At 60.5% G+C, this 57,671-nt stretch carries 40 protein-coding genes and 1 pseudogene (2 of these 41 running past the window's edge); 13 read left to right on the top strand and 28 right to left on the bottom strand.

What is annotated here, in order from left to right; translation table 11 throughout:
- From AC0Z5Z_RS04650 to AC0Z5Z_RS04630, 5 genes are all read left to right on the top strand, one after another.
- Positions 1–139, top strand: partial view of a MalY/PatB family protein gene (locus AC0Z5Z_RS04650; RefSeq protein WP_460061464.1) — the 3' end only. It extends 1,016 nt beyond the left edge of the window; only the last 139 of its 1,155 coding nucleotides appear in the window; the start codon falls outside the window, past its left edge; the stop codon is at positions 137–139.
- A gap of 207 nt (positions 140–346) precedes the next feature.
- Positions 347–1,204, top strand: a complete 858-nt coding sequence (locus AC0Z5Z_RS04645) for a glucose 1-dehydrogenase (RefSeq protein WP_016774822.1) — start codon at positions 347–349, stop codon at positions 1,202–1,204.
- An 87-nt stretch (positions 1,205–1,291) separates the two neighbouring features.
- Positions 1,292–1,903 carry a Yip1 family protein gene (locus AC0Z5Z_RS04640; RefSeq protein WP_056786193.1) on the top strand — a complete coding sequence of 204 codons (612 nt, stop codon included), beginning with the start codon at positions 1,292–1,294 and terminating at the stop codon, positions 1,901–1,903.
- Between the two features lie 42 nt (positions 1,904–1,945).
- Positions 1,946–3,289, top strand: a complete 1,344-nt coding sequence (locus tag AC0Z5Z_RS04635; protein WP_252886258.1) for a cation:proton antiporter — start codon at positions 1,946–1,948, stop codon at positions 3,287–3,289.
- 184 nt (positions 3,290–3,473) lie between these two features.
- Entirely contained in the window at positions 3,474–3,767 is a 294-nt protein-coding gene (locus AC0Z5Z_RS04630; RefSeq protein WP_039761510.1) for a hypothetical protein, read from the top strand.
- 226 nt (positions 3,768–3,993) lie between these two features.
- On the opposite strand, the gene AC0Z5Z_RS04625 is transcribed toward AC0Z5Z_RS04630, so the two are convergent.
- The 4 genes from AC0Z5Z_RS04625 to AC0Z5Z_RS04610 form a co-directional block, all read right to left on the bottom strand.
- The gene (locus AC0Z5Z_RS04625; protein WP_016774826.1) at positions 3,994–4,527 is read right to left on the bottom strand and encodes a hypothetical protein; all 534 of its coding nucleotides are present in this window, start codon (positions 4,525–4,527) and stop codon (positions 3,994–3,996) included.
- 78 nt (positions 4,528–4,605) lie between these two features.
- Positions 4,606–6,525: a hybrid sensor histidine kinase/response regulator gene (locus AC0Z5Z_RS04620; RefSeq protein WP_406226653.1), complete on the bottom strand. Its 1,920-nt coding sequence runs from the start codon at positions 6,523–6,525 to the stop codon at positions 4,606–4,608.
- Positions 6,518–8,848: an ATP-dependent DNA helicase gene (locus AC0Z5Z_RS04615; protein WP_485610760.1), complete on the bottom strand. Its 2,331-nt coding sequence runs from the start codon at positions 8,846–8,848 to the stop codon at positions 6,518–6,520. The genes AC0Z5Z_RS04620 and AC0Z5Z_RS04615 overlap by 8 nt, the downstream gene beginning before the upstream one ends.
- Positions 8,845–10,497, bottom strand: a complete 1,653-nt coding sequence (locus AC0Z5Z_RS04610) for a VRR-NUC domain-containing protein (RefSeq protein ID WP_460061471.1) — start codon at positions 10,495–10,497, stop codon at positions 8,845–8,847. Before AC0Z5Z_RS04610 ends, AC0Z5Z_RS04615 begins: the two co-directional genes overlap by 4 nt.
- Before the next feature lie 195 nt (positions 10,498–10,692).
- On the opposite strand from AC0Z5Z_RS04610, the gene AC0Z5Z_RS04605 reads away from it, so the two are divergent.
- Positions 10,693–10,917: a YgdI/YgdR family lipoprotein gene (locus tag AC0Z5Z_RS04605; RefSeq protein ID WP_016774830.1), complete on the top strand. Its 225-nt coding sequence runs from the start codon at positions 10,693–10,695 to the stop codon at positions 10,915–10,917.
- A gap of 207 nt (positions 10,918–11,124) precedes the next feature.
- Here AC0Z5Z_RS04605 and AC0Z5Z_RS04600 read toward each other — a convergent pair whose 3' ends face one another.
- From AC0Z5Z_RS04600 to AC0Z5Z_RS04540, 13 genes and pseudogenes are all read right to left on the bottom strand, one after another.
- On the bottom strand, positions 11,125–12,978 hold the full coding sequence (locus AC0Z5Z_RS04600) for a polyurethane esterase (protein WP_485610839.1): 1,854 nt from the start codon (positions 12,976–12,978) through the stop codon (positions 11,125–11,127).
- A 303-nt stretch (positions 12,979–13,281) separates the two neighbouring features.
- Positions 13,282–14,970 (bottom strand): polyurethane esterase, encoded by a 1,689-nt coding sequence (locus AC0Z5Z_RS04595; RefSeq protein WP_485610759.1) that lies wholly within the window; start codon positions 14,968–14,970, stop codon positions 13,282–13,284.
- Positions 14,971–15,028: 58 nt separating this feature from the next.
- On the bottom strand, positions 15,029–18,106 hold the full coding sequence (locus AC0Z5Z_RS04590) for an autotransporter domain-containing protein (protein ID WP_485610758.1): 3,078 nt from the start codon (positions 18,104–18,106) through the stop codon (positions 15,029–15,031).
- Between the two features lie 245 nt (positions 18,107–18,351).
- Positions 18,352–21,297: an autotransporter serine peptidase EprS gene (gene eprS, locus AC0Z5Z_RS04585; protein ID WP_485610757.1), complete on the bottom strand. Its 2,946-nt coding sequence runs from the start codon at positions 21,295–21,297 to the stop codon at positions 18,352–18,354.
- 872 nt (positions 21,298–22,169) lie between these two features.
- Positions 22,170–23,540: a TolC family outer membrane protein gene (locus AC0Z5Z_RS04580; protein WP_039761526.1), complete on the bottom strand. Its 1,371-nt coding sequence runs from the start codon at positions 23,538–23,540 to the stop codon at positions 22,170–22,172.
- Between the two features lie 2 nt (positions 23,541–23,542).
- Positions 23,543–24,892 (bottom strand): HlyD family type I secretion periplasmic adaptor subunit, encoded by a 1,350-nt coding sequence (locus tag AC0Z5Z_RS04575; RefSeq protein ID WP_041480285.1) that lies wholly within the window; start codon positions 24,890–24,892, stop codon positions 23,543–23,545.
- Positions 24,889–26,661, bottom strand: a complete 1,773-nt coding sequence (locus tag AC0Z5Z_RS04570; RefSeq protein WP_485610756.1) for a type I secretion system permease/ATPase — start codon at positions 26,659–26,661, stop codon at positions 24,889–24,891. The genes AC0Z5Z_RS04575 and AC0Z5Z_RS04570 overlap by 4 nt, the downstream gene beginning before the upstream one ends.
- 179 nt (positions 26,662–26,840) lie before the next feature.
- Positions 26,841–27,263, bottom strand: a complete 423-nt coding sequence (locus AC0Z5Z_RS04565) for an AprI/Inh family metalloprotease inhibitor (RefSeq protein WP_485610755.1) — start codon at positions 27,261–27,263, stop codon at positions 26,841–26,843.
- 91 nt (positions 27,264–27,354) lie between these two features.
- On the bottom strand, positions 27,355–28,800 hold the full coding sequence (locus tag AC0Z5Z_RS04560; protein WP_485610754.1) for a serralysin family metalloprotease: 1,446 nt from the start codon (positions 28,798–28,800) through the stop codon (positions 27,355–27,357).
- A 463-nt stretch (positions 28,801–29,263) separates the two neighbouring features.
- A complete protein-coding gene (locus tag AC0Z5Z_RS04555) occupies positions 29,264–30,349 on the bottom strand; it encodes a polyamine ABC transporter substrate-binding protein (protein ID WP_150740902.1) in 1,086 nt (361 codons plus the stop codon).
- Positions 30,350–30,422: 73 nt separating this feature from the next.
- Positions 30,423–30,644 (bottom strand): annotated as a pseudogene (locus tag AC0Z5Z_RS04550) (cupin domain-containing protein); the annotation flags it as partial.
- 31 nt (positions 30,645–30,675) lie between these two features.
- A complete protein-coding gene (locus AC0Z5Z_RS04545; RefSeq protein WP_252884278.1) occupies positions 30,676–32,082 on the bottom strand; it encodes an NAD(P)/FAD-dependent oxidoreductase in 1,407 nt (468 codons plus the stop codon).
- Between the two features lie 52 nt (positions 32,083–32,134).
- The gene (locus AC0Z5Z_RS04540; RefSeq protein WP_310216177.1) at positions 32,135–32,947 is read right to left on the bottom strand and encodes a helix-turn-helix domain-containing protein; all 813 of its coding nucleotides are present in this window, start codon (positions 32,945–32,947) and stop codon (positions 32,135–32,137) included.
- A gap of 265 nt (positions 32,948–33,212) precedes the next feature.
- Here AC0Z5Z_RS04540 and AC0Z5Z_RS04535 point away from each other — a divergent pair, with 265 nt between their 5' ends.
- Entirely contained in the window at positions 33,213–33,485 is a 273-nt protein-coding gene (locus AC0Z5Z_RS04535) for a DUF1652 domain-containing protein (protein WP_041480416.1), read from the top strand.
- Positions 33,486–33,535: 50 nt separating this feature from the next.
- Here the strand turns inward: AC0Z5Z_RS04535 and AC0Z5Z_RS04530 are convergent, their stop codons facing one another.
- A complete protein-coding gene (locus AC0Z5Z_RS04530; RefSeq protein ID WP_485610753.1) occupies positions 33,536–36,010 on the bottom strand; it encodes a UvrD-helicase domain-containing protein in 2,475 nt (824 codons plus the stop codon).
- A 259-nt stretch (positions 36,011–36,269) separates the two neighbouring features.
- Here AC0Z5Z_RS04530 and AC0Z5Z_RS04525 point away from each other — a divergent pair, with 259 nt between their 5' ends.
- The gene (locus AC0Z5Z_RS04525) at positions 36,270–36,965 is read left to right on the top strand and encodes a pirin family protein (protein WP_016774845.1); all 696 of its coding nucleotides are present in this window, start codon (positions 36,270–36,272) and stop codon (positions 36,963–36,965) included.
- A gap of 54 nt (positions 36,966–37,019) precedes the next feature.
- Here AC0Z5Z_RS04525 and pgm read toward each other — a convergent pair whose 3' ends face one another.
- From pgm to AC0Z5Z_RS04505, 4 genes are all read right to left on the bottom strand, one after another.
- Positions 37,020–38,666, bottom strand: coding sequence for a phosphoglucomutase (alpha-D-glucose-1,6-bisphosphate-dependent) (pgm, locus tag AC0Z5Z_RS04520; protein ID WP_485610752.1), 1,647 nt, complete (start codon positions 38,664–38,666; stop codon positions 37,020–37,022).
- A gap of 108 nt (positions 38,667–38,774) precedes the next feature.
- Positions 38,775–40,175 carry an aminotransferase-like domain-containing protein gene (locus tag AC0Z5Z_RS04515; RefSeq protein ID WP_460138051.1) on the bottom strand — a complete coding sequence of 467 codons (1,401 nt, stop codon included), beginning with the start codon at positions 40,173–40,175 and terminating at the stop codon, positions 38,775–38,777.
- Positions 40,176–40,224: 49 nt separating this feature from the next.
- The gene (locus tag AC0Z5Z_RS04510) at positions 40,225–41,691 is read right to left on the bottom strand and encodes a hypothetical protein (protein WP_252867676.1); all 1,467 of its coding nucleotides are present in this window, start codon (positions 41,689–41,691) and stop codon (positions 40,225–40,227) included.
- A gap of 551 nt (positions 41,692–42,242) precedes the next feature.
- On the bottom strand, positions 42,243–43,265 hold the full coding sequence (locus AC0Z5Z_RS04505) for a zinc-dependent alcohol dehydrogenase family protein (RefSeq protein WP_485610751.1): 1,023 nt from the start codon (positions 43,263–43,265) through the stop codon (positions 42,243–42,245).
- 266 nt (positions 43,266–43,531) lie between these two features.
- Here AC0Z5Z_RS04505 and AC0Z5Z_RS04500 point away from each other — a divergent pair, with 266 nt between their 5' ends.
- Positions 43,532–44,446 carry a LysR family transcriptional regulator gene (locus AC0Z5Z_RS04500; protein ID WP_016774850.1) on the top strand — a complete coding sequence of 305 codons (915 nt, stop codon included), beginning with the start codon at positions 43,532–43,534 and terminating at the stop codon, positions 44,444–44,446.
- A 6-nt stretch (positions 44,447–44,452) separates the two neighbouring features.
- Here AC0Z5Z_RS04500 and AC0Z5Z_RS04495 read toward each other — a convergent pair whose 3' ends face one another.
- From AC0Z5Z_RS04495 to gcvA, 3 genes are all read right to left on the bottom strand, one after another.
- Entirely contained in the window at positions 44,453–45,214 is a 762-nt protein-coding gene (locus tag AC0Z5Z_RS04495) for an SDR family oxidoreductase (RefSeq protein WP_485610750.1), read from the bottom strand.
- Positions 45,215–45,243: 29 nt separating this feature from the next.
- Entirely contained in the window at positions 45,244–46,071 is an 828-nt protein-coding gene (locus AC0Z5Z_RS04490) for an EamA family transporter (protein WP_485610749.1), read from the bottom strand.
- A 75-nt stretch (positions 46,072–46,146) separates the two neighbouring features.
- Positions 46,147–47,052 carry a transcriptional regulator GcvA gene (gene gcvA, locus AC0Z5Z_RS04485; RefSeq protein ID WP_252882094.1) on the bottom strand — a complete coding sequence of 302 codons (906 nt, stop codon included), beginning with the start codon at positions 47,050–47,052 and terminating at the stop codon, positions 46,147–46,149.
- Between the two features lie 370 nt (positions 47,053–47,422).
- Between gcvA and mexE the strand changes: the two genes are divergently transcribed.
- The 3 genes from mexE to AC0Z5Z_RS04470 are packed head-to-tail and all read left to right on the top strand — an operon-like array spanning position 47,423 to position 53,301.
- Entirely contained in the window at positions 47,423–48,676 is a 1,254-nt protein-coding gene (mexE, locus tag AC0Z5Z_RS04480) for a multidrug efflux RND transporter periplasmic adaptor subunit MexE (RefSeq protein WP_095180098.1), read from the top strand.
- Between the two features lie 15 nt (positions 48,677–48,691).
- On the top strand, positions 48,692–51,883 hold the full coding sequence (locus tag AC0Z5Z_RS04475) for an efflux RND transporter permease subunit (RefSeq protein ID WP_041480270.1): 3,192 nt from the start codon (positions 48,692–48,694) through the stop codon (positions 51,881–51,883).
- Positions 51,880–53,301 (top strand): efflux transporter outer membrane subunit, encoded by a 1,422-nt coding sequence (locus tag AC0Z5Z_RS04470; protein ID WP_039761555.1) that lies wholly within the window; start codon positions 51,880–51,882, stop codon positions 53,299–53,301. The genes AC0Z5Z_RS04475 and AC0Z5Z_RS04470 overlap by 4 nt, the downstream gene beginning before the upstream one ends.
- Positions 53,302–53,503: 202 nt before the next feature.
- On the opposite strand, the gene AC0Z5Z_RS04465 is transcribed toward AC0Z5Z_RS04470, so the two are convergent.
- Genes AC0Z5Z_RS04465 through AC0Z5Z_RS04455 form a run of 3 tightly spaced genes read right to left on the bottom strand, consistent with a single transcriptional unit; the run spans position 53,504 to position 56,784 of the window.
- Positions 53,504–54,433 (bottom strand): HlyD family secretion protein, encoded by a 930-nt coding sequence (locus AC0Z5Z_RS04465; protein ID WP_370695142.1) that lies wholly within the window; start codon positions 54,431–54,433, stop codon positions 53,504–53,506.
- Between the two features lie 25 nt (positions 54,434–54,458).
- Positions 54,459–54,659, bottom strand: a complete 201-nt coding sequence (locus tag AC0Z5Z_RS04460) for a DUF1656 domain-containing protein (RefSeq protein WP_016774855.1) — start codon at positions 54,657–54,659, stop codon at positions 54,459–54,461.
- Positions 54,649–56,784 carry an FUSC family protein gene (locus AC0Z5Z_RS04455; protein ID WP_485610748.1) on the bottom strand — a complete coding sequence of 712 codons (2,136 nt, stop codon included), beginning with the start codon at positions 56,782–56,784 and terminating at the stop codon, positions 54,649–54,651. Before AC0Z5Z_RS04455 ends, AC0Z5Z_RS04460 begins: the two co-directional genes overlap by 11 nt.
- A 171-nt stretch (positions 56,785–56,955) precedes the next feature.
- Between AC0Z5Z_RS04455 and AC0Z5Z_RS04450 the strand changes: the two genes are divergently transcribed.
- Positions 56,956–57,671, top strand: the 5' portion of a protein-coding gene (locus AC0Z5Z_RS04450; RefSeq protein WP_315435111.1) for a tetratricopeptide repeat protein. It continues 340 nt past the right edge of the window; the window shows 716 of its 1,056 coding nt (coding positions 1–716); its start codon is at positions 56,956–56,958; the stop codon falls past the right edge of the window.

Raw genomic sequence — 57,671 nt, 5'->3', positions numbered from 1 at the left:
CAAGGTCGGCCTGAGTGCCGGGCTCGATTTTGGCGACCGGCATCAGCAGTTCGTGCGCTTGAACTTCGGTTGCCCGAGGGCGATGCTGGAAGAAGGGATTGCGCGGATGGAGCGGGCGCTGGCCAGCCGCAACGCCTGAGAACACTTGGCCCTTGTGGGAGCTGGCTTGCCAGCGATGACGGGCTCACATGCAACATAGATGTTGTCTGTGGCACCGCAATCGCTGGCAAGCCAGCTCCCACAGTTGTTCCATTCAGTCTGTCAATCCAGCGCAAATCCGATCGAACTCAAGGCAAAGCCACCGGGTCAACCCGGAACACTGGACTTGAAATCAGGAGACCCTGCGATGACTGACTATCCAAAACCACCCTTCCCGAAACAAGCCCAACCGGTGCCCGGCTCGCAACGCAAGATGGAACCGTATCCAGACTGCGGCGAGCAAAGTTACGTCGGTTCCGGCCGCCTCGCCGGCAAGATTGCGTTGATCACCGGTGCCGACAGCGGCATTGGTCGCGCGGTGGCGATTGCCTTCGCCCGTGAAGGCGCCGACGTCGCCGTGGCTTACCTGAATGAACACGAAGACGCCAAGGAAACCGCACGCTGGGTCGAGCAGGCCGGGCGTCAGTGCATCCTGCTGCCGGGCGATATCGCCGAGAAGGCTCAGTGCCAGGCGCTGGTCGACAAGACTGTCGAGCGCTTTGGCCGCATCGACATATTGGTCAACAACGCCGCATTCCAGATGACCCACGAAAACTTCGAGGAAATCCCCGATGACGAATGGGTGATGACCTTCGACGTGAACATCACCGCCATGTTCAGGATTTGCCAGGCGGCGATCAAGCACATGCGCCCCGGTTCGTCGATCATCAACACCAGCTCGGTCAACTCGGACATGCCCAAGCCGACTCTGCTGGCCTACGCCACCACCAAAGGCGCGATCGCCAACTTCACCGGTGGCCTGGCGCAGATGCTCGGGCCGAAGGAAATTCGCGTCAACAGCGTCGCCCCAGGCCCGATCTGGACACCGCTGATCGTCTCGACCATGCCCGATGAAGAAGTACAGAACTTCGGCGGCAGCACCCCGCTCGGCCGTCCGGGCCAACCGGTGGAAGTCGCACCGATTTACGTGCTGCTGGCCTCCGACGAAGCCAGCTACATTACCGGCCAGCGCTACGGCGTGACCGGCGGCAAACCGATGCTGTGACCGTGCAGCAGAAAAACTGAACCCGAGCGGCATGGCATCCCTCCATACCTGTAAGCGCCTACGGGCCAACAGGAACAGGAGGTTGTCATGTCCGCCCCCCTCGTCAGACTCTTCACCCAACCCAACTTCGCCTGGACCGATATCCGCCGCGAAGAAGAAACCCATCCCCGCCACTACCTCGCGCATTTGCTGCTGCTCGCGTTGATTCCGGCCGTGTGCCTGTTCATCGGCACCACTCAAGTCGGTTGGAGCCTCGCCGCGGGTGAGAACGTGCGCCTGAGCACGGCCAGCGCCCTGCAGTTGAGCGTGCTGCTGTACGTGACGATTGTCGCCGGTGTGGCGGTTATCGGCGGATTCATTCGCTGGATGTCGCGATCGTTCGATGCGCGGCCAACGCTGAATCAATGCATCGGGTTTGCCGCTTACACGGTGACGCCGTTTTTCCTCGCCGGGATCGCCGGGCTGTACCCGAGCCGCTGGCTGGCGATTCTGGTGCTCGGCGCGGCGTCGATCTATTCGACGTTCTTGCTGTTCGTCGGCCTGCCGACCTTCATGCATGAGCGCAAGGAGCAAGGCCTGCTGTATTCGGCGTGCGTGTGGGGCGTCGGCCTGCTGGTGCTGGTGACCATGCTGGTGTCGATGATCCTGCTGTGGTTCAACGTGCTCATACCCGAGTACCTGCGCACGACCGTGAGCTGACCCGGTGCGCCTGTCCTTGAGAATTCACCGAAGTGAGCGGTCATGAGTTTCGGCGTATGGGTCGCGGTGCTCGGCGCCGTGCTGCTGACGCTGGCCCTGACGTCGTCATGGTTGCGCTGGATGCCGGTCACCACCTCGGCGGTGTGCCTGCTGCTGGGCATTGCCATTGGCCCCAGCGGCCTCGACCTGCTGCAATTGCCGCTGGAAGAATCATCATTGTGGATGGAGCACCTGACTGAAGTCGCGGTGCTCTTTTCCTTGTTCGTCTGCGGTCTGAAGCTGCGGTTGCCGTTGGCCCACAAGACCTGGCGTATCGCTTTTGGTCTGGCCGGGCCGGTAATGATTCTGACGATCATCGGCGTGTGCCTGCTGTTGCATTGGGGCCTGCAATTGCCGTGGGGGCCTTCGTTGCTGATCGGCGCGATTCTGGCTCCGACCGACCCGGTGCTCGCCGCACTGGTGCAGGTCAATGATGCGCAGGACGTCGACAGCGTGCGCTTCGGCCTCTCCGGAGAAGCCGGGCTCAATGATGGCGTGGCTTTCCCTTTCGTGATTCTCGGTCTGCTGTTGCTGCACGGTGACGGCAGCGCTGGCGAATGGCAGCACTGGGTGCTTCGCAGTCTGTTGTGGGCGGTGCCGGCGGGTTTGCTCACCGGTTACTGGATGGGGCGCGGCATTGGCCGCATCGCTCTGTTACTACGCATTCACAACGAGGACAGCACCCTCGGCCCGAACGATTACCTGACCCTCGCGCTGATCGCGCTGTCCTACGTGGTGGCCGACGCCATTGGCGGCTACGGCTTTCTCGCGGTCTTCGCTGCTGGCCTGGGTCTGCGTCAGGAGGAAGTGAAATCCACGGGCATCACCCAAGCGCCTGCCGAGCATCTGGTGCAGCCGGTGGTCGGTCATCAGAACGTCGAACCACAGAACGCCGTGCACGGCGACACGGAGCAGTTGGAAGACAGCCAGGTCGCGGCGGGAATCATGATGGGCGACATGCTCGCATTCGGCAGTCTGGTCGAGCGGGCGATGGAGGTGTTTCTGGTGACTTTGCTCGGCGTCGTGCTGATTGCGCATTGGGACTGGCGGGCCTTGTGGATCGGCGCCGTGCTGTTCTGTCTGATCCGACCGCTGAGCGTGGCGCTGATGCCGTGGGGCAATCTGCTCAGCGGGCCGCAGCGTTTGTTGATCGGCTGGTTTGGCATTCGTGGCATCGGCAGCCTGTTCTATCTGTTCTTCGCCCTGAACCATGGCCTCGATTCCGACGTGGCCAAGGTCTGTACCGACATCACGTTGTCGGTGGTGGCCCTGAGTATCCTGCTGCATGGCATCAGCACACAGCCGATGCTGGCGCGCTATGAAAGTCTGAAGCAACGAAAAAGCTGATTCTTCAACCGCTGCGCTTTGCCGAAAATCATCGAAGATTTTTCTACAAAAAAATGGATCGCCGGGCGCGACCCAAGGGTCACACCTTTAACCGCGCCAACCATCCAGCGCGACCCGGCAGGTTCGGTTCCCCTGCGGTGAACAGCCTATCAAACGGAACCCCGACACAAACAAGGTCACAGTCATGAACGAATGCTCGACTCCTGCGCAAATCAAGGCTTGCAGAGCACTGGCTCTGGAACGCAATCGTCAACTGTTCGAAGAAGCCCACGAACTGAACCGAGCGGCCAACGCGCTGCTGGAACAGACCCCGACCGACTTCGAACGCTTTGAGCAATACCGGGCACTGCGCAAGAAAGCCGATGCGAAGTTTGAAGATGCGATTGATCATCTGTGTGTGCTGAATGAGGATTTTCCGCCGATTCCGGCAGCGGTGCAGAATGCTGTTACACCGCGGCGTGAGCTGGAAACCGCGTGATAAAAGTCAAAAGCCCCTCACCCTAGCCCTCTCCCCGAGGGAGAGGGGACTGACCGGGGTGTTTTTTCGTTATTCATCGACCTGAAAATCGAGTCGAATACAAGTTTTGAAAAGCCTGAAAATCTGCTCCCTTTCCCCCTCGCCCCCTTGGGGGAGAGGGCTGGGGTGAGGGGGTAAAAATCTCATAAACCCCACAACATCCAGCACCTGTCCCGACCAATCCACCTCAAGGATTGGTCACCTGAATAAACACCGCATACACCCCCAACATCACCCAGAACGTCGCAAAAATCCAAGGCGTGCGCACTGAGAACAGCAGCGACTTGCGATAGCCCTTGTGGCTCGATTCCATTTCGCTGAACAGTGGAGACTCGTCATACGCCGCGCCCATCACCGGTTCGCTGTGCAGCAACTGGCTTTGTTTAAAGTGCCAGTGATCAATGATGTCGTAAGCCGCACGAATCCCCGGCCAGGCATTCAGCGAACTGAGCACACCAAGCAGCGCCAGAAACGGCGGCACGACAAGGGTGAACATCTTGCCCCACTCCGGATTGAGGTTGGCCATGCACGAGGCGAAAGCGATCACCAGAAACGACTGCGCCGCCAGATAGGCGTCGGTACGGTTGGCGAGGATGCTGGTTTCGTACTGGATTTCCCGGCGGTAGAAATCCAGCCGCTCCTTGGGTGAGCCAAACATCTTGGCGTCGTGTTCAGCCAAGGCTTCTTCAACAGCGCTTGGCTGGGTCAATATGCGAGACAAGAGACGTGCCCTCCAAAAGTGAACAAGACTTTTGGAAAGGCACGCGTCAGCACTAGTTCAGCCGGATCGACCAGCGCATCACTTCATCGACTGGGCGATGATCTGGACCAGATTCAACTGAGTGAACGGTTTCGGCAGACGCGGCAGATCGGCGGCGAAGCCTTCCAAACGTTCGGCGTATCCAGTGGCGAGAATGATCGGCAAATCCGGCTTGAGCATCCGCACGGCATGGGCCAGTTGCGCGCCGCTCATTTTTGGCATGGCCATGTCGGTGATCACCAGATCGATGACTTCGCCCTGATCGAAAAGCGCCAGCGCCTGGGCGCCGGAGGTCGCGCCGATGACGCGGTGGCCGAGGTCTTCGAGCAGCAGGCTGGTGCTGGTCAGCACCAGCGAATCGTCATCGACCACCAGCACGCTGAGTCTCGGCACTGCGAGCGGCGCGGCGTTGCTGTACGCCGGGCGACTGACCGCCCGCTCAAGCGCCACCGGAATCCATAGCTCGGCTGCCGTGCCGTGGCCCTTCTCGCTTTTCAGAATAAAGCGCCCGCCCAACTGCTCGATGAAGCCGTGCACCATCGACAAGCCAAGCCCGGTGCCTTTGCCCAGGCCTTTGGTGGTGAAGAACGGATCGCGGGCACAGGCCAGCGTGGCTTCGTCCATGCCTTCGCCGCTGTCGATCAGGCTCAGGCACACGTAACGCCCCGCTGCCAGGGTCGAATGAGTTTGTTCCAGTACCACTTCCGCTTGTGCCTGAATGACCACCGTGCCGCCCTCGGGCATGGCATCGCGGGCATTGGTGGCGAGATTGAGGATCGCCAGTTCCAGCTGATTGCTATCGGCCAGCACTGGCTGCAGGTCGTCGGGAAAGCGTGTTTCGATACGAATGCCCGGTCCGAGCGAACTGCGCAGCAGCCCGGTGATGCCTTGCACCAGTTGCGGGATATCCACCGATTCGGTCTTGAGTTCCTGACGCCGGGCGAAGGCCAGCATGCGCTGGGTCAGCGAGACACCGCGCAAGGCTCCTTGGGTGGCATTCTCCAGCAATCGAGCGATTTTCGGCGCGTCGCCGATGCGTTTCTGCACGATCTCGAGATTGCCGAGAATCACCGTCAGCAGGTTGTTGAAGTCATGGGCGATACCGCCGCTGAGTTGGCCGATCGCCTGCATCTTCTGCGCCTGGAACAACGCCTCGCGGGTCTTTTCCAGGGCCTGCTGCGCCTCGTGCGCCTCGGTCACATCGCGGGTGATCTTGGCAAAGCCGAGCAGCGTGCCGGTGTCGCCGCGAATCGCATCGACGACCACGTGGGCAAGAAACCGCGTGCCGTCCTTGCGCATCCGCCAACTGCGGCTCTCGAACCGGCCTTCGCGGGTGGCAATCTCCAGCGAGCGCTGCGGCTCGCCGAGTTCGCGGTCTTCGGGGGTGTAGAAAATCGAAAAATGCTGGCCGATGATTTCTTCCGGCAGGTAACCCTTGATGCGCTGCGCGCCCTGGTTCCAGTTGCTGACGCAACCTTCGGGGCTGAGCATGTAGATCGCGTAGTCGGTGACGCCCTGCACCAGCAGGCGGAACTGCTGTTCGCTTTGCTTGAGGGTTTCCTCGGCCATTTTGCGGTCGGTGAGGTCGCGAGTGATCTTGGCGAAACCGAGCAGTTCGCCGTTGGGGTCGATGATCGGATCGATCACCACGTGCGACCAGAAGTGCGTGCCGTCCTTGCGCACGCGCCAGCCCTCGCCTTCGAAGCGACCTTCACGGATCGCTGTGTCGAGCGCCCGTTGCGGCATGCCGTTGGCGCGGTCTTCCGGGGTATAGAAGCGCGAGAAATGCTCGCCGATGATTTCCGCTTCTTCGTAGCCCTTGAAGCGTTTGGCGCCGGAGTTCCAACTGGTGATGGTACCGTCGGGGTCGATCATGTAGATCGCATAGTCGACAACCGCGTCGATCAGCAGCCGGAAACGGCTGTCTTCGATCGCTGCGGTACTGTTGTTTTCACTCATCACACTCACCAGCCACTGTCATGGGCTGAAGTATGCGTGAATCCACTGATTTGGAAAGTGCCGGCTCGCTTTTGATTGCCCACCACTGCGGCAGCAGTTGCTGGATGCGGCTTTCGGCAAAGCGGTCATCAATGAGCATGACCGTGCCGCGATCCTCACGGGTGCGAATCACCCGCCCGGCGGCTTGTACGACTTTTTGCATGCCCGGATACAGATAGGTGTAGTCGTAGCCGGCGCCAAAAATGGCGGCCATGCGCCGCTTCATCTGCTCGTTGACCGGGTTGAGCTGAGCCAGCCCCAGCGTGGCGATGAACGCGCCGATCAGCCGCGCGCCGGGCAAATCGATGCCCTCGCCAAACGCCCCGCCCAGCACCGCAAACCCGACGCCCTGGCTGTCGGCGCTGAACTGGTCGAGAAACGCCTGCCGCGCGCCCTCGGCCATGCCCCGCGATTGCAGCCACTGGGTGATGTGCGGATGGCGCTCGGCCAATAACGTCGCGACCTGTTGCAGGTAATCGAAACTGCTGAAGAACGCCAGATAGTTGCCCGGGCGCTCGCTGAACTGGCGCGCGATCAGCTCGACGATAGGCTCCAGCGAGGCCTGGCGATGGTTAAAACGCGTGGAGATCTGGCTGACGATGTGCACCTGCAACTGCTCGGCACTGAACGGCGATTCGACGTCGATGCACACCGTGTCGGCGGGCGTGCCGAGCAGGTCGGCGTAATAATTGCGCGGGCTCAGCGTGGCCGAGAACAGCACGCTACTGCGCGCCGCTGTCAGGCGCGGGCCGATGAACGAAGCCGGCACCACGTTGCGCAGGCACAGTTGCGACAACGGACGTTTGCGGTCGAGATCGCGTTTGCTGATATCGAACAGGTAATGCTCGTCGTACAGCTCGGCGACCCGGGCGAATTGCAGCAAGTCGAAATAGAAATTCTGCAGGCCGCTGTCGAGGCCTTGCGGATGTTCGTTGAGGTAATCGCCAATGGCCGCGCAACACAGCGAAATGGCGTGCAGGAGCTTGTCCGGCGCCTTGTCGTACGCCTGATACGCCGCCAGTTGCGGCGCATGCAGCGCGTTCCATTCGCGGTTGACCCGTTGCAGGGCATTCTTCAGCGCTGCCGGCGCGGTTTTGCGCACGCTGGCGAGGGTGAACTGGTCGAGGCTGGCGCTGTACATCTGCCGGCCGCGTTCGACCAGGTTGTGCGCTTCGTCGGCGAGCACCGCGACTTTCCACTGATTGAGCTGGGCCAGGCCGAACAGCAGCGCGCTGAAGTCGAAGTAATAGTTGTAGTCGGCAACCACCACATCCGCCCAACGGGCCATTTCCTGGCTCAGGTAATACGGGCATACGCTGTGCTGCGCGGCAACTTCACGCATCGCCGCCTGATCCAGCAGATTGATATGGCTGGCAGATTCGCGGGCAGCCGGCAGGCGATCATAAAAACCCTGGGCCAACGGACAGGATTCACCGTGGCAGGCTTTGTCCGGATGTTCGCAGGCCTTGTCGCGAGCAACCATTTCCATCACTCGCAGCGGCAAGTCCGGCGCTTGCCTGAACAACACTTGACTGGCATCGAGCGCCAGTTTGCGTCCGGGAGTCTTGGCGGTGAGAAAGAACACCTTGTCCAGTTGCTGCGGCGCCAAGGCCTTGAGCATCGGAAATAGCGTGCCAAGGGTTTTGCCGATGCCGGTCGGCGCCTGGGCCATGAGGCAGCGGCCGGTGCTGACGGCTTTGAACACTGATTCGGCCAGATGCCGTTGGCCGGGACGAAAATCCGCGTGCGGGAACGGCAGTTGCTGCGCGGCCAGATTGCGCGCTTCGCGATGGGCCATTTCCTGCTCGGCCCATTGCAGGAACAAAGCGCACTGCTGCGCGAAAAACCCCTGAAGCGACTCGGCGCTGTAGGATTCAACCAGGCAGGTTTCCTTTTCGCTGACGACGTCGAAATACACCAGCGCCAGATTGATCTGCTGCAATTGCAGTTTCTGGCACATCAACCAGCCGTAGATTTTCGCCTGCGCCCAGTGCAACTGGCGGTGATTGGCCGGTTGCTTGCTCAAGTCGCCGCGATAGGTTTTGACTTCTTCCAGGCAGTTTTGCGCCGGGTCGTAACCGTCCGCCCTGCCCTTGACCTTCAGCTCGCCGAATTCGCCTTGCAGCGCCACTTCGCTCTGGTACTGCTCGCTGCGTCGCGAGGCCACGGTGCGATGGCCGACGATGCCTTCCAGCGCGGTCGGTGACGGGGTGAAGCGCAGGTCGAGGTCGCCGGTCTTGGCGGTGAACTCGCACAGTGCACGCACGGCAACGCTGTAGCTCAAGCGCTCTGCTCCGCCCATTGCACGTAACACACGGCCACCGGCATTTGATGCTCGTGGCAGAACTCCAGCCAGCGCAGTTGATTGTCCTGCAAGCGGTCGCCGGGGCCTTTGACTTCGATCATCCGGTAGGTCTTGTGCTGCGGCCAGAACTGGATCAGATCCGGCATGCCGGCGCGGTTGGCCTTGATGTCGAGCAGCAGGCGATTGAACCAGTGTTTCAGGTGTTCGGCGGGCAGACAGGCCAGCGCCTGTTCCAGCAAGTCTTCGTTGAGCGCGCCCCAGAACACGAACGGCGACTGGATGCCCCACTTGTCGACGAAGCGCTGGCGAATCGTCTCGGCGTAGCGGCCATTATCGAGTTCGCCCAAACAGGCCTGGAACAGCTCGGCGCGGCGCTCGAGGAAGTCTTCGCTGAGCAGATCCACCGGGCCGCGCTGGAACGGGTGAAAGAACGCACCCGGCAACGGCGCGAAGATCGCCGGCCAGCACAACAGGCCGAACAGTGAATTGATCAGGCTGTTCTCGACGTAATGCACCGGGCCGTCATCGGCGTGCAAGTGCGCTTGTACGTGAAACTCCACCGACCGCGTCGGATCGCTGCGCGGCAAATGCAAATCGAGGCGCTCGACCTCTCTGGCCTTGGCACGCTTGAGCGGCGGGCCACCGAGTTTGCGCCGCAGACGCGGGACGATGCGTTGTAAGCCCTGCTGCTCGGCGGCACTTTGCGGCGCCTGTTCGGCCAGCGTGCCGAGTTCCAGCGCCAATGCATATTCGCCGCAACGTTCAAGCACACGGATCATCCGCAGTCGCGCACCAGGATAGGCGCAGTCGCGGTAAACACTCAGGGCCAGCGCAAAGTCGCCGATGCGCTCGGCATACTGGCCGATCTGGAACAACGCCTTGGCTTGCCGACGGCGTAGCCACGGGTTGTCGAACTGCACGGCGTTGATCTGTTCGACGATCTCTTCCAGCGGTTCGCCGGCCTCGAAACGCAGCTGGCATTGATGCAGGAACAGGCAGGCGTCGACGTCTTCACGACTGCGCAAGCCTCGGGAGTCGGCGCAGAACTCGACTTTTTCATAAGTGAAGATGCCGAGGTCGGCCAGCACGAACTCCGACCAGTCCTGATAAAGATTGCCGAAGAACATCAGGCGCAGGCGATCGCACAAATCCATCAGGGTCAGGCTGAACAGCCGGTCGGCCAGTTGCGGCGCCCAGGCGCGCAGGGTTTGCGCCTCGCTGAACTGTTCGGCCAGCACGGGCAGCCATTCGTCCTTGCGCCCTTTCGGTTGATCGATAAAGGTGCCGAACGCTTGCAGCAGCTCGGCCTTGAGCAGGACATCAAACAACTCTGCCAGGGTCAGCGCAGCGTGTTCATCGAGCCAGCCGCGATCGAGCAACGGCTGCGCCGCCTCAGCGATGTCGCCGATTTCCAGATAATTGAGTTTGCTCGCGCGAAAGTGAATGCCCTTGCGCATGACCATGCGCACCAGCAATCCCTGCGAGGCTTGCGGCAGCGTATTGAAGTCGCGGATGAAGCCGTGTTCGCTTGCGCTCATCACATCGGCATAGCGAAGCCCAAGCCAATCAAGCACTTGCCGGAAGTTGTTGAGGTAATAGAACGGATCGTCGAGAGGGTTGGAGGTCACGGGAATTCAAAGCCACGGCAAGCGAACACTGGTTATGCGTACAGATAGCAGCTCAGCCCCGCCCGGCGCAAACGGAAAAAGATCAATGGCATTTTTTCGTGCCGCCATCGAACTTTTCCGCCGCTGCTGGCACCAACCGCGTTACAGGGCCGACAATGCCCGCAATCACATTCAAGCAAGGAGTCAGAGGTGGGTATGAAAATCAAGATGCTGGGTATTCCTGTAGCAGTCGCAGCCCTGTTGGCGCTGGGCGGCTGTTCGACCCAGACCGTGGTGACGCTGCAGAACGGCACCCAGTACCTGACCGAGGACATGCCGAAGACCGAGACCGAGGACGGTTTCTATGAGTTCGAGGACATTTCCGGCGCCAAGGTCAAGGTTCGCGCCGATGAAGTCGCGACCGTGCGCAAGGAAGACTGACTTGGCCTGAATGATCGTTCCCATGCGCAGCAAAGGAATGCCTCCACGGACGCTCCGCGTTCGGCTCTCGAGTGGGACGCAGAGCGTCCCGGGCTGCATTCCCACGCGGAGCGTGGGAACGATCACACACTGGATCTGCGTCGTTCACAAATCCCCTGTGGGAGCGAGCCTGCTCGCGAAGGGGCCGGCACAGGCCCCGCATCAACCTCAGGCGATAACCACCCCGTCGTCGCTCAAACTCCCCGGCGCCACCCCCACCAACGTCACCGAATCCCCACCAAATGTCAGCACGGTATCCTGCCCGACCGCCGACGCATGGGCACGGAAATCATCCCCCGGCAACACACCCTGTACGCCGAGAAACACCAGTTTGTCATCGGCCGTGTAGCCAACGACCCGATCCTGGCCGAACGCGCCGTGGAACAGAAACGTATCCGCCCCGCCGCCCGATTCCAGCAAATCGTTGCCAGCACCACCGACAAACACATCATTGCCCGCGCCGCCGAGCAAATGATCATTGCCCTCAAGGCCAAACAGCCAATCACCGCCCGCATGCGCCTTGAGCGTGTCATTGGCAGCCGTGCCTTTCATGCTCGACTCATAAGCGGTGAGGTTGCTGCCGACTTTCAGCCCCGTGGCCGTGACGCTGTGCAACACGTCGTCATTGAACACGCCCCAGAGAAAACCCGGCTCTTTGCTGACAATGCTGCCGATGTCGCGGGTAATGCTGATCCCGCCGTTGGCATCGCGGATGTACAGGTTGCCGGCACCGTCGTTGGCGAAATCAAAGTTCTTCACTGTTTGCTGCAAGTCGAGCATGTTGTTGCCCTGCCCGCCCAGAATAACGTTGTAGCCACCGTTGTCGCGGAAGCTGTCGTTGCCGGCGCCGCCCTCCAGATAGTCATTGCCGCTGCCGCCCTGGATCAGGTCGTTGCCGTCACTGCCGATGATGAAGGTGCTGCCCTTGTGGGTTTCGGCGTTACGGTTGAGGTCCTGTACCCAAGCGTTTGCCCGCGCCGGGTCGGACAGGTTGGCGACGATGATCGTCGAGTCGCGGCTGGTCAGGTCGTAGAACTTCGACTCCAGCACGCGCGTCATGCCGTCGCCGTAGCCAGTGGGCAGGTGCGAAATCCAGGTCGGGATATTCAGGATCGAATACGGCAGCACGTTCCAGGCGTTCGAGGCGTAGTGATCGTTGAAGCTGACGAGGTTGTCGGTGGTGGATGTGTGCGGCGCATCGTGCACACCCACCGAGGCACTGCTGAAGGTCGAACCGTCGAGGGCGCGAAACACCGGGTCGTTTTCGTAGCCGATATTCAGCACCTTGTCGCCGCTGCTCTGGGTCGGCGAGGCGTAGGCGATGTAGTTGGAATCGGCGAAAAATCCGCCCCACTTGCCAGTGCTCAAGTCAGCCATGCTGTTCACCGCCAGACCGCCCAGGCTATGACCGCTGACCAGTACGTCCTTGCCGCTGAGGCCGTTGGCCCGGGCGAAGGCGACGACATCGTTGAGCAGATTGCCGAAAGCTTCGCCGACGTAGTTTTTTGCGTAATCGGCCGGGCCGAACGCCGCGAGCAGATCGTTGATCACATCGCCAATCGAATCACCAATGAGGGTTTCGCGGGGGCCGCTGGTGCCGCGAAAGGCGATACCCAGTTCGGTAAGGTGACCCTGGGCATCGTACTTGCCGAGGATTTCCACTTGCGCGCTGGTGTAGCCAGCCTTCTCGCCGAAGAACGTCCCGCGTGCATCGGTCTTGCCGTCGTAGCCCAATTGCGCAGCGGTGATGGGCGTCCAGCCAGCCTTTTTCACGGCATCGAGGGCGAGTTTTTCCGAATCGGGATTCCACGGGATACCGGGGATCACCCCTTGCGAATCGGTGCCGCCAATCAGCGCGGTGACCAGTGTCGCCGGCAGGCCAAGGCCGAAGCCGTTGTGCTGATAACCGGCGGCGAAGCCGTTATCGAGGTTGTGATAGGAATACAGCGTGATCGCCATAGCATCACTGAACAGCGCCGCGGAATCGGCTGTGCCGAAGTTCTTGTAGTCGTATACACCCATTGCCATTGCCTCTCTTGTTGTTGGAATTGTCAGAGATAGCTCACAGCCAGAGCGCGGGGCTCTGGAGCATTCTTTACATCTTGCACATCCTCTGTAGAAGCTGCCGAAGGCTGCGATCTTGTGGGACGCAGAGCGCCCCCGACTGCATTCCCACGCAGAGCGTGGGAACGATCATGTGTACGCCGTACCTGTGGGAGCGAGCCTGCTCGCGAAGGCGGCAGCACATTCAACATCACAATCGCCTGACCCACCGCTTTCGCGAGCAGGCTCGCTCCCACAATGAGATCTCCTGCACCTTCGGAATCAGGCAAAGACGAAACTCGAATCCGTCAGGTTAGCCACGCCGACGCCAATCAGCGTCACGGCAAAATCGCCGACTTTCAGCACGGTATCAGCGCCGGACTGCGCGGCATGCTGCTTGTAGTCATAACCCTGTCCCGCGCCCGCGACGCCCATGAACAGCAGTTTGTCGCTGCCTTGATAACCATTGATCGCATCGAAACCGAACGCGCCGCTGAACAGGAAGGTGTTGCCGCCACCCACCGCCGTCATCACGTCGTTGCCAGCGCCACCCACGAAAGTCACCTGCGACTTGTCACTGATCAGTTGATCATCGCCACCAAGGCCAAACAGCCAGTCGCCATCGGCCGTGGCATGCAAGGCATTGCCGTAGCCATCACCGCTGAGCGAATGGTTGTACTGGGTCAGTTCGCTGCCGTTGCTCAGGCCCTTGGCGGTGACGCCCCAGGTGATCTCCTTGCTGCCCCACCACGAACCGGCCTCTTTACTGATCAGCGCGCCGATGTCACGGGTCAGGCTGATGCCGCCGTAGGCGTCGCGCACGTACAGCGTGCCGTCGCCGTCGTTAGCGAAGCTGAAGTTCTGCAACGGTTTCTGCAGTTCGAAGGTGTTATGGCCCTGCCCGCCGAAAATGACGTTGTAGCCGCCGTCATCACGAAAACGGTCGTCGCCGCCCAGTCCTTCAAGAAAGTCGTTACCCGCCCCGCCCTTGAGCCAGTCGCTGCTCTGCGTGCCGATGATGAAGGTGCTGCCGATGTGCGGCTCGCCGCTGCGGCCCAGGTCCTCGACCCAGGTCTTGCTCCGCGATGCCTCTTCGAGATTGGCGACGATGATCGTCGAGTCGCGCTCGGTCAGATCGTAGAACGCCGAATCGATTACCCGATTCAAGCCATCGGCGTAGCCCAGTGAACTGTGCGCCGACCAGTTCAGCGGATTGGCGATGCTGAACGGCACCAAGTTCTGCGCCGTGGAGGCGTAGTTATCGGTGAAGTTGACGAGGTTGTCGGTGGTCGATTCGTGCGGCTTGTCGTGCTTGCCCATCGACGCCGTGCTGAACGTGGTGCCGTCGAGCACGCGAAATACCGGATCGTTTTCGAAACCGATGTTGAGCACCTGGGGGCCGGTGCTGCTCTGGGTCGGCGACGCGAAGGCGATGTAATTGGCATCCTTGTAGAAGCCGCCCCAGTTGTCCCCGCTCAATTCAGCAACACTATTTACCCCAAGCCCGCCGAGGCTATGGCCGCTGATCAGCACGTCCTTGGCGGCAATGCCGGTGGCGATCGCGAAATCGGCGACGGCCTTGAGCAGATTGTCGAACGCGTTTTTCGCGTAGTTGCTCGCGTAATCCGAAGGCCCGACCGCCGCGAGCAGATTGTTTTTCAGATCACCGAAAGTGTCGCTGTAACCCAGCCCGCCAGTGCCGCGAAAGGCAATGCCAAGGCCGATCAATTTGCCAGCGGCGTCGTACTTGCCGAGCACTTCGGCCTCGGCGCTGGTGAAGCCATCCTGTTCCCCGAAGAACGTGCCTTGCACGCCGACCTTGCCCTGATAGCCCAGCGCCGTCGCGGCGACCGGTGCCCACGCCGTGGCCGGCAATGGTTTGCCGGTGGGCGTGTAGGCATACAGCGTCAGCGCGATGGCATCGCTATAAAGCCCCTTGCCGTCGGCATTTTTGTAATCGAACAATCCCATGTGCAGCGCTCCCTTTTCTTGAAAAACCGGCAGCCCATCAAGCGCTGCCGGTTACGCCTCAGAACTGCCAGTCGAGGGTCAGACCGACGCCGTGATCCTTCTCGTTCGAGCCGATCAGGCCGTTGTAGTCGAGGTTGACCCGCACCTCGCGATTGAGTGCCAGCCCGGCGCGCACGCCGACCACAGCAGCGTCACGATCCATCGACACGCTCTGCACGGTGAACGCGCTGTTGCCGTTGGCGAAGGCCAGATGGCTGTCGGCATCGATGCTGCTCAGGTTGTGCTGCCAGCCGAGGCTGGCGCCCAGTTCCAGCTGATGCTTGTCCGACACAGCGAAGCTGCGCTTGGCGCGCACGCCGAGGGTCGACAGCACCACGTCGCGGTTGTCTTCACCACCCTTGAGCGCGGCAGCGCCACCCTTTTCGGTGAAGCTGTCGGTGTTGAGGTGCACGTAGGACAGATTGGCGAACGGCTCCAGGTTCATCGGTTGCAGGCCCAGATCGTATGCGGCCTCGGTGAACACTTGCGCGGTGGTCGCGTCACGTTTGGTTTTCTGTTTGCCGCTGACGTCGCCGAACTGCAGATCACGTTTGACGTCGATGCGATGCCAGCTGTAGGCGCCGCCGACGGTCAGGCGCAACGCGTCGATTTCATGGCCCAGATACGCACCCAAGTGGTAGCTGTCGACCGACGCCGACGAATGCGTGCCGCTGCCCATGCTCAACGAACTGTCGCTGTAACCGGTGACGAAACCGAGACGGGTATCTTCAGCAATCAGACCGTCGACACCAGCCAGCAGCCCGCCGATGGAGCTATTGGAATCGGCATTGTCGTGTCCGCCGTCACTCTCGCCCCACGAGCCAAGGACCTTGACCCAGACGTTGCTGCGATCATCAGTCGGCGCATCGGCATTGAACAGATCACGCTCACGCAGGCGCTCGCCGACGGCTTCGCGCAGGTAGCGGCTGTCGTTGATCAGCAGCGTGCCGATGGCCGGGTGAATCTCGCCGGACAACTGTTGAAAGGCCTGCTGCGCCGACGCCGCGTTGGGCGACAGCAACAGGGTTTCGAACAGCGCGTTGCCCGCACCCAGACGTTCGGCAGCCGCACCGACGGCGCGCTGGTTCGGCGTCAGACCGACGCTGGCGAACGATGCCTCATTGCGCCCGACCGCCAGTTGAATGCCGCCCGCCGAATAATCCAGAGTGCCGCCAAGGAAGGCGTAATTCGGCAAGACCTGACCGAAGCGCCCTTCAATGCCGCCCGCCGCTTGCAGGATGTTGTAGCGAGTGCCGAGCAGGCTTTGCACTTCGCCGGTACTGAGCAAGGTCGGGCTGTTTTCCAGCGACAGGCTCACCGTGGCGCCGTCGATGACGGCTTTGCCGCCTGCGATGATCTGATCGCTGCTGGTTGGTGACAGCTCTACGGCGTAGTTCGAACCCGGCGCGAAAGTCACGTCACCGGCGACGTTCAGGGTGCCGATGGAGTTGCCCGGCGCCACTGTACCGCCGCTGTTCACTGCCAGCGCGCCGATGCGGCCATTGCCGCCGAGGATGCCGCCATTGTTGACGGTGACCGCCGATTGCAGCGAACCGTTGATGGCCAGTCGACCCTGATTGACCAGGGTCGGACCGCTGTAAGTGTTGTTGCCGGTCAGCACCAGGGTGCCGATGCCTTGCTTGGTCAGACCGCCATGGCCGCCGATGTCGTTGCGCCAGGTGTCGAGGCCGCACGTGATATCGCTGCACACCCGCTCGGTAGGTTTGCCCTGATCGATGATCGCACCGATGCCCGGCAGATCAGCGACAAACTGGCCGGAACCGTAAGCGCCCTGCACGCGGAATTCCTCGGGAATGTCCTGCTCGGTCACGAACATCGCCGGGCCATCGATGGCCTTGCGCAGGTTGATCATGCCCCAACCGTACAAGGCGTCGATGCCCGGTGCGCCGAGGTCGGTCGCAGTGGTGCGCAATACGCTGGCGACCTGATCGCCGGACATATACGGGAAGCGCTCCATCAGCACGGCGATGGAACCAGCGACATGCGGCGCCGCCATCGAGGTGCCGTTGTAGTTGGCGTAGCTGGTGGTCAGGTTGCCGGCGTTGGTGCCTTCGATGATCGAGCTATAAATCTTGGTGCCCGGCGCCGAGACGCAGTAACTCGCCGTATAGCCGCAGCGCGAGGAGAACGTGCTGATCACGTACGGATTGGCGCTGGCGGTGTCCGGGTTCTGCTGCAACGCGGCGACGGTGATCCAGTTCGGCGCGATGTCCGGGACGAAATAACCCAGGCCGGCAATGGCGTCGGGATTGTTCAGGTTGTAATCGTTGCCAGCGGCAAAAATGGTGACGATGCCGCTGCGAGCGGCGGCGATGGCGCCGTCGTAAGCGCCGCCGGGTTTGGTGCCGAGCAGCGTGCGGATTTCGTTGAATTGCAATTGCGCGTCGTTGACGGTGAAGTGCGGATACGCCGGATCGCGGCCGCCGAGGTCGAAGCGGTCGGTGATGCCGATGCCCCAGCTGTTGTTGATGATTCGCGCACCGCTGGCGATCAGCGCATCCCAACCGGCCTTGTACACCGCACCATCGTTGCCGCGCACGATGCCGTCTTCCGGGCCTGGGTCGCCGTTATCGGCGCTGATGATCTGCGCACCGAATGCAACACCGTGCATCACCCCGCCGTCGCGACTGCCCGCCGCGATGCCGCCGACGTGCGTGCCATGGGCGCCGAGCTTGCCGTTGGAGCCGACCGAGGGTGAACCGTCATAGAGGAACGCATCGCCGGCCTTTACCGGGATGTAAGGGTCGGTGTATTCGCGAATGCCGCTGGTGACCAAGGTGACGACTTTGTTGCTGCCGGAGAACTCCGGATGTGCGGCGTAGACCGGCTGATCGAAGATGCCCAGCTTCACGCCTTTGCCGGTGTAGCCGGCGGCGTAGGCGTAATCCGCGCCGATCGCGCCCAAGCCCCAGTCGGCCTTGAATTCATTGCTGCGCCAGCTCGACGGATCGCCGCTGCGGCCGTTTTCCGCGTAAGGCGCTGCCTGCGCCATCGCACTGGCACAGAGCATGGCGACTGTCAGGGTTTTCAGGGCAAAGCGGCCACCCGATTGCGCGGGGGTATTGTTGTTATCCATCCACGACCTTCCTTAGTGATGTTGCGAAAAATCCGGTTGCCTTGATCGTTCCCACGCTCCGCGTGGGAATGCAGCCCGGGACGCTCCGCGTCCCATTGGAACGCGGAGCGTCCCTGGAGGCGTTCCCACGCAGAGCGTGGGAACGATCAATTCCCTTGCTGCACGTGGGAACGATCAGGTTTTGCGACTGCTGCGCAGTCGAGCGGGGATAAATCCCCTCGCCACGGTGACTCAAACACATGCAATCAGAACTGCCAGTTCAGGCTCAGGCCAACGCCATGCAGCTTCTCGCGGCTGGCCAGTTGGCCGTTGTAATCGAGGTTGACCCGCACGTCCTTGCTCAAGGCCAGACTGGCCTGCACGCCGACCAGTGCGGCATCGCGTACCAGCGCCGAGCTTTCCACGGAATACGGCGTGCCGCCGCTGGCAAAACGCAAATGCTGCTCTGATTCGATATCGCTGAGGCTGTGCTGCCAGCCGAGACGCGCGCTGACGTCCAGCGCTTGCTGGTTCGAAAGGTTGAAGGTTTTGCTCGCCCGCACGCCCAAGGTGCTCAGCGCCACATCGCGTCGATCTCCAGAGCTTTTGAGCGCAGCGGCATCGCCCTTTTCGGTGAAGCCTTCGGTGTCCAGATGCAGGTAGGTCAGGTTGGCGAACGGTTCCAGCGCCAGCGCTTGCAGCTGCAAGCGATATGCCGCTTCGCCGAAGACTTGGGTGGTGGTCGCGTCAACTTTGGCTTTCTGCTTGGCGCTGACCTCGTCGTATTGCAGATCGCGCTTCGCATCGCCGCGATGCCAGCTGTAGGCCGCGCCAGTGCTCAAGCGCCAGGCGCCGAGGTCGTGTGCGGCGTAAGTGCCGAGGTGATAGCTGTCGACTTTCGCCGAAGAATGCGTGCCCGAGCCCATGCTTAACGAGCTGTCGCTATAACCGGTGACCAGACCGATGCGGGTCTGCTCGTCCAGCGCGCCGTCGACCCCCGCCAGCAGGCCGCCGATCGAGGTGTTGTAGCCGGCCGTGTCGTGGCCCGAATCGGTGCTGCCCCAAGCGCCGAGTGCTTTGATCCAGCCATTGCTGCGTGTCGCCGATTCATCGTGCAGCCGCTCGCCAACCGCATCACGCAACTGGCGGCTGTCATTGATCAGCATCGTCCCCAGCGCCGGATAAATCTCGCCGCTCAGTTGCTGGAAGGCTTGCTGCGCCGAGGCCTGAGTCGGTGCACGAAGCACACTTTCGTAAACCGAATTGCCGGCGCCCAGACCTTCAACTGCAGCGGCCACCGAACGCTGGTTCGGCGTTTGCCCGACGCTGGCGAAGCTGGTGGCATTGCGCTGGATATTCAGCTGGATGCCGCTTGCGGCGTAGTCAAGGGCGCCGCCGATGAACAGGTAGTTCGGCACTACTGCAGCGAACTGCCCCTGCACGCCGCCGGCCGCTTGCAGGATGTTGTACTGGCGACCGAGCAGGCTTTGCGCTTCGGCGCTGCTGAGCAAGGTCGGGCTGTTTTCCAGCGCCAGGCTGACGCTGGCGCCGCTGACGGTTGCCGTGCCGCCGGCAACGATGCGGTCGCTGCTGGTGGGCGATAGCTCGACGGCGTAAGTCGAGCCCGGGGCGAGTGTCACATCACCAGCGACATTCAAGGTGCCGATGGAATTGCCCGGTGCGACACGGCCGCCGCTGTTGGCGGTCAACGCGCCGATGCGTCCGGAGCCGCCGAGGGTGCCGCTGCCGTTGACGGTGACCGCTGAGGTCAGCGAACCGTTGACGGTCAGCAGACCGCCGTTGACGGTGGTCGGGCCGCGATAGGTATTTGCGCCGCTGAGCAGCAATTGCCCGGGGCCGGACTTGATCAGGCTGCCCTCATACACCCGGTTCGCCGCTGCCGCATCACGCAGCATGCCGACGGCGTAATCGGTCTGCTCCTGCTGACTGGCGCCGGCCGGGACACCGTTCTCCCAGCCTTTGTCCTGTAGGGTTTGCTGCCAGGCGCTGTGCTCGGCGAGGTCTTCGCGCTGGCGCTGGAGCAGCGCCTTGTCAGAGATGTCATTGCTCCAGACATCGCGCTGCCCTGCCCCCAGATTCGCGTCGAACGCACCGAGCAATTGCCCCGGCCCGCGCATCGCCCGATTGAGATTGGCGACGCCCCAGCCGACCCGCTCGTTCGGTGCGTCCGTGACCGAGCCATCGAGCTGGGTGGCGGTGGTCAGCAGCACCTCAAGCGCCTGCTGGTTGGTCATGTACGGATAACGTTCCATCACCAGCGCCAGGGCGCCGGTCGCGTGCGGCGCCGCCATCGAGGTACCGGACTTGATCGCATAACCGCCACCGGGAATGGTGCTGTCGATCTTCGCCCCCGGTGTGGTGATGCACCAGTATTTGGCGATGCCGCACTGGTTGTATTTCTGCTGATTGCTCTGATCGAGCCCGGACACCGCCAGCCAGTGACCTTCCAGATCCGGCTGAAAGTACGGCAGCGCCGAACGTACACTGGCATTCGGGTAGCCGCTGTTGCCGGCGCTGAAGACATTGATCACGCCGCGCCGGGAAACATCGGCAGCGGCGTCGAGCCAGGTGCCCTTGTTCCAGTGTTGCGCGTAGGCGGCGTGCAGATCCGCGAGAGTGCGGTAACTGACATCCGGCGGCTGACTGCCCCAACTGTTGTTGATCGCTCGAACCCCGGCATTGGCGAGGCTGTCGTAGACCGCTTTGAAATAACGCGGATCAGGGCTGGGGCCGAAGAGGAAACTGTCGTTCTTGTTGGTGTTGCCGACGTAGATTTGCGCGTTGTACGCCACCCCGTGCATGCCGCTGCCATCACGGGCGGCGCCCATGGTGCCGACCACGTGGGTGCCGTGGGAATCGTTGTTGGGGTTGAGCGTGCCGTCGACGTTGAACGCTGAGCCATCGACGTAGCTGCCGCTGGCGGTTACCGGGTGATAACGGTCGGCGGAGAATTCGGGGTGCGCGGCATCGAAACCGGAATCGAGCGCGCCGATTTTCACGCCCTTGCCGGTGATGCCGGCTGCGTAGGCCTGATCGGCCTGCATGCGTTCCAGGCCCCAGTCGCGCAAGAACTCGGCGCTGCGCCAACTGGCCGGATTGCCGGGCTGGCCGGGTTCCAGGTATTGCGCCTGCGTTGCCGAGGTCACCAGCAATAGCGTGCCGAGCGAAATCGGCTTGATGCGTACGTCCATGGTCATCATTCTCGTTTTTGTTGTTTTGTTCAGGGCTGATAGCGATGTCGCCTGTTCCCCTCACCCCAGCCCTCTCCCCGAGGAGAGGGAGCCGATTTGTGTTGATATCAAAACCTGCGGCCTGCTCGGTCGCTCAAGTCGATGCAGCTATCGCAGGCCACTCGGTCAGTCCCCTCTCCCTCTGGGAGGGTCAGGGTGAGGGCTGTTGCGCGACCACAAATGCTTCGTCCACCCGCACCAGATCCTGCTCATTAACGTCTCGGTGCAAAGCCTCAGATCCTGCGGTGTCGCCCGTTTCCCTCACCCCAGCCCTCTCCCAAAGGGAGAGGGAGCCGACCGTGTTGTCTTCAGTTATTCAGCGACCTGGAAAACCAGTCGATTACGGATTCAGCACAGCTCGTTCAAATCGGTGCATCTCGCCAATCTCCCCGGATCGGTCCCCTCTCCCTCTGGGAGAGGGTTAGGGTGAGGGCTGTTGCGCGACCACAAATGCTTCGTCCACCCGCGCCAAATCCTGCTCATTAACGTCTCGGTGCAAAGCCTCAGATCCTGCGGTGTCGCCCGTTCCCCTCACCCCAGCCCTCTCCCAAAGGGAGAGGGAGCCGACCGTGTTGTCTTCAGTTATTCAGCGACCTGGAAAACCAGTCGATTACGGATTCAGCACAGCTCGTTCAAATCGGTGCATCTCGCCAACCTTCCCGGATCGGTCCCCTCACCCCAGCCCTCTCCGAAAGGGGGAGGGAGCCGACCGTGTTGTCTTCAGTTATTCAGCGACCTGGAAAACCAGTCGATTACGGATTCAGCACAGCTCGTTCAAGTCGGTGCATCTCGCCAATCTCCCCGGATCGGTCCCCTCTCCCTCTGGGAGAGGGTTAGGGTGAGGGCTGTTGCGCGACCACAAATGCTTCGTCCACCCGCGCCAGATCCTGTTCGTTCAAAGTCCCGGCGTAGTAATGCAATTTGGTCCAGGCCATGAGGTAGTCGTAGCGTGCCTGGGCCAGGTCGCGGCGGGTGGTGAACAGTTGCTGCTCGGCATTCAACGCATCGAGATTGGTGCGTTCGCCGCCCAGAATGCTTTGTCGGGTCGAGACCACCAGCGCCTCGGCCGACTTCAAGGCCTTCTGATAAGCACGCAATTTGCTCACTCCGGACAGGCACGCGCTGAACTGTCGGCGCAGTTCGATCAGGGTTTCGCGGGTTTTGCCATCCAGTTCGTATTCGGCCTGTTCCATGGTGCGGCTGGCCTGGCGCGTCGAGGCCGACACCCCGCCGCCGGCGTACAGCGGCACGCTGACTTCCAGGCCGATGGTGTTGGTTTCGTAGCGCTGGTTATAGGTGTTGCCGCTTTCGGACTCGTTGTCGCGCATCGAGGCATAAGCACTGACTTTCGGCAGATGCCCGGCGCGGTTGCGTTCGACTTCATAGCGCGCCACTTCCACGGCCTGACGCTGCGAAGCGAGGTTCGGGTTGTTGCTGATCGCCAGTTCATGCCAGGTGTCGAAGTTGGCCGGTTGCAGGGTGAAGGTCTGGAATTGCTGACCAAGCGGCGCCAGATCACCGATATCCACCGCCGGCACGCCGACCAGCGCCCCGAGCTCACGCAAGGCGGCATCCTGCTCGTTGCGCGCTTCGATTTCCTCGGCAGTCGCCAGCTCATAGCGCGACTCGGCTTCGAGAATATCGGTGCGCGTGCCCTCGCCCTGCTTGAACATGTGTTCGTTCTGCTGGAACTGTTGCTCGTAGGCCTTCTTCTTCGCCTGGGCGATGTCGATCTGGTCCTGGGCGAACAAGGCTTTGGTGTAGTTGTCCAGCACGCGCACCAACAGTTCCTGACTCTTGCCGCGAAACGCTTCGTCGGCGAACAACGACTGCGCCACGCCTTTGCGATACGCCGCGTAAGCTTCGTAATCGAGCAGCGGTTGCTGCACCGTCAGCGCCGAGCCGTAACTGTTGTAGTTGCGCTCATCGGTGCGGTTGCGCGCACGATCATCCAGAGACGTCGCCTTGGACGAGTTGCGGCCCTTGTTGTAGGTGTAACCGATCCGAGGCAGCAGGCCGGCGCGGCCAATCACGCGGTTTTCCAGGCCAGCATCGCGCTCCTTGATTGCACCGAGAAACACCGGATCGTTGCGCAACGCCTGCTCGTAGATCTCAAACGGCCCCATGGCCGCGACTGCCGAGTGACTCGCGAGCAGCATCATTGCCGCCCCCAGCATTGAAAGCTTTTTCATACAGCCGAACATCCTTATTCCTCGGTCAACGCAGAACCGGCGCGATCGAGCAGCGGTTTGAACAAATAGTTGAGAAGTGAACGCTCACCGGTGCGCACGAACATTTCCGCCGGCATGCCGGGCTTGATCACCAGGCCGTTGAGCTTTTCCATGGCCTGATCGCTGACGCTGCTGCGCAACACGTAATACGGCACGCCGGTTTTCTCATCGACCATCTGGTCGGCGGAAATCAGGCTGACTGCGCCGGGCACGCGCGGGGTTTTGCTCTGGTTGAAGGCGGTAAACAGAATGTCCACCGGCAAATGCGTGCCGACCTTGTCGATCAGGTTGATCGGCAAGTGCCCCTCTACTTCCAAGGTGGTGCCTTGCGGAACGATCTCCAGCAGGGTTTCGCCCTGACGCACCACAGCGCCTTCGGTGTGCACGCCGAGGTTGACTGCCACGCCATCGGCGGTGGCGAGGATCTCGCTGTGTTGCAGGTCGAAACCGGCGGAGGTCAGCTGTTCGGACAACGTCACGCTTTTGAGCTGGGCATCGGCCAGTTGCGTACGCACTTCCTTCTGGTATTCCTCGCCGTGCTGCTGCAACTTCAGGCGCGATTCAAGGATGCCCTGCTCCACGCGCCCGCTTTCACCGGTGTTTTCCGCCAATTGCTGCTGCACTTGCGACAGTTGCCGTTGGTAGTCCATCAAGCGGTTGCGCGGGATGTAGCCGTTGTCGGCCAGCGGTTGCAGGTTGCTCAATTGTTGCTGCAAGGAACTGGCCTGGGCATTGAGGTCGCTGCGGGCGCGGCGCATGCCGGCCAGTTGTGCGGTGGCGCCTTCGATATTGGCGCGCAGTGCCGCTTGTTCCCGGGAGAACGCTTCGCGGCGGCTGCTGAACAGTTGCCGCTGGCCTTCCAGCACCAGCGCCAGGCGCGGGTCCGGGTCGTTGCTCAGCTCGGCCGGAAAGGTCACTTGCTTGAGGTTGTCGCGCTCAGCTTGCCAACGCGCGAGGCTGGCCCAAGCCATGCGGTACTGCGCCTGTAGCGATTGCACGTCGGCAGCCACTTGCGTCTGATCAAGGCGGAACAACGGCTGGCCCTGCTTCACGATCTCGCCTTCGCGCACCAGAATCCGGCTGACCACGCCGCTGCTCATCGACTGCACGGCCTTGCGCTTGCCCGAGACCACCACCGTGCCCTGCACCGGAATGCCCTGATCCAGCGGCGCCAGTGCCGCCCAGGTGAAGAAACTGCCTGCGCCGACGATGGCCAGAATCCAGCCCATGCGCGCGAAGAATTTCGCATCGCGCTCCGGGCGCTCGGTGAGGTAGGCGTGTTCCATGTTCGCTTCGTTTTCAGTGTTCATGCTGGCGCTGCTCATACACCCGAATTCCTTGTCGAGGGCTGATACTGCCGGCTCATGCTGAGCCCGCCCGGTGTTTGTGCGGCTTTTTCGCGTTGCTGTTCGTGCTGGCCGGAAAGTGCCTTGAGCACATCCTGACTCGGGCCGAACGCCTGCAAACGACCATCGTTGAGCACGAGCAATTTGTCAGCCTGAGCCAGCACCGAAGAACGGTGCGTGACCAGAATCACCGTGGTGCCTTGCGCCTTGAGTTGCGCAATGGCGCTGGCCAGTGCGGCTTCGCCGACGGTGTCGAGGTTGGAATTGGGTTCATCGAGCACCACCAGACTCGGCGTGCCGTACAGCGCGCGGGCCAGGGCCACGCGTTGCTTCTGGCCACCGGACAAGCCGCTGCCGTCCTCGCCCAGTTGCGTGTCGTAGCCCTGCGGCAGGCGCAGGACCATCTCGTGGACACCGGCCTGTTGCGCGGCGGTGACGACTTTTTGCGGGTCGGCTTCGCTGAATCGTGCAATGTTTTCGGCAATGGAGCCGCTGAACAGCTCGATGTCTTGCGGCAAATAACCAATGTACGGGCCGAGCTGATCTCGGTTCCAGCGGTGGATATCAGCGCCGTCGAGGCGCACCGTGCCGCCCAGAACCGGCCACACGCCGACCAGCACTCGAGCCAGCGTCGACTTGCCGGAACCGGACGCGCCGAGCACGCCGAGCACTTCGCCAGCACTCAGATTGAAATTGACCATGTGCAAAGTGGCCGCACGCTGCCCCGGCGGGCCGGCGCTGACTTGTTCGAAGCTGATCTGGCCTTTCGGTGCCGGCAGTGCCATCGCCTCGTCGCTAGGCGGAAACGCCTGCAACAACGCATCAAGGCGCCGGTAAGCCAGCTTCGCCCCACTCCACTGCTTCCAAACGGCGATCAACTGATCGATCGGGCTCAGTACGCGACCCATCAGGATCGAACCGGCGATCATCATCCCCGCAGTCATGTCGCCCTTGATCACCAGCAACGCGCCCAGGCCCAGCACCAACGATTGCAGGCACAGGCGCAGGGTCTTGCTCAGCGAACTGATCACCGCACCGGTGTCGCTGGCCTGGTTCTGCAAACCGAGAAAGCGCGAATGCACCCCGAACCAGCGCTTGCGCAGCGAGCCGAGCATGCCCATCGCCTGAATGGTTTCGGCGTTGTGCAAGTGGCTGGTAGCCAACTGACTGGACTGCTGGGAAAAACCGGCGGCTTCGCCCAACGGTTTTTTGGTCATGTATTCGTTGAGGCAGGCCAGTGCGATCAGCAGCAACGCGCCTGCCGTGGCCAGCAAGCCGAGCCAGACGTTGAACAGGTAAATGACAAACAGATAGACCGGGAACCACGGCGCATCGAAGAAGGCGAACAGCGCCGGTCCGGTGACGAACTGGCGAATGTGGGTCAGGTCGCCCAGCGACTGCCCGGCGTTACCCTCGCCCTTGAACAGGTTGCGCTCGAACGCGGCCTGATAGACGCGCAGATTGAAGCGCCGCTCCAATTGGCTGCCGATGCGGATGACGATAAAGCTGCGGATCACTTCCAGCAGGCCGATGAAGGCGAAGAACCCGACCACCATCAACGACAGCATCGCCAGAGTGGTTTCGTTCTGTGACGACAGCACCCGATCGTAAACTTGCAGCATGTAGATCGACGGCACCAGCATCAGCACGTTGATCAACGCAGTGAAACAACCGACGCTGATCAGAATGCTTTTATAGTCGCCCAATGCCTTGATTAACGGAGCGGCCGGAGACTTCGCCATCTTCATTGATTCTTCCTGAGTTCATAGTCTCGTCGGTGCGGACGAGCATTCCATTGATATTTCGCGTACCTGCCAAAGATCATTTGCAAGTAGTGCTTACAATTTCATAACAAGTTGATCGGCTTCGCGGTTATAACGCTCAGTTATTGCAGTACATCAACTTCGCGCAACTACCCAGCCACCGCTTAGTGCCCGACGCGGTCGAGCAAGATAAGCAATTGCGAACTCAACCTGCTTGCGTAAGAGCCATCCCCCCGGCGGCTGAAAAAGGCGATTTTCGAACCCTCCTTGCCAGTGATGGCAATGCCATCGGGTTCTGGAAACCAGCCAATCGGGGCTTCGCCCAACCACGCGCCCAGACAATCGGCGCCCTCGCCCAAGGTCTTGTTTGGCGCAAGATCGACAACGCATGTGTTCGACGGTTTGTCTTGCAACGACCGCGTTTCGGGTGTGTCGTTGTGACCGGTCAATGTGGCCTGCCAGCGCCCGGCGAATGCCGAGGGTTCTTCGAGTCTGAGGCTGCTTGCCATGCTTGTCGCTCCGGTCATCATCAGCGTGACTGCCATCAGCCATGCCATCGTCGTGTCAGTTAAAACGTATCGAGTCATAGGAAATTTCACTTCCGCTCGTAGCCTTGCTCGGGGATCAGGCCGATGCAAGCGAAGAAAGCGACGCACGAGGCGCCGCTTTCCTTTCACATCACGCCACGATGTCGCTGGTCGCTGCCTGGCCCACGGTGCTGACGATGAAGTCAGCCACGCCATGCCCGGAGAAATCCACCGACAACAGGCTATTGCCGCCCGACGAGGTCAACACTGCGTCGCCGGCCGAACCGGTGAAGCTGTTGACGAAGTGCAGGCCCGCACCGTTGGTGATGCCGGTCAGGTCGATCTTGTCCAGACCACTGACGAAATCGAGGATCTGATCGATCGCACCCGGCTTGGAGTCCGAGCTGGCGGCGAACACGAAAGTGTCCGAACCGGCGCCGCCCCACAGCTTGTCGGCACCGCCAGCGCCGTAAAGGATGTCGTTGCCGACACCGCCCTTCAGCTCGTTGGCCACGCTGTTGCCGATCAACAGATCGCTGCCGGAACCGCCAATCGCGTTCTCGATGACCGCGCCCTTGGCGATCGACACGTTACCGACCATGCCGCCAACGTCGGAGAACGAAGCGCTGTTGAGGTTGATCTTCTGGTTCTGGGTGAAACCGGAGAAATCCAGGGTGTCCTTGCCGCCGGCATCCCACACCGAGAACACCACTTTGTCGCTCGACGACGAAGCACTGAGGAAATCGCGGCCGGTATTGGAGTTGAAGCCGTAGGTGGTGTCGCCGGTGCGGGTGGTGGTGTTGGCGCCGTAGAGTTTCTGGATGGCTGCGATGTCGTCCATCAGCGGGCCGGACGAATAGGCTTCGACGCCGCCCTTGCTGAAGTTCTGGTTGGTGTTGCTCTCGCTCCAGTAACTCATGACGCTGTAGCCACGGGTGTCCTGGCCGTAGGTCGCGTCGTTGTAGGTCGGGTTGCCATTGCCGGCGTTGTAGTCGCCAGGGTGAGCAAGGCCCAGGGTATGGCCGATTTCGTGGGTCAGGGTCTGACGACCGTAGTTGTTCAGATCCGGGTTCTTGTTCTGCGTGTAACCGCTGTTGATCAAGTACCACGAGGTGCCGTCATAACCGGCGCCGGTCCCCGGCAGATAGGCAAACGCCGCAGCGCCATCCTGGCCACCGCTGTAGTTACCGAAGGTCATGTGCCCGTCGCCGCCCGAGGCTCTCTCGGTGAAAGTGACATTGGCCACATCGGCCCAGGACTGCATGGCGAGCTTGGCCTGCGCCTGTTGCTGCGCGCTGAACTGACTGAACCCGGTGATCCCGTGCTTGTTCATCGTGCTGTTCGAGGCCGAGGTCAGGAACGTATAGGTGAGTTCGATCTTGCCGCTGCTGTCCTTGTCCTGGTAGGCAGCGCCGTCACGCAGCAATTGCGTAGCCGCCTGGTCGACGGAGTACGAGGGTTTGCCATTGACCGTGAGGTTGCCGCCACGGTCGTACTGATGGCTGAAGCTATTGATCTGGTTGTACGCCGAGCTGAAGGCAGCCAGCTGGAAAGCCTGTTCGGCGGAATCAACAGCATTGGTTTTAACTTTCGACATAAACACACTTCCTTGTTTAGCAATGGAACAGTTTTTGTCCGACAGGACGATCTTTGGCGAGATCGTCCTATCACTCGCCCAATGAAGGCGTAACGAACCTGACACAATTGGAAATCTGTCGTAAAGGATTTTTTTGCGATCCAATTTGGTGGTATCAGGAAACTGCCGTAAACAAAGCGTGCGGGGAGGAAAGATTGTTTTTAGTTGCGATGAGGGCGGAAATTGTCTGACGATTTTCTATTTAAATATTAAATATCGCTAAGTTTGAATTTGTTGGGCAAGTCACACTTTCAGTCAGCGGTGCCAGTGCTTTGATATCAACTATGCTGATTCATTGAATAACAAATGTGGGAGCGAGCCTGCTCGCGAAGGCGCCAAGCCAGTCAACATAAGAGTCGAATGACAAACCGCTTCGCGAGCAGGCTCGCTCCCACAGGGGTCTTGTACGTTGGCCTGAAAAAACTCAGCTGCCGGTACGAATCTTGTTCCAAACCCGCGTCCGGATCCGGTCGATATTCAGCGGCATCGCTTCCAGCGCGAACAGCTTGCCCATCATTTCCGCACTCGGGTAAACCTTGGTGTCGTTCTTGATCGCCGGATCGATGAGCGTGTCCGCCTGTTCGTTGCCATTGGCGTAATGCACGTAATTGGTGATGCCGGCCATGACATCGGGGCGCAGCAGGTAGTTCATGAAGGCGTAGCCGGCCTTTTCGTCCGGTGCGTCGGCGGGCATGGCGACCATGTCGAACCAGATGGCCGCCCCTTCCTTGGGAATCGCGTAACCGATCTCGACGCCGTTCTTGGCTTCCTTGGCGCGGTTCTCCGCTTGCAGGATGTCGCCGGAAAAGCCGACTGCTACGCAGATGTCGCCGTTGGCCAGGTCACTGGTGTACTTCGAGGAATGGAAGTAGCTGACGTAGGGCCGCACTTTCATCAGCAAAGCTTCGGCTTTTTTGTAGTCTTCGGGATTCTTGCTGTGGTGTGGCAGGCCGAGGTAGTTAAGTGCCGCCGGGAGCAGTTCCGGGCCGTTGTCGAGGATCGCCACGCCGCACTTTTGCAGTTTTTCCATGTATTCGGGTTTGAAGATCAGATCCCAGGAATCCACCGGCGCGTCGTCGCCCAGCACCGCTTTGACCTTGGCGATGTTGTAGCCGATGCCGGTGCTGCCCCACAGATAAGGGAAACCGTGCTCGTTGTTCGGGTCGTTGGTCTGCAAGGCTTTGAGCAGTGCCGGGTTGAGGTTCTTCCAGTTCGGCAACTGACTCTTGTCGAGTTTCTTCAGCGCCCCACCCTGAATCTGCCGCGCCATGAAGTGGTTCGACGGGAACACCACGTCGTAACCGGATTTGCCGGTCATCAATTTGCCGTCGAGGGTTTCGTTGCTGTCGTAGACGTCGTAGGTGACGCCGATGCCCGTGTCTTTCTGGAAATTCTTCGTGGTGTCCGGGGCGATGTAGTCGGACCAGTTGTAGACCTTGACCGTCTCGGCCGCGTGACTGACGGAAGCGGCCAGCAGCAGCGGCGCCAATGCGAGGGTTTTCTGGATCATGGGGCGATTCCTGTATGGGCTTTTTTTGTTGGCAGGCAATCAAAGGATCGAACAATCAGAAAATCAGCACGTAGCTGAAGGTGCAGCGCCCGGAAATGAAATGGCAGAACTCCTGCGCGGTGATCTGCCGCCGCCAGCGGCCCGGGGTGCATTCCCAGACGCCGGTTTCAACGCCGTCATCGCGCTCGACGCTGGTGGTCGAGGCAATTGCGACGGGCTCGCCGAGGGGCACGGCGACCGGGTTGGACTCCTCGAGTTCGAGCGCGGCGGTGTTCTTGAATTGGGTGATGCTCATGACGTGACCTGTTTATTGAGGGAAACGGCGTTCAGTGCATGAAACCTTCCATGAACCCGGCGACTTGGCTGGCGAGCTTGCGCCGCCAGGGCGCAGTCGCCGGATTGGCCAGCGTCTGGTCTTCATGCACGAAACTTTTGATGATCGCGTTGTAGCCGAGCCAGCGGCATGGCTCTGGCTCCCAGGCACGCAGCGCGTGAATGCCACCGTCGGGCAGGACCCACGGTTGTTGGGTCAGCTCGCTGTCGCGCTCGAGAATCAGATCGGCCAGGGTGCGCCCGCCAAGGTTGCTGGCGCCGACGCCCTCGCCGCCGTAACCGCCCGATAGCGCGATGCCGTTGGCGCGGTCGCAAAGCATGTGCGGCTTGAAATGGCGCGACATGCCGAGGTTGCCGCCCCAGGCGTGGGTGATTTGCACGTTTTTCAGCTGCGGGAACAGTTCGCCGAACAGATAGCGGCGCAACTCGACTTCATCGCGAGTGAGGTTGAAGTCATGGCGTAGCTTGCCGGCGAACTGATAACCGCCACGGGCGCCGAAAATCAGGCGGTTGTCGGCACTGCGCTGGCCATAGGTGACCTGACGGCTGAATTCACTGAAGGCCTGGCCGCGATTGAGGCCGATTTCGTCCCAGGTCGCAGCGGACAGCGGCTCGGTGGCGACAATCAGACTTTGCACCGGCAACTGATAGCGACCAAGCGGCGGCAACGTCACCGAATAGCCTTCTACGGCCGGGACGATCCAACGGCTGCGCACGCTGGCCTTGGCAGTGCGCAAACTGCCGGATTGCCAGTGGGTAACCGGGCTGTTTTCGTAGATTTTCACGCCCATGTTCTGCACGGTACGCGCCAGGCCACGGACCAGTTTCGCTGGGTGAATGGTCGCGACATGGGGGGCGAAGATGCCGCCGTAGGGCTTGGCCACGCGGATCTGCTGGGCCAGTTGCTCAGGGCTCAGCCAGCGGTAATCGTCGTCAGTCAGGCCTTGGGCATGCAGCTTGCTCAGGTAATCGCGCAGCACGGTTTCCTGCTCTGGGTAGCGCGCCGCACAATAAAGCACCCCGCCCTTGCGGTAATCGCAGTCGATGCCTTCGCGTTCAACGACGATCTCCACTTCATCGGGGATGCTGTGCAGGAGATCAAACGAAGCCCTGCGCTGCTGCGGCGATAAGCCTGCGAGCAAGCGATCCTCACCCAGCAAGTTACCCATCAGCCAGCCGCCATTGCGTCCGGACGCACCGAACCCGGCGGTTTGCGCCTCGATGATGGCGATATCCAGGCCGGGCGCCTGTTTTTTCAGGTAGTACGCCGTCCACAGTCCGGTGTAACCGGCGCCGATGATCGCCACGTCGACATCTAGATCCCGCTCAAGCGCAGGGCGCGCCAGCAGCGGCTCATCGAGCTGATCCATCCACAAACTGATCGTGCGCCACGCCGACATGCCAGACTCCGCCACTGAAAACCTTCGATGGCGTCGATCCTAGTGGCTGCCTTCAGTGGATGTCTTGCGCGCGTGCCCGCAGAGAAATTTGTTTGGCGTAGGCCTTGGGCGACTGGCCGGTGTGCTCGCGAAAGCATTTGTAAAACGCCGACAGCGAATTGAAACCGGCGGCAAACGCCAACTCGTCGACGCGCAATGGCGGTGCGGCGCTGTCCAGTGCACGCAGCAAATGCTGCAGGCGCGCCTGGTTGACGTAGCGATAAAAGCTTTGCCCGAGTACCTGATTGAGCAGATAGGAAATCTGATTGCGGCTGTACCCGCACTCCTTCGCCACCCTTTGCAGGTCAAGCTCAGGGTCCAGATAAGGCTGCTGCTTCTCGAAATACTGCTGCAGGTCTTCGGCCATGAAGCTCAGTTGGCGCGGTGACAGACCGAGACGACTGACCGCCGGACGGCTCGGTGCCGAACTGCCGTTGGTTTGGGTACGCACCAGCGAGGCGTATTCATTGACGCGCCATATCAGGCCGTCCTTGACCGTGATCGCTTCGCTGGAACGGAACGACACTAAACCATCGCCGCCACGCAAGGTCACCTCGTACTGAATGAACGCGGTGTTGCCATCCACCCGGATGCGGTCGCAATGCTCGAGCAGTTCGTCGGATTCTCGCGGCATGCTCACGCGCACGTAGTCGCGTAACTCATCCAGTCTGAGTACGCGATTCTGAAAGAAATCGCTGTACTGGATATCGGCGTGATAAAGCGCCATGACGCTGTCCAGATCCCGGTGTTTCCAGCTCAGGTGATAGCGCATGACCGTGGCGGCCGTGGCCTGGGTCTGTTCTGGGCCGTCGTCATCGGCGTGCATAAGCGGCTCGGCAAAAAAGAACCGAGCTTGCCCAACTTCCTCTGCCGCTTCAATGGAAAATCCATGGTGGCGTTTTGGCGATAATCGATGAGCCAGTGACTTACATCAAAAAATGCGAATCAATCGCTAAACGGACTGAAAAAACTCACAGTTTTTTCACACACGGATGCTACTTTTAAAGCTCAAGCACTGGTTGAGCCAATGAAGGCTCTTCCCACCTAACATGAGCAAAAGGAAGCGCTCGATGAAGCAGGCGGGCAACACCATGAATAAAGGGTTCAGCAAAGTCACCTTTCCAAATGCTTGCCAGCTGATGCGCTGGCATTTTCATCCCATGGGTTTCGAGGCGACGATGGATGCGCCGGGCAGCCTGATCGCCCGTCTGTTTGATCGTGCCAGCGGCGAAACCATGATCGCCATCGCTGGCATTCCCTGCGCAACGGTGATGAACGCGGCGGACGTCGAGCGCATCATCGAGGCCATCGAAGATGAGCTGGAAGCTTTCACTCCTCCGGAATCTCTCAAGAACTACGCATAACCGCCTGATTTAAAACAAAAAGCCCGCAGCGATGCGGGCTTTTTTATTGATCAGGCGCTGGCCTTCTCGGTTCGATGATCGACGAAGAACGGCTTGCCCTTGGCAACTCGATCCGATGCCCTCGGCATGTTTACCGCTTGGGTTTCCTGCGGTTCGACGTACCAGTAGCAATGGCTGACGGCGCGCGTGATACCAACGTAGGCAAGGCGCAGGATTTCGTCTTTTTGCGCATTGTCGTACGGCTCGCTATCGCCACTTTTGCCCAATCCCGCCATGCGATACACCTGGTTCTTGTACGGAGAACTGGTCAGATGCTGGCAATCACCCAGCAGGAATACCGCATCAGCCTGCAAGCCTTTGGCGCTGTGATAGGTCAGCTGTTTCAGCCGCCGCGCATCATAGGGCAAGCTCGAATCCACATTAAGTACAGGCTGAATATGCTGCTCAATCAATAACTTATCGCTGCTTTTTCGATAAAGCATCAGGATTGAATCACCCCGCCGGTAATGCTCGGCCAGACGCTGCCCCAACGCTTCATCGTCACGCTCAAGCACGTTGACCGGGTGAAGCGGCTTGGGCTCACCACTGGCCTTGGCCTTCTTGCCTGCGATCGCCGGCGCTGCACGGACAATGTGTTCGGCTGCGTCGATGATGTGCTGATGGCTGCGATAGTTGTCACTGAGCATCACTCTCGTGGTGCTCGGGGAAGGAAATTCCTTGTTGAACTCCATGAAGTAGCTCGGAGAACTGCCGCGCCAGCCGTAAATCGACTGCCAGTCATCACCGACGCACAATAGCGACGACCGCTGCGCCCCTCGCCCAACGTGCATGGCCGGGCCACGGCTGCGGATTTCATTGAGGCTGGCGCGAATCCACGAAACGATCTGCGGCGATACGTCCTGGAACTCATCGATCATCAAATGCGCCATAGGCCGCAGCAACTCATCGCTGAGCAGCTTGAGGTTTTCCGGCGAGTGCTCGCTGAACAGCGCGAACATGCGGTTGTAGGTCATCACTGGCGGTTTCTGATCCAGCAGATGATCTTCAAATGCGCGCCAGAACAGGCTCAGGGCTTCAAAGAAAAAGCGATCGGGATCGTCCTTGGCGAAGCTCATCCGACTGACCGCGTCCGGCACATCCAGGCCGAGGTTTTCGATAAAGCCTGCTGCGGCGACAAAACAATCCAGCAATGGCGCGGATGCCAGCTCGCCTTTGACCTTGTAATCAAAGCCGGGACCGGCGCTGGCATCTCCGGCCAACGTCGCAAGAACGCGCCTGGATGACTCATAACTATCCAGCCATATCAATGGCTTACGGCAGAAAGCTTGAAACAGGGTGCGCTTGACCGCCCATTCTGCGCGGACACTCAGCTTGGCGTTGGGTCGGGTCAGCTGGGCGTTTTCCTTGGGATCAAAGCCGAGCACCACCCAGGCATCGAGGCTGGGAATATAGCCGTGAGCGTGGAACTTCGAGCCATTGATTTCGAAGGCCTGCCGATTTGGCTCGATGCCTTTAATGGGCCACGCCCCTGCACGAAACCATAAATCTTCAATCACATCGCAGAGCTCTTCATCGCGCTTGGCCGCCAGTTCGGTGACCGCCATGCGTTTCTGCACATCGGGGTGGTCGCATTCCAGTTCCTTTAATTGCAAACCCGCGCGGGACAGCGGCTGGATCAATTGGCGGAAACGCTCATCGTCGTTGAACAGCCGGTGATAACAAGCGTTCAGTTGCTGCCGCTGCGCGTCGTTGATCCGCAGGTCAAACGGATTGCTGTCGACCTCCTCTGCGCCACTTTGCGGGCGATCGCTGAGGTTCTCGAAGGCCTGCAAGCGCTCGAAACCCGGCAGGCTGCGCACCATCGGCAGGATGCGCGAGTGGAAGGTTCGCACCAGTTCGCGCGCCTGCTTGAGGTTCAGCGGCTGCCCCCACAACGTGAATATTTCGATGAGCTTGTTGATGAAGTCCTTGCGCGATTCACGGGTGAAGGTCACCACAGTCATCGAATCCAGCTCAAAACCCAGATAATGGCTGAGCAACAGTATGCGCAGCACCAATGTGGTCGACTTGCCGGCGCCCGCACCGGCGACCACCGAGGTGGACGGCGTATCGCTGAAGATCATTTTCCATTGCGCGGCGCTGGGCTGGGCGTGGGCCGGGAGCAAACGAGCGACGTCAGCCTTGATGCGTTTTTTCAATTCGGCGGTGAGCGGCAGGCGCCAGTCATCGAACAGGTTGTTATCGACGCTGGGCGGCCGATGCTCGGTGTTGCGGCTGTCGCGAATCAGCAGAACCTGGCGGCCTTCCTCCAGACCCTCAAGCTTGCCCTCCTTGAAACCATATTCGACGCCGGCTGTGTGGCCACTGCGAAATCCGTCAGCTTGCCCGTGCAGCCACGATGCCCGGTGCTGCGCGCGCAGCTTGGTCAGACCGTGACCAAAGAATCGCGCGGCCAGACGCTTGAACCAGGGCATCTCGGCCAGTGGACGAAGTTCAGGGGGAAGATCGGGGGTGTGTTGCGCCACGCTGACGGACTCCAGGGTGTGAGGCTGTGGCGGCTATGGTGTCTGGATTTGCTGATGAGTTCTAGCGAAATGCTTACAGGTCATCGGTTTAGGCGACGAATTGAAAGTCGGATAAGACGATTTCGAGGCACATTCCCATCAAATAAACTGATCATGATGCGGCAGTTTTTGCGCTTTTTATCGATGTTTACCTGATAGATGATCGTCGTCATCAACCACGGGGCCCGCCCCCTGACGAACCTAATTTAAGGAGACGATCATGCTTGAACTCAGACCCTTCAGCTCGCTGGGCGGCGCCCATCATGGCTGGCTGGACGCGCATCACCACTTTTCGTTTGCCGAATACTACGATCCGCAGCGGATGAGCTGGGGCAACTTGCGCGTGTGGAACGACGACATCATCGCCGCAGGCACCGGTTTCCCGCAGCATCCGCACCGCGACATGGAAATCATCACTTACGTGCGTGAAGGTGCCATCACGCACCAGGACAATTTGGGTAACAAGGGCCGCACCGAAGCCGGTGATGTACAAGTGATGAGTGCCGGCACCGGCATCGCCCACAGCGAGTACAACCTCGAAGACAAGGAAACCAAGATCTTCCAGATCTGGATTCTGCCGACCGAAACCGGTGCGCCGCCTTCGTGGGGAGCCAAGCCGTTTCCCAAAGGCGAGCGCGAAGGTTTTGTCACCTTGGCCAGCGGCAAGGACGGCGACGATGAGAGCCTGCACATTCGCGCCAATGCGCGCCTGGTGGCGGCGAACATCAAGGCCGGTGAAACCGCAGAATATCGACTGGATGAAGGACGGCGCGCCTATCTGGTTCCGGCCACTGGCGTGATCGAGGTCAATGGCTTGCGTGCCCAAGCGCGTGACGGTGTGGCGGTAGCCCATGAGCAAGTGCTGACGGTCACGGCGATCGAGGACAGCGAGATCGTACTGGTCGACCTGGCTTGATCTGCAGGCAATAAAAAAGGGCAACCCTCACGGTTGCCCTTTTTCATGTGCGCATCATTTGCTGGAAATGGCGCCATCTACCAAAGTTTGCGCCTCGGCCACCAGTTGCTTGAGGTGGTCGTCGCCGAGGAAGCTTTCGGCGTAGATCTTGTAGATGTCTTCAGTGCCCGAAGGACGCGCGGCGAACCAGCCGTTTTCGGTCATGACTTTCAGACCGCCAATGGCTTGATCGTTGCCCGGTGCATGGCTGAGGATGCTCTGGATCTTCCCGCCTGCCAGCTCGGTCGAGGTGACCTGTTCCGGCGCCAGCTTGCTCAGCAGTGCCTTCTGCTCAGGGTTGGCCTTGGCGTCGACGCGTACCGAGAACGGCTCGCCCAGTTCGTCGGTCAGCGTTCGGTAGGCCTGACTTGGATCGCGCCCGGTGCGCGCCGTCATTTCAGCGGCGAGCAAGGCTGGAATCAGACCGTCCTTGTCGGTGCTCCATACACCGCCATCCTTGCGCAGGAACGAGGCGCCAGCACTCTCTTCACCGCCAAAACCCAGCGAACCATCGAACAGGCCATCGGCGAACCACTTGAAACCAACCGGCACTTCGTAGAGACGACGGCCCAGGCGCTTGGCCACGCGGTCGATCAGGCCGCTGCTGACCACGGTTTTGCCCACGGCGGCATCAGCGCGCCATTGCGGACGATTATGGAACAGGTAGTCGATGGATACCGCCAGATAGTTGTTCGGCGCGAGCAAACCACCGGACGGCGTGACGATGCCGTGGCGGTCGTGATCCGGGTCGCAGGCAAACGCCACGTCGAAACGCTCTTTCAGGCCGATCAGGCCCTGCATCGCGTGGCTGGACGATGGGTCCATGCGGATCTGACCGTCCCAGTCGACGGTCATGAAACGGAACGTTGAATCGACCTGTTTATTCACCACTTCCAGGTCGAGACGGTAGTGTTCGGCAATGGCCGACCAATAGCGCACCCCTGCTCCGCCCAGCGGATCGACACCCAGACGCAGCTTGGCGTCGCGGATGGCATCGAAGTCGATGACGTTGATCAGGTCGGCGACATAAGTGTTCAAGTAATCGTGGCGATGGGTCGTGCTGGCCTTGAGCGCCTGCTCGTAGCTGATGCGTTTGACCCCGGCCAGTTTGTTCGCCAGCAGTTCGTTGGCCTTGGCTTCGATCCACTTGGTGATGTGGGTATCAGCCGGGCCACCGTTGGTTGGGTTGTATTTGTAGCCACCGCTTTGTGGCGGGTTGTGCGACGGCGTGATGACGATACCGTCAGCCAGGCCGGAGGTACGGCCGCGGTTGTAGCAGAGAATGGCGTGGGAAATTGCCGGGGTCGGCGTGTACTCATCGCCTTCGGCGATCATCACGGTGACGCCGTTGGCGGCGAGGACTTCCAGTGCGCTGGCGCCCGCCGGGGTCGACAATGCATGGGTGTCGATGCCGACGAACAGCGGGCCGGTGATGCCCTGGGCTTCGCGATACAGGCAGATCGCCTGGCTGATGGCCAGAACGTGCCATTCGTTGAAACTCAAATCGAACGAACTGCCGCGGTGACCGGAGGTGCCGAACGCCACTCGCTGGGTCGAAATCGATGCATCAGGCTGGCCGGTGTAATAGGCCGTAACCAGTCGCGGGATGTCGACCAACAGTTCTGCCGGTGCCGGTTTGCCCGCAAAAGGACTGAGTGTCATGCAAAAACCTCTGAAATCGGAGTGGTTCAGGAAATGCAGCGCAGTTTACTGGCAGTTTGACCACTGTGCGACGGGATGTATCCGAAACTCGCCCGATGTTTTTTAACGTTATCGGCCGGGCGACAGGCGCAAGGCATCGCCGAGCAAGCCGATGACACTCGGCAAATCCCGCTCGCCATGGTTTAGCGCGCTCAAACGCAGATGATCCGCATGCAAGCCCTGCAGACTGAACAGCTCGCCCGGTGCGACGATGATCTGTTGCTTGAGCAGGCGGTGAAAGACGCTTGCCATGTCGACCGGGCGTAACGAACGTACCCACACCGTCGCCCCGCCCGGCGGCTCGCCAATCTGCAGGGTATCGCCCAGGCGTTCGCGCAGTACCTGAATCAACATGGCTCGCCGCTCACCCAGCATTCGCCGCAACACGAATAAATGCTGATCAAGCCGTCCGCCATTCAACAGCCGCGCAATCGCCTTTTGGCGAATGGGCGACAAGCGAAACGCCCGCAGCAGAAAATGGCGCTGCAATTCCTCGCGCCAGTGACGCGACAAGACAAAGCCGAATGGTGCTTCGGCGCCGATGAATTTCTCGAAAGTGGAAAACACCAGCAGACGATCAGGATCGAGCCAACTGCGCAAACGCTGCGAATCATTGCGCTCGTCAAGCTCGCTATAGCAGTCGTTTTCCAGTACCCAGACGCCATGATGATTGAGCAACTGCGCCGTGGCCTGCTGACACTCGCGAGTGAAACCGTTGCCTTGGGGCATGCTCAGCACGGAAGACAGCAGGATCAAACGAACCGGCTCGTTCTTCAGCAGTGATTCGAGTGCCGACAGATCGAGCACGCCTCGGGCAAGCAATGGCCACTCGATCACGCGTACTCCGCACGACTCGAGCAGGCGCAGGATGACCCAGTCGCACGGTGATTCGACAATCACGGTGGCCTGACGCAATCCAAGCACCGAAATCAGAATCTCCAGGACCCCGCGCAGATCAGCCCCGATATAAATGTCATCGGCGTGCCAGAAGTGCTCTGTCGAGCTGGTATACCGCGCCGCCAGCGCAACCCGCAGTTCCAGTTCACCGCAAGGCTGCACGAATGTCTGCAACTGACGCGGGTATTGACGCAAAAGCTCACGTTCCGAGGTCAGCAACGGACTGTCCAACGGTTGCAGCGAGGCCGGTTCGTCAGCACTCAACACACACATCCCGGGACGCCTGGCGTTGACGTACAGGGTCTCCAGCAGGTCATTGCCGTTGCCGGGTGCATCCATGCTGAACTGCGCTTGCGCGTAATACCCTGACTTGGCGATCGAATAGACCCGGCCTTCCTTTTCCAGAAGCGAATAGGCGTATTGCACCGTCGAGATGGAGACATTCAGCCGGTCCGCCAGTTGTCGCAAGGAAGGCATGCGTACCGCCCCACCACCTCCGGCAGCATCAATCAGCGTTGTCAGATATCGATAAACTGCCTGATAAACAAAGTCGTTGTCCCGCGCGCCCTTCACACCCTCATTTCCGTAGATATTGGTTCACAATCCAGGCTCTGGCTCACCGTCAGCGTTCCGTCGACCGCTCGAACGGCGCAGCCGAACGCGCCTCGTCCGAACCCGAACTCTCCGAGGAGAATTGCGCAGGTGCATCAATCTGCACAGGACCCATCGCATACAGGCGGTTCAACAGCCTGACTGGCAAACCGCTGACTTCCGTCAGCCACTTCATCACCTGCTCGGGTGCGTGCAGACCCTGCATGGCGCGGTGCAGGTCCGGCATGGCGACCAGCATGCCGGGATGACAGTTGCGCAGGAAGCGTTCGAGACCTTTGCCGTTGTCGATGAACGGCGCAAACAGCAGGCACGCCAACTGCGTTTCGGTCAATCCGAAACCATTGCTGAGGTAATCCTCGGCAAGCATCCGCAGTTGTTCTGGCCCGCCGGCGTTGTCGTAGCTGGCCAGCAAGTGCTCGCAGACGGTTTCGGCAACCTGCTTTCGCCGCATGTCGGCCAGCGTGTGCCGGACGTAATCGTCGATGCCCGCCTCATAGGCGCGCCCCTCGATGAACCGTGCGTACAAACCTCGCACATGTGCCGAAATCAGAGGATCAGCAAACACCGCTTCGCCCTGGTACAGCGCCAGATCATCAGGTTCATAACCGAGAAACTCGCCCAACAGCGGCCAGCGGTCCTCGAGCTTGCCGACCATCATGTCGTTGATGTCGATAAAACTGGTGCGCCGGCAGGCTTCGAACTCACCTTCCGGCCGCCACACGGTCCGGTCATCATCGGCACGCAGTTCCCGGTAAAAGTCATCACCGAGCTCGTCGAGCAGAGGAAAAAGCGTTTCGAATCCGGCATTGACCAGGCCTGGAGCCGGTATTGCCACTCGCTGCATCGCGCGGTTCAGGCCTTCGAGGAAATGCTGCTGACTGCCTTTGGTTTCGGTGCTGATCATGGCGTCGACGCCGTTGTTCCAGCGCGCGATCTGGCTGTAGTACTCGGCCGTCGCCAGGTAGGCGTCATCCCATAATTCAGGTGTTTCCAGCCAGGTGCGACAGTGCCCCACCAGCAGCAGATTGACCCGGCTGGCCTCGCGCCCTTCATTGCTGACAGGCGTGCGATGGTCGAACGGCAGGACCTCGCGGTTATCCACCATCAGCACCTCGACCCGCGGATCGTCATAAAGGAATAGCGCGCTGTAGCTGCGATGCAGGTTTTGCAGGGCGAGCGGGCTGTCGCCATTCCAGCGCAGGGAAGCCACGCGCAGCTGAAAGGTCGCCGGAGCACGGCCGGCAATGGTCAACTGAGCGGCCCGGAGCAAGGCCAGGGTATAGCAGCCGTCCCGCAGGCCGGACTGAGGCACCAGCACCTTGAACTGCCCGATGTTTTCCATGCCGCCAGCGGCCACCACCAAGCGCTGTATCAGCAACTGCAATGCCGTGCGCTCGGCTCGGGAAAAGAAACTCAGCAAACGCTGCAATACTTGCTGATAGACATAGTTCATTGCCTGATCATGGATCGTGCTCATCGGTATTTACCCGGTATCAAAAGTTTCATGCCGCGCAGACATGACAGTAGGCGCGCGGCAATTGGATCAATAAGTAATAGACGCTGAAATGCTAACACTTACAAAGTTGTAGTTATTTGAAACACTTCACCTGAACAAAGCCTTCCAGATGCCAGGCTTGACGCTCAACCACCCGTATTCATTGGCCTTTCGCCACTCAACAATGTTCTGAGGAAACTTCCCACAACGTCCCACGCCAAATCATTACAAGAAAAAGAGAAGCAACTTCCGAATCGCCCTACAGCAATTAAACAGAAATTGACGAAGCCAGCTGAGCCAGCCATTTGATATTGCCTCGGACAAATTGAATGCACAGCCATAGCTCATTCCTTGAGATGAAAGTAATCATTCAATTATCAGTGCTTATAGTGTGATTAGAAGATACAGATGAACGGCAAAAACCAGTTCAGTTGCTGAAAAGGCCAATGCTTCGATATCGGGGAGGGTTTACTGACAGCGAAGGGAATAAACAGAAAAGAGTCCGTGGGGGCCACGGACTCTGATGAGCGGATTTACGCGGTTTCCACTTGCAGGGCCACTCGCTCGCGGCATGGGCATTCGTCCATGTAGCGATGCGCTTCGACGAACTCGTTGAACGGGAATACACGAGTCTTGAGCGGCAAAAGCACGCGGTCAGCGGTCAACTGGTTGATGTCACGCAAAGCACGCTGCAGAGCGACGTGGTCCTGGACAATGCCCAGCTCCGGCTTGCCGGTGAAATTGCCGATGCAGTGCACGAAGAACTGGATATTCTTCTGAAACGCCGCACACGCCGGGAACGGGGTCTGGTTACCACCTTGCAGCCCGTACAGCACCAGACTGCCGCGTGGCGCCAGCACATCGCCGAGCAACGACATCTGCGGACCGCCAAGACCATCGAACACCACATCTACGCCGCGGTTGTCGGTGATCTTGTTGATACGCATCAACAGATCTTCCTCTTCGGTGACGATGACCTTCTCCGCACCGAGGGACAGCAGGTACTCCCGCTCTTCCGCCGATTTGGTCGCGGCGATCACTCGCACACCCAGCGCTTTGCCCAATTGCACAAACGACGGGCCGGCGCAGTGGCTGGCGTCAGTCACCAGCGCAAATTGACCGGGTTTGACCCGTGCCAGATCGGCATAAGCGAAGTAGGCGATCAGCAGCGGCGTGTAATGCACGCTCGCTTCGATCGGGCTGAGCACATCGGGATAACGGGTCAGCGCGGTGCGCGGCAGGACGATCGACTCGCCGTAAACCGGATAGTCGTTCGGGCTTTCCGCAGGAAAACTGGCCACTTTGTCGCCGACGGACAGGTCTTCGACATTAGCGCCCACCGCAGTGACCACGCCAGCCATTTCATGACCGAGGCCCGAAGGCAGACGTGCCTGGGACGACGCCAGATTCTGGCGCCACAGGGTGTCGTACCAACTGATGCCGATTGCCTCGACACGCACCTGCACTTCGCCAGGACCTGGCTGAGCAGCCGCATGCTCTTCGCATTTGAGCACCTCGGCCGGACCAAACTTGTGAAAACGGATCGTGCGGGACATCGCAAACCTCGTCAAAGTAACCTCTAATGCCATGAACTCTATCTGGGCTTTGGACCCAAGACCATCAGTGGCTATTAATAGTCGACATGCCTGTCATTGATTCCGCATCAAGGGCGGCATTGGCAAAATCCATGAAAAAAGGCCTGCCACCGTCGCAGTAAAGATTTTCCGGTGCAGAGTACCAGCCTTTCCCCGTAAGATTCATGCCGGCCATTGTTCTCATATGGCCGCCCTCGTCAAGTTTGATGACTCTGCCAGGACTCCAGATGAATCGTAATGACCTGCGTCGTGTCGACCTGAACCTGCTGATCGTGTTCGAAACATTGATGCACGAACGCAGTGTGACTCGGGCCGCGGAAAAATTGTTCCTCGGCCAACCGGCTATCAGTGCGGCGCTGTCGCGTCTGCGCAGCCTGTTTGACGATCCCTTGTTTGTCCGCACCGGTCGCAGCATGGAACCTTCCGCGCGCGCGGTGGAAATCTTCGCCCTGCTCTCGCCTGCCCTTGATTCGATCTCGACCGCCGTCAGTCGTGCCGCCGATTTTGATCCGGCGACCAGCACCTCGGTGTTTCGCATCGGTTTGTCCGACGACGTCGAATTCGCGCTGCTGCCCATGCTGCTCAAACGTCTGCGCGCCGAAGCACCGGGCATTGTCCTCGTGGTACGGCGGGTCAATTACATCCTGATGCCGGGCCTGCTGGCCTCCGGCGAGATTTCGATCGGCGTCAGCTACACCACCGACCTGCCGGCCAACGCCAAGCGCAAGGTCCTGCGCCGCAGCGCACCGAAGCTGCTGCGCGCCGACACCGTGCCGGGGCCGCTGAGCCTGGACGACTACTGCGCCCGACCGCATGCACTGGTGTCGTTCGCTGGCGACCTCAGTGGTTTCGTCGATGAAGAACTGGAGAAACTCGGACGCAAACGGCACGTGGTGCTCGCGGTACCGCAGTTCAACGGACTGGGCACGCTGCTGGCGGGCACCGATATCGTCGCGACCGTGCCGGATTACACGGCTGAGGCACTGACGGCAGCTGGCGGTCTGCGTGCTGAAGATCCACCGCTGCCGACGCGTACATTTGAACTGCACATGGCCTGGCGTGGGTCGCAGGATAACGACCCGGGAGAGCGGTGGTTGAGGTCGCGGATTCAGATGTTTTTTGGGGATCCGGATAGCCTGTAGCCGGACCTACTTGCCACCCGTCACATCCAGAAAAGTCCCGGTGACAAACGAAGCCTCCGCGCTGGCCAGCCACAAGATGGCCCGCGCCACCTCTTCCGGCTGACCGCCCCGCCCCATTGGGATCGACTCCTTCACGCGATCCACCCGCCCCGGTTCGCCGCCGCTGGCGTGCATGTCGGTATAGATGTGCCCCGGGCGAATGCAGTTGACCCGAATTCCCTCGCGCGCGACTTCCTTGGCAAAGCCGATGGTGAAAGTTTCCAGCGCGCCTTTCGACGCTGCATAGTCGACGTATTCATTGGGACTGCCCAGGCGCGCCGAGGCAGAAGAAACGTTGATCACTGCCCCACCTGTGCCGCCGTGCCGATAAGCCATGCGCTTCACCGCTTGCTGCGCGCACAGGATCGGTCCCAGCGCATTGACCGCGAAGATGCGTTGCATGCGTTCGAAGCTCAGGTTCTCCATGCGTGACTGTTTTGCCAGAACGCCTGCGTTATTGACCAGAACGTCGATCCGTCCAAATGAGCGATCGACGGCCGAGAACAGTTCAGCAACCTGCTCGGGGTCGGCACTGTCAGCACGCACCGCGAGGCCTTTGCGCCCCAATGCTTCGATATCCGCCACCACCGCCAGCGCGGCAGACTCGTTGGCAACGTAGCTGATGGCAACGTCATAGCCTTGCGCGGCGGCGAGTCGGGCGGTGGCGGCGCCGACTCCGCGGCTGCCGCCGGTGATCAGAATCAGCGGTGCTTGCGAGACTTTATCCATGCGACGTTCTCCTGAGCAGTTGGCCTATGTCAGCCGATGATGATGGCGCCGCTGGCGATGACCACGCATGCCAGCATCCTGCGGACGGTGAGCTTTTCACCGAGGAACAAATAGCCGAGCAATGCCGCGAACAGCACGCTGGTTTCGCGCAGGGCCGACACCGCGCCCAGTGGCGCTTCGTTCATCGCATAGATAACGATTGCGTAAGCCAGTAAGGAAACCAGTCCGCCGCCCACAGCGGCGAGCATGCCGGGCCGTACGGAAAACAGACTGCGGGCGTCGCGCAGGCCGATATACACCAATGGCATCAACACACCCCACAGGGCGCTCATCCACACCGTGTACGCGAGCGGCGCACCGGAAAGCCTGGCGCCAATGCCATCGACGACGCTGTAGGCGGCGATGAAACAACCGGTGCCCAGCGCATACGGCAGGCTCGGCACCGACAGGCTGCGCCCTCGGAACGCCAACGAAATGATCCCCCCGGACACCAGACCAATGCCGAGAAGTTCGCCGGGGGTTATGGTTTCGCCGGCAAACAGCGCGGCGCCGAGGGTGATCAGCGCTGGCGACGACCCACGGGAAATCGGATAGATCTGCCCTAGATCGCCGACCCGATAGCTGCGTACCAGAAACAGGTTGTAGCCGACATGCAGCAGTGCCGAGAGCAGCGCATACCCCCAGCTCTCAGGTGCAGGCGCGGCCATGAAAAAGGTGGCGATGGCGCAGACGATGGCGATGGCCACGCACATCATCGTCATCGACCAGAGCCGATCGGCGCCACCGCGCAGTAGCGCGTTCCAGCTGGCGTGCAGGAGCGCGGCGAACAGAACGAGGAGTACGAGATGGATTGGCATGCAGCATTCTAGGCATCCCTGGCATTGGCCTTACAGTGAAGTCTCCTCATTACACCGTGAGCAATTGCTCATACTTCAGCGCTGTGCGCTCTGCACCTTCAGCGCTTCACTGAGCAACCACTCGCGAAATTTGAGGATATGCGGCTGGGCTTCGATGCCTTTGGGGCAGACGAAATAATAAGCAAGCGGCGAAGTGAACGGCACATCGAACAGCCTCACCAGACGGCCGTCGGCAATTTCATTTTCGACATGGCCGCTGCGCACCAACGCCACTCCCTGGCCGAGCAACGCAGCTTCCACCGTCATGTTGGTATCACCAAACCTGACGCCTTCGCGCAGCGGTAAAAACTCCAGCCCGACGGACTGAAACCACACCTCCCATTTCGGCGCCAACTCGGCGCCGTCGCGAATGAGTAACGGCATCTGCAGCAACTCGGCGGGACTGCCCGGCCTGCCGACGCGCTGCAGCAGTTCGGGGCTGGCCACGGGAAACACCTGTTCGCCGAACAGGAACTCTGAATACAGGCCGGGGTAATTGCCCTTGCCCAAGCGGATTGCGACATCGGCTTCGCCATTGGCGAAGTGGATGATCTTGTCCGTGGTATCCAGCGACACCAACAGCTCCGGGTGCAGGCGCGACAGATTCGGCAAGCGTGGCAGCAGCCACTTCAACGCGAACGAATAGGTGGTGCTGACAGTCAGGCGAACCCTGTCCTTTTGCTCGCGCAGATCCTCCAGCGTTGCTTCAAGGCTGATGAAAAACTCGCGCACGATCGGCGCCAGCGTCGCCCCCGCTGTTGTAAGGCGTAACGCCTTGCCGCGCTCGAACAATTGCAAGCCCCAAAGTTCTTCGAGGTGCCGGAGCTGGTGACTGACGGCGCTCTGGGTCACGTGCAGTTCTTGAGCGGCAGCCGTGAACGTCGGGTGCCGGGTGGCCACTTCGAAAGCCCGCAGGGTCGCGGTCGGGGGCAGGTCGCGCATAAATATGATCCGGGGACGATAAATGTCAGAGCATGAGGTTGCGCTCATGTTAGAGCGAAACTCCCTTGGTTGCCCGTTCCGCGATATTGGCGTATTGCTCCGGCAAGTGGGCGAGGTGCTGGTAACAGCGAGGTATTTAATCGCCGGATAATCCTCCGCGCGCAGCGTCGGTCGCAATCATTGCAGATCAAGCAACACAGAATTGCCTTCAGGCCGATTGTTAGCCCCCTAACGAAAGGTGCATGCTAGAGGGCTGCCTCTGCGCTTATATCATTCCGAATGATAGTTACCTTTGCTTCATTCGATTCGTGCCATCACACCCGCGCCGAGCATCATCCGCCCATCTTCAATACTTCGGCGGATTGCATCCATGGAACAATCACTCAAACATTTGCGCTTCCCGTTGGCCATGCTGGCCGTACTGGTGATGAGCGCCTGCGGCAAAACTCCGGAGACTGCCGGCGCCCCGCCCGCTGCGAAAGTCAGCGTAGCCAAGGTGCTGGAACAACCGGTCAACGAGTGGGACGAATTTACCGGGCGCCTCGAAGCGCCGGAAACCGTTGAAATCCGCCCACGGGTTTCGGGCCAGATCGATCAGGTCGCGTTCACCGAAGGCGCGCTGGTCAAGAAAGGCGACCTGCTGTTCCAGATCGATCCGCGTCCGTTCCAGGCCGAGGTACGCCGCCTCGAAGCTCTGGTTGCTCAAGCCCGCGCCACCGCCACTCGCAGCGAAAACGAAGCCGCTCGCGGTGAACGTCTGCGTACCAGCAACGCCATTTCCGCTGAACTGGCCGACTCGCGCACCAGCGCTGCCCAAGAGGCCCGCGCCGCCGTCGGTGCTCTGCAGGCACAATTGGACCTGGCCAAACTGAATCTGAGCTTCACCCGCGTGACCGCACCGATCAGCGGCCGCGTCAGCCGCGCCGAAATCACTGCCGGCAACCTGGTGACCGCCGATACCACCGCACTGACCAGCGTCGTCTCCACCGACAAGGTCTACGCCTATTTCGACGCCGACGAACGCGTGTTCCTCAAATACACCCAACTGGCCCGCAACGGCCAGCGTGGCGCCACTACGCCGGTATACATGGGCCTGTCCAACGAAGACGGCAACCCGCACCTCGGCCAGATGAACTTCGTCGACAACCAGGTCAATCCGAAAACCGGCACCATCCGTGGTCGCGCAGTCTTCGACAACGCTGACGGCACCTACACCCCGGGCTTGTACGCACGGCTGAAACTGGTCGGCAGCGGCACCTACAACGCCATGCTGATCAATGACGAAGCCGTGGGCACTGACCTGGGCAAGAAGTTCGTGCTGGTGATGGATGGCGACAACAAGACCGCCTACCGCGCCGTAGAACTCGGTCCGAAGATTGAAGGCCTGCGCATCGTCCGCAACGGTCTGAACAAGGACGACACCATCATCGTCAAGGGCTTGCAACGGGTTCGTCCTGGCTCACCGGTCACCCCTGAGGTGATTCCGATGGCCAGCGAGCAGACCCTCGCCGCCCTCGCTCAACAACGTCAAGCGCTGGAAGCCAGCAACCTGCCCAAAGTTGCCCCTTCCAAGGGTGCATCGGGTTCGGCTGCGAAGCTGGCTGCTACGACCCCACGCGGTTAAGGGACGACAACTCCGATGAATTTTTCCCAATTCTTCATTTCCCGGCCGATCTTCGCAGCGGTGCTGTCGCTGTTGATCCTGATCGCCGGTGCGATCTCGCTGTTCCAGTTGCCGATCAGCGAATACCCGGAAGTCGTGCCGCCGACCGTGGTCGTGCGCGCCAACTTCCCGGGCGCCAACCCCAAAGTCATCGGTGAAACCGTGGCCGCTCCGCTGGAGCAGGCCATCACCGGCGTCGAGAACATGCTGTACATGTCCTCGCAGTCGACCGCCGACGGCAAGATCACCCTGACCATCACCTTCGCCCTGGGCACTGACCTGGACAACGCGCAGGTGCAAGTGCAGAACCGGGTGACCCGGACCGAGCCGAAGCTTCCCGAGGAAGTAACGCGCATCGGTATCACCGTCGACAAGGCATCGCCGGACCTGACCATGGTTGTGCACTTGACCTCACCGGACAAGCGCTACGACATGCTGTACCTGTCCAACTACGCGATCCTCAACATCAAGGATGAGCTTGCTCGCCTCGGTGGTGTCGGTGACGTGCAGTTGTTCGGTATGGGCGACTACTCGCTGCGCGTCTGGCTTGACCCGAACAAGACCGCTTCACGCAATCTGACCGCCACCGATGTGGTGACCGCGATTCGCGAACAGAACCGTCAGGTCGCCGCCGGTCAACTGGGCGCGCCCCCTGCCCCGACCGCGCAAAGCTTCCAGCTGTCGGTCAACACCCAAGGCCGTCTGGTCTCCGAAGAAGAGTTCGAGAACATCGTCATTCGCGCAGGCGACGACGGTGAGATCACTCGCCTGAAGGACATCGCACGCATTGAACTGGGTTCCAGCCAATACGCCTTGCGCTCGCTGCTGAACAATCAGCCGGCTGTAGCGATTCCGATCTTCCAGCGTCCCGGTTCCAACGCCATCGACATTTCCAACGAAGTGCGCGGCAAGATGGAAGAGCTGAAGAAAGGCTTCCCGCAGGGCATGGACTACAGCATCGTGTATGACCCGACGATCTTCGTTCGTGGCTCGATCGAGGCGGTGGTGCACACCCTGTTCGAAGCGCTGATCCTCGTGGTGCTGGTGGTGATTCTGTTCCTGCAGACCTGGCGCGCCTCGATCATCCCGTTGGTGGCGGTGCCGGTATCGTTGATCGGTACGTTTGCGGTCATGCACCTGTTCGGTTTCTCGCTCAACGCCCTGTCGCTGTTTGGCCTGGTACTGGCCATCGGTATCGTGGTGGATGACGCCATCGTCGTGGTGGAAAACGTCGAACGGAACATCGAACTCGGCCTGACGCCGGTCGAAGCGACCAAGCGCGCCATGCGGGAAGTGACCGGGCCGATCGTGGCCACCGCACTGGTGCTGTGTGCGGTGTTCATTCCAGCGGCGTTCATTTCCGGCCTCACCGGGCAGTTCTACAAACAGTTCGCACTGACCATCGCTATCTCGACAGTGATCTCGGCGTTCAACTCGCTGACCCTGTCGCCAGCATTGGCCGCTGTGTTGCTGAAAAGCCACGACGCGCCGAAAGACCGCTTCTCGAAAGTGCTCGACAAGATCTTCGGCGGCTGGCTGTTCCGTCCGTTCAACCGTTTCTTCGACCGTGCCAGTCATGGCTACGTCGGCACCGTGCGCCGGGTTATCCGTAGCAGCGGCATCGCCCTGCTCGTGTATGCAGGCCTGATGGTACTGACCTTCTTCGGTTTCTCCAGCACGCCGACCGGTTTCGTACCCGGCCAGGACAAGCAATACCTGGTGGCCTTCGCGCAATTGCCGGATGCCGCGAGCCTGGATCGCACCGAAGACGTGATCAAGCGCATGTCCGACCTCGCGCTGAAACAGCCGGGCGTGGAAAGCGCCGTAGCGTTCCCGGGCCTGTCGATCAACGGTTTTACCAACAGCCCGAACGCCGGCATCGTCTTCGTGACGCTGAAACCGTTCGACGAGCGTAAAGACCCGAGCATGTCCGCCGGCGCGATTGCCGGCGCCTTGAACGGCCAGTACGCGAACATTCAGGAAGCGTACATGGCGATCTTCCCGCCACCGCCGGTACAAGGTCTGGGCACCATTGGTGGTTTCCGCCTGCAAATCGAAGACCGGGGCAACCTGGGCTACGACGAGCTGTACAAAGAAACCATGAACATCATCAACAAAAGCCACAACGTGCCGGAACTGGCCGGTCTGTTCACCAGCTACACGGTGAACGTGCCGCAGGTCGATGCCGCCATCGACCGTGAAAAAGCCAAGACCCACGGCGTGGCCGTCAGCGATATCTTCGACACCCTGCAGATCTATTTGGGTTCGCTGTATGCCAACGACTTCAACCGCTTCGGGCGCACCTATCAGGTCAACGTTCAGGCTGAACAGCAGTTCCGTCTTGAGTCCGACCAGATCGGTCAGCTGAAAGTACGCAACAACAAAGGCGAAATGATCCCGCTGGCGACCTTCATCAAGGTCAGCGACACCTCGGGACCGGATCGGGTGATGCACTACAACGGCTTCATCACCGCTGAAATCAACGGTGCCGCAGCCCCGGGCTACAGCTCTGGCCAGGCGGAAAAAGCCATCGAGAAACTGCTCAAGGAAGAACTTCCGAACGGCATGACCTATGAGTGGACCGACCTGACCTACCAGCAGATTCTGTCCGGCAACACCGCGCTGTTCGTGTTCCCGCTCTGCGTACTGCTGGCGTTCCTGGTACTCGCCGCCCAATACGAAAGCTGGAGCCTGCCACTGGCGGTGATCCTGATCGTACCGATGACGCTGCTGTCGGCCATCACCGGTGTGATCATTTCCGGCGGTGACAACAACATCTTCACCCAGATCGGCTTGATCGTACTGGTGGGACTTGCCTGTAAAAACGCGATTCTGATCGTCGAGTTCGCCAAGGACAAACAGGAAGAAGGCCTCGATCCGCTCGCTGCGGTGCTGGAAGCCTGCCGCCTGCGTCTGCGGCCGATCCTGATGACCTCCTTCGCGTTCATCATGGGGGTGGTGCCACTGGTGTTCTCCAGCGGCGCCGGTGCCGAAATGCGTCACGCCATGGGTGTGGCAGTGTTCTCCGGGATGCTCGGGGTGACCTTCTTCGGTCTGCTGCTGACGCCAGTGTTCTATGTACTGATCCGTAACTTTGTCGAACGCGGCGAGCAGCGCAAAGCAGCCAAGGCGCACACTCTTCAAAAGCCACTGGAGGCGCAACAATGAGTCTGAAAGTCTTCCTGCCGAGTCTGCTGGTGCTGGCCCTCAGCGCCTGCGCCGTCGGCCCCGACTACAAGACCCCAGCTACGGAGGCGGCCAACATCACGACCGCCACCGACGGCGCCGCCGGGCAAAAGAACTTCGACCGTTCGAAATTCGAAGGCATCTGGTGGCAGCAATTCGACGATCCGACTCTGAACCAGTTGGTGAGCCAGTCGCTGCAAGGCAACCGTGAACTGCGCGTGGCGTTCGCCCGCTGGAAAGCCGCCCGGGCGATCCGCGACGACGCCAGCAATGATGCGATGCCGACCATCACCAGCCGCGCCAGCAGCGACCTGGGCAAGGGCCAGATTCCCGGCCAGACCACCGACCGGGTCAATAGCGAGCGCTATGACCTCGGTCTGGACATGGCCTGGGAGCTCGACCTGTTCGGCCGCATCCAGCGCAATCTGGAAGCCAGTGACGCCGACCAGCAGGCCGCCGAAGCCGATCTTTACCAGTTGCAAGTCACCATGATTGCCGAACTGGTCGACGCCTACGGTCAACTGCGCGGCGCCCAGCTGCGGGAAAAGATCGCCGTGGCCAACCTGAACAACCAGCAGGAGTCGCGCAAGATCACCATCAGCCTGCGTGACGCCGGTGTCGGTGATCAGCTCGATGTCGAACGCGCCGATGCGCGTCTGGCCAACGTCGAAGCCACGGTGCCGCAGTTGCAGGCGGAACAGGTTCGGCAGAAAAACCGTATCGCTACGCTGCTCGGTGAGCGCCCGGACAAACTGACCGTCGACCTGAGCCCGAAAGATCTGCCGGCCATCGCCAAGGCGCTGCCGATCGGTGATCCGGGTGAACTGCTGCAACGTCGTCCGGACATTCTCAGCGCCGAACGGCAATTGGCTTCGGCCACTGCGCGCATCGGCGTGGCCAAGGCCGACCTGTTCCCACGGGTCAGCCTCAGCGGCTTCCTCGGCTGGACCGCCGGACGTGGCTCGCAGATCGGTTCCTCGGCAGCCAACGCCTGGGCACTCGGCCCGAGCATCACTTGGGCTGCGTTTGACCTCGGCAGCGTCCGCGCCCGTTTGCGCGGTGCCGATGCTGACGCCGAAGGCGCGCTGGCCAACTACGAGCAACAGGTGCTGCTGGCGCTGGAAGAATCGGAAAACGCCTTCAGCGATTACGGCAAGCGTCAGCAACGTTTGATCTCGCTGATCCGTCAGAGCGAATCGAGTCGCAAGGCCGCTGATCTGGCGGAAATCCGCTACCGCGAAGGCACCACCGATTTCCTCGTCCTGCTCGACGCCCAACGTGAGCGCCTGAACGCCGAAGACAGTCAGGCACAGGCCGAAGTCGAGCTGTATCGCGGCATCGTCGCGATATACAAGGCCCTCGGCGGTGGCTGGCAACCGGAGACGGTCGCCAGCAAGTAAAGGTTGTTAAAGAGCTCCTTTGGTTGGCCGCAACCAACCAAATTTTTTGCCCCGCGTATCATTCGGTCGCGGGGTTTTTTTATGCCTGTTTGCAGCACTGGGATTTTTTGTGGGAGCGAGCCTGCTCGCGAAAGCGTCAGGTCAGACATATCAGCGGTGGCTGATACTCTGCCTTCGCGAGCAGGCTCGCTCCCACAATGGATCAGCGGTGATCCTCCAGGACGGTGACAGTGGCGGTTGTACCGGCGCGCAGGCGATTCTTGCCGGCAAAGTCACCATCAATGCCAATGCGCACCGGCACCCGTTGCGCGAGCTTCACCCAGGTGTAACTCGGGTTGATGTTTGCCAGCAATCGGCTGCCGGGCGCGTTTTCGCGGTCGGCGATGGCGAAGGCGATGCTTTCCACTGTGCCGCCGAAGCGCTCACCACTCATCAATTGAATGCGTACCCGATCACCCTCCGCGATTCGCGGCAGCTTGGTTTCTTCGAAATAGCCGCTGACGTAGAACGAATCGCTGTCGACCAACGCCAGCAGTGCCCCGCCCGCCTGTGCGTAATCACCTTGGCGGGTAAGCAGGTTGGTGACATAACCGCTGACCGGCGATTCGACACGGGTGCGCTGCAAATCCAGTTCAGCCTGGGTCAGCGCGGCAATTGCCAGTTGCACATTGGCTTCGGCCAAGCCGAGGTTGGCCTGATTGCGCAGCAGATCCGCCTGGGCAACCGCCACGTCGGTACTGGCCTTCTCCCATTCCTCACCGGAAATGGCGAAGCCCTGCTTCAGCGTGCGGCGCCGGCGCTCCTCGCTCTGGCGTTGCTTGAGCAACGCTTCACTGGCGACGATTGCCGCTTGCGATTGCCCCAGCGAAGCCTTGGACACTTCCACCGAGCGTCGGGCATGCTCGACCGCCAGTTGATAGCGCGCCGGATCGATCTCCAGCAACAACTGGCCCTTGTCGACATGCTGGTTGTCCTGCACCGCCAGTTTGACGATACGCCCCGAAACATCCGCCGACAGCGTTACCACATCCGCCCTCACCCGAGCATCCCGTGTCCACGGCGCGCGGGTGTAATACTCCCAGGCAAACCAGCCGAGGACGATCGCCAGGATCACCACTGCCACGGTCATCATTCGTGCAACTAGTGCTTTCAAGACATCAGGCTCCCATCAACAGAATCAGCGTGGCGCAGACACAGGCATACAGCGCGCCTTCGAACAGTGCTTCATGCCAGACCAGGCGCAGTACGCCCAGGCGGCGCAAGCACCAGTCCAGCAACATGAAAATCGGGATCGCCAGTAACAGAGCCTGGGCAATCGGCGGCAGATAAACCCCGCCAATTTCGAAATCAATGGGCAAGTTGCGGTTCTCCTTCCAGACCTTGAGGTTGCAAATGTTCGCCGTGGCGCTCGAGGAACGACACCACAATCAGCAGCGCCACACGCATGCGAAAAACCGACCATAAATGTTCATGGCTGGCGGCGTGCAGCTCGTCCAGCTCATCTCCGAGTTGGTGCAACGTCGCCAGCAGCGCCGGGAGCTGCACATCAGCGCGTCCGGCAACCAGGCGACCGGTCTTGCGTAACGCTGATGCCAGGCGCTGGCTGAACGCATCGGTGAGTAACGCGTTGTTCTGCGCCTGCTGCCTCAGCTGATGCATGGCCACGCCCAGGGCTACGCAAGCCAGGCTGATTTCATACAAGCGTTGCATGGCGCGATCGTTTGCCGCTGGCAGCAGGCCGAGCATGCTGGTCAGGCGATCGGTCATCCGACTCTCGAAGGCGAATTGTTGTTCATCGGTGGCCGGCATTTTGCTCAGTTGGTACACCTGCTCCCGCGCTTCGCCGTACAGGCGCCGGATGCGCAAGGCCGGGCGGAACGGGAAGATCAGCGCATAAACGATCAGGGCCAGCATCGCTGCACTGACGTAGGCGCCGGCGAATTCGAACCATTGGATCGCCGTATTCTGCCCAGTGCCGGTGTTTTGCGGTCCGAGCATGAGAAAACTCGACAGCCCCAGGCCCATGCCGATACCGGCGGTGGCCGGACTGGAAATGCCCACGGCAATGGCATACAGCAGCGGCGCCAGCAGCAAGGCCAGCAGCTCGAAATCACTGATCGCGGGCACCAGCATGAATTGATAGAACGCCGACACTACCAGCGCCAGACCCAAGCCTCGCGCATAGCTTTGCGCAGCCATCAGCGGACGCGGAAACGTCGCCATCAGCGAGCAGAGAATCCCCACCAGAATCATTCCGCCGCGCGCGCCATCCCACGCCGTTTCGATCCAGATCAATCCGCTGACCAACAGCGCGGTAAAGGCGCGAATGGCGTTCATCGAGGCCAGGGTGAAATCCAGATGCAACGGACTGCTCTGGCCGCGATAGACGCAACTGGCCGGGCGCCCTTCCTGAATGGCGTCGCTCAGTTCGAGAATCTGCTCCAGTTGCTGCAGCAGGCGCGCCTGCTCCCAACGCAGCGCCCAGGCCAGTGAACGCAGGGCCGCACTCATGTTCTCGGTCTGCTGCTCGGCCTTGTACGCCAACGCTTCGAACTGTTGCTGCAAGGTGACGAAACGTTGCCGGTCCGCGCCAGACAGCGCACGACCCTGTTGCGCCAGTTGCTCAAGCAACGCCAGTTCCTCGGCCCGCAGTTGCTGCACCTCCAGCGGCAGATCGCCCTCCCAGCGTTCGATGAGCAATTCGCGCTGATGCCGTAGCGCGGTCAGTCGCGACGTCAGCAGCATCAGTTGATTGCCGAGCAGCAACACCAGATTGTCGGCATCGCGCAAACGTGGGGCATCGAAATACAAATGGCGCCGCAACCCCTCCAATGCGCTGATCTCGCCGAGCAGTTGCATCTGCCGACGCTGAAAATCGGCTTCGCTTTCTTCCGTGCGAAGCACTTCGGCGGCGTGGCTGGCGGCCAGTTTGATCACCTGATCGATTTTGGCGAAATAACCTTTGGCCACTGCTTCAGGCCGGGCTGTGAGCAGGCTCACCACGCACACGCAGGCAACGGCCAGCAGGGTTTCGGTGACGCGGGTGACCGCTAGCAAAAACGTGCCTTCCTGATCCGGGATCGCCAGCAAGGCCACCACCACTGCGGTGTAGCCACTGAGCACGAACGCCTGGGAACTGGTGTAGCGCAACAAGGTGCCGCCCGCTGTGCACAGCGCCAGCCACAACGCCAATGTCGTGATGAACGGCAGCGGCGCCTGAGGAAAAATCGCCATGATCAGCACCGCCACCGCGGCACCCACGGTGGTGCCGATCACCTGGCCGAAACTGCGCGCCAGTGCCATCCCTGCCAATGGCTGACTGACAATCACCACAGCCATGATCGACCACTTCGGTTGTTCGAGATCGAAAATGAACGCCAGATAAAGGGTCAACAGCCCGGCGGCGATGGTCCGCAGGGCAAACAGCAGAACAGCCTGACCGGGATGGATCAAAGCCTTGAAATAAGCGAACAGCGCTGGCATGGGCACACTCTTTAAAACGAATTCTGCAAGCGTAGACATTGGAGCAAAAGCCTGACGGATTTCACAGTCGACACATGTTGTAGGACGATTCGCCGGCAACGGTTTGACTCACGCGCCAAGCTGAACGAAGCTTGCCGCTCTGCTCAAGTTCGAAGCTTTCGGAAACCCCGCATGACTCAGTCCCGCCGCAACCTGCTGATCGGCCTAGGCCTCGTACTGATCCTCGGCGTCGTCTGGCTGTCATGGCGCAGCAGCACACCGACCATCCCCGATGCTATCAAACATGGCTACAGCGAAGCGCTGAACGCCGCGCGCACTGGTGAACCCGGAGCGGCGCGCCAGTTGTACCAGCAATTGGGCCGCCCGGACATCTCGGTCAAACGCCGGGTCTGGCTGCACGGCGAGCTGCCCAACTACCCCAGCCCGCAGGCCTTGAAACTGGCTGACATCGACCTGCATCACGAAGCGCCGCAAGTGCGCGTCGCCGCGATCAAAAGCATCGTCGGTCTGGTGCCCGGTGGGCAACGCAGTCTGCTGCTCGGACCGTTGCTCGACGACGCAGAACAAACCGTGCGGTTCGCCGCGATCAATGCCCTGCTCGGCCTGAGCCCGGACGAGCTCGGCCTGTATTTCGCACCGCTACAGCAGGCTATCGACGGCTGGCAACAGACCTTGGAAAACCAGCCGGAAAGCGCTGCCAACTATGCGCAACTGGCCCGTCTTTATATCCATAACGCCGAATACAAACAGGCCCAACAGGCGTTGGACAATACCTTGCGTCTGGAACCCGGCAACCTGCCGGCGCTGGTCATGCAGATCGATGTGCTTGACCGCCAGGGCCAGAGCGATGCCGCTCGCCAGTTGCTTGCCCGCCAGCTCAAGGCGCA

The sequence above is a fragment of the Pseudomonas sp. 1L-E-NC-VB-C3 genome (genome assembly GCF_057291535.1).
The sequence above is the reverse complement of the archived record's forward strand: the minus strand, read 5'-3'. Positions and strand labels throughout refer to the sequence as shown.

Excerpts from the sequence above, each read along its gene's own strand:
- AC0Z5Z_RS04645 (WP_016774822.1), top strand. The coding sequence starts at position 347 with ATGACTGACTATCCAAAACCACCCTTCCCGAAACAAGCCCAACCGGTG.
- AC0Z5Z_RS04640 (WP_056786193.1), top strand. The coding sequence starts at position 1,292 with ATGTCCGCCCCCCTCGTCAGACTCTTCACCCAACCCAACTTCGCCTGG.
- AC0Z5Z_RS04635 (WP_252886258.1), top strand. The coding sequence starts at position 1,946 with ATGAGTTTCGGCGTATGGGTCGCGGTGCTCGGCGCCGTGCTGCTGACG.
- AC0Z5Z_RS04630 (WP_039761510.1), top strand. The coding sequence starts at position 3,474 with ATGAACGAATGCTCGACTCCTGCGCAAATCAAGGCTTGCAGAGCACTG.
- AC0Z5Z_RS04620 (WP_406226653.1), bottom strand. The coding sequence starts at position 6,525 with ATGAGTGAAAACAACAGTACCGCAGCGATCGAAGACAGCCGTTTCCGG.
- AC0Z5Z_RS04605 (WP_016774830.1), top strand. The coding sequence starts at position 10,693 with ATGAAAATCAAGATGCTGGGTATTCCTGTAGCAGTCGCAGCCCTGTTG.
- AC0Z5Z_RS04600 (WP_485610839.1), bottom strand. The coding sequence starts at position 12,978 with ATGGGTGTATACGACTACAAGAACTTCGGCACAGCCGATTCCGCGGCG.
- AC0Z5Z_RS04595 (WP_485610759.1), bottom strand. The coding sequence starts at position 14,970 with ATGGGATTGTTCGATTACAAAAATGCCGACGGCAAGGGGCTTTATAGC.
- AC0Z5Z_RS04590 (WP_485610758.1), bottom strand. The coding sequence starts at position 18,106 with ATGGATAACAACAATACCCCCGCGCAATCGGGTGGCCGCTTTGCCCTG.
- eprS (WP_485610757.1), bottom strand. The coding sequence starts at position 21,297 with ATGGACGTACGCATCAAGCCGATTTCGCTCGGCACGCTATTGCTGGTG.
- AC0Z5Z_RS04580 (WP_039761526.1), bottom strand. The coding sequence starts at position 23,540 with ATGTTCGGCTGTATGAAAAAGCTTTCAATGCTGGGGGCGGCAATGATG.
- AC0Z5Z_RS04575 (WP_041480285.1), bottom strand. The coding sequence starts at position 24,892 with ATGAGCAGCGCCAGCATGAACACTGAAAACGAAGCGAACATGGAACAC.
- AC0Z5Z_RS04570 (WP_485610756.1), bottom strand. The coding sequence starts at position 26,661 with ATGAAGATGGCGAAGTCTCCGGCCGCTCCGTTAATCAAGGCATTGGGC.
- AC0Z5Z_RS04565 (WP_485610755.1), bottom strand. The coding sequence starts at position 27,263 with ATGACTCGATACGTTTTAACTGACACGACGATGGCATGGCTGATGGCA.
- AC0Z5Z_RS04560 (WP_485610754.1), bottom strand. The coding sequence starts at position 28,800 with ATGTCGAAAGTTAAAACCAATGCTGTTGATTCCGCCGAACAGGCTTTC.
- AC0Z5Z_RS04555 (WP_150740902.1), bottom strand. The coding sequence starts at position 30,349 with ATGATCCAGAAAACCCTCGCATTGGCGCCGCTGCTGCTGGCCGCTTCC.
- AC0Z5Z_RS04545 (WP_252884278.1), bottom strand. The coding sequence starts at position 32,082 with ATGTCGGCGTGGCGCACGATCAGTTTGTGGATGGATCAGCTCGATGAG.
- AC0Z5Z_RS04540 (WP_310216177.1), bottom strand. The coding sequence starts at position 32,947 with ATGCACGCCGATGACGACGGCCCAGAACAGACCCAGGCCACGGCCGCC.
- AC0Z5Z_RS04535 (WP_041480416.1), top strand. The coding sequence starts at position 33,213 with ATGAATAAAGGGTTCAGCAAAGTCACCTTTCCAAATGCTTGCCAGCTG.
- AC0Z5Z_RS04525 (WP_016774845.1), top strand. The coding sequence starts at position 36,270 with ATGCTTGAACTCAGACCCTTCAGCTCGCTGGGCGGCGCCCATCATGGC.
- pgm (WP_485610752.1), bottom strand. The coding sequence starts at position 38,666 with ATGACACTCAGTCCTTTTGCGGGCAAACCGGCACCGGCAGAACTGTTG.
- AC0Z5Z_RS04510 (WP_252867676.1), bottom strand. The coding sequence starts at position 41,691 with ATGAGCACGATCCATGATCAGGCAATGAACTATGTCTATCAGCAAGTA.
- AC0Z5Z_RS04505 (WP_485610751.1), bottom strand. The coding sequence starts at position 43,265 with ATGTCCCGCACGATCCGTTTTCACAAGTTTGGTCCGGCCGAGGTGCTC.
- AC0Z5Z_RS04500 (WP_016774850.1), top strand. The coding sequence starts at position 43,532 with ATGAATCGTAATGACCTGCGTCGTGTCGACCTGAACCTGCTGATCGTG.
- AC0Z5Z_RS04495 (WP_485610750.1), bottom strand. The coding sequence starts at position 45,214 with ATGGATAAAGTCTCGCAAGCACCGCTGATTCTGATCACCGGCGGCAGC.
- AC0Z5Z_RS04490 (WP_485610749.1), bottom strand. The coding sequence starts at position 46,071 with ATGCCAATCCATCTCGTACTCCTCGTTCTGTTCGCCGCGCTCCTGCAC.
- gcvA (WP_252882094.1), bottom strand. The coding sequence starts at position 47,052 with ATGCGCGACCTGCCCCCGACCGCGACCCTGCGGGCTTTCGAAGTGGCC.
- mexE (WP_095180098.1), top strand. The coding sequence starts at position 47,423 with ATGGAACAATCACTCAAACATTTGCGCTTCCCGTTGGCCATGCTGGCC.
- AC0Z5Z_RS04475 (WP_041480270.1), top strand. The coding sequence starts at position 48,692 with ATGAATTTTTCCCAATTCTTCATTTCCCGGCCGATCTTCGCAGCGGTG.
- AC0Z5Z_RS04470 (WP_039761555.1), top strand. The coding sequence starts at position 51,880 with ATGAGTCTGAAAGTCTTCCTGCCGAGTCTGCTGGTGCTGGCCCTCAGC.
- AC0Z5Z_RS04465 (WP_370695142.1), bottom strand. The coding sequence starts at position 54,433 with ATGATGACCGTGGCAGTGGTGATCCTGGCGATCGTCCTCGGCTGGTTT.
- AC0Z5Z_RS04455 (WP_485610748.1), bottom strand. The coding sequence starts at position 56,784 with ATGCCAGCGCTGTTCGCTTATTTCAAGGCTTTGATCCATCCCGGTCAG.